Origin of the sequence: Streptomyces cirratus, assembly GCF_014650775.1 — a bacterium.
GTDB lineage: Bacteria > Actinomycetota > Actinomycetes > Streptomycetales > Streptomycetaceae > Streptomyces > Streptomyces cirratus.
The window spans coordinates 1-56,771 of sequence record NZ_BMVP01000016.1 but is presented as its reverse complement, the minus strand read 5'-3'; the positions used below and the strand labels follow the sequence as shown (position 1 = coordinate 56,771).

Sequence of the window (56,771 nt, the reverse complement as noted above, 5' to 3'; positions counted from 1 at the left end):
GCCGCGCAGTTCGGCATCACCCTGTGCTCGCTGACGCTCGGCGCGGTCGCCGAACCCACCGTGGCCCGGCTGCTGGAGCCCCTCTTCCACGCCGTCCACGTCCCGGAGGGCCTGGTCCACCCGCTCGGCTACGCCGTCGCGCTCGCCGCCGTGGTCTTCCTCCACCTGGTCATCGGCGAGATGGTGCCGAAGAACCTGGCCATGGCCGCCCCCGAGAAGACCGCCCTGTGGTTCAGCCCCGGCCTGGTCGCCTTCGCCCGCCTGTGCGGGCCGGTCACCACCGCGCTCGGCGCCTGCGCCACCTCCGTCCTTCGGCTCTTCAAGGTCGAGCCCAAGGACGAGGTCGAAGCCGTGTACACCAGCGCCCAGCTCGGCCGGCTCCTCAAGGACTCCCGGCAGGCCGGGCTCCTGGAGCCGGTCGAACAGGAGCGTCTGGAGGACGCCCTGGAACTGGGCACCCGGCCCGTCACCGACGTCCTCCTCGCCCGGGACCGGCTCGTCACCGTCGGCCCCGACGTCACGCCACGGCAGATCGAACAACTGACCGTGCGGACGGGCTACTCGCGCTTCCCCGTACGCTCCGGCAACGGCGCCTTCATGGGCTACCTGCACGTGAAGGACGTACTGGACCTGGAGGAGCGGGAGCGGGCCGTACCCCAGAGGGTCTGGCGCCGGATGACGACCCTGTCCTCCACCCTGCCGCTGGACGACGCGCTGACCGTCATGCGCCGCGACGCCACCCACCTGGCGCAGGTCGCCGGCCCGGGCGGCCGGGTACTGGGCCTGGTCGCCATGGAGGACGTCCTGGAGATGCTGGTCGGCGAGGTCCGCGACCCCGCCCACCGCACGCCGCCGGCGGTCCGCCGGGCTCCCGCCCCGGAGGACGCCATGGCGGGCTGAGCCCCCCCCGCTCAGGCGTAGCGGTCGAACAGGGCCCGGACGTACCCCTCGAGCCGCCGGGGCACAACCCCGGCGGCCAGGTCGGTCCGGCCCAGCTCCCGCCAGGGCACGGCCACCTTCTCGGCGTCGGGGGCGAGCCCAGGGCGTCCAGCAGCCGCCGGTAGAGGTGCTCGGCGGGGTCTTCGGCCAGGGTCCCGCCGACGGCCTGATCACCCAGGCGTACGGCCCCCGGCAGCAGGGTCATCAGCAGGGACGGGTGGTCGCAGTGCTGCGCCGTCGCGTCCACCGCCACGAGGGTGGCCGCGGGCACACCGCTGCCGCCGAGCAGGCGCAGGACGGCCGCCTCACGGGTCAGCAGGCCCCGCGCGTGCCGGACGAAGAAGGGCTTGACGAAGCACCGCAGGACCAGTGAGCGCGGGCCGTCCGGCCCGCGCAGGTCCGGCCGGCGCATCTGCGACGTCCAACCGTCGCGCAGCCGTACCGCTCGTTCCAGGTACTCGCCCTCGGACAGTTGCCCCTCGACCCACGAGCGGGTGGACTCCCGGCCCCCACCGTCCGGATCCGTGCCGGTGCGCCCGGCCCCCTCCCTCACCATGCAGGCAGGTCATCCGCCTCGGGCGAACGTGTGCCGTGGACCGGATCCGGCGGCGGTGTCGCTACAACGGCGGGGGTTCCGGGCGTTCTTGGGGGCCCCGGCCGGAGAGGACCTCGCCGTACGCCTGCATCAGGTCCGCCAGCCGCAGCGTCGACAGGTCGTCCCGGGAGGGGTCACCGGCGAAGCCGGCCAGGCGCAGGTCCCGGTAGGCGCAGCTCTTCTCGTAGAGCGTGCGCAGGAACCGGCCGTTGCCCAGCTCGTCGATCCAGCCCTGCTCGACCACGTGCCCACTGATGCTGCGCAGCTCCTCCAGCGCCTCCTCGTCCCAGCGGTCGCCGTTGCCGTCCGCCAGCACCTCGCCGATCGCGGTCAGTTCGAGGGGCCGGTAACTCGGGAAGTCCACCCGGGTCGTGAACCGCGAGGAGAGCCCCGGGTTGGTGCTCAGCAGCCGATCCATCCCGGCCGGGTAGCCCGCGAGGATGACCACGAGGTGGTCGCGGTTGTCCTCCGCCCGCTTGAGCAGCACCTGTAACGCCTCGTCGCCGTACGCGTCGCCCTTGCTGTAACCGGAGTTCGACAGGCTGTACGCCTCGTCCACGAACAGCACCCCGCCGATCGCCGAATCGATCAGCTCGTTCGCCTTCACGGCCGTCTGCCCCAGGAACTCGCCCACCAGATCGGCCCGCTGGGCCTCCACCAGGTGATCGCCGCCCAGCAGGCCGAGCGCGTAGAAGACCCGGCCCAGGATCCGGGCCACCGTGGTCTTGCCCGTACCGGAGGGTCCCGAGAAGACGAAGTGCCGCTTGGGCGGCTGCACCGGGAGCCCCTGGCCCGCCCGCAGCCTGGACATGTGCAGCTGCGCCGAGAGGGCCTTCACCTGACGCTTGACGGGCTCCAGCCCCACCATCCGCTCCAGCTCCGCGAGCGCCTGCGCCAGCGCCCGCGGATCGGCGGGCCCCGCGGGAACCCCCACAGGGGCGCCCTGGGCCGGTAAGGCCGCCCGGTGGCGCATGCCCTCGGGCCGGCCCCCGCCCGGCGGCCCGAACCGGGGCTCCGACGGGTCGGGGAGCAGCGGGTCGGGCTCCGCCTGGCCGTCCGCGGCGGTGTCCTGCGCGGGGGCGCCACCCCCGCCGCCGAGGGCCACCGCCGCCAGGTCCCCGCCCGCCGGGGCCGGCCCGTGCCCGGCGAAGCCCTCGCCGGAGTGCCCGTAGGCGGCGTAACCCGCCATGTCGTCGGGGTCGCTGCTGTCGGCGATCGCCGTCAGGCGGGCGGCGGTGTCCATGAAGGCCGGATCCACCCTGTGCACCGCCCGGTACAGCGGGAGCGCGGCGGCGCTGCGGCCCGTCCCCTCGTGGGCCCGCGCCAGCCAGTACCGCAGCTCCTTGCGCTGCGGCTGCTCGCTGCGGCAGCGCATCAGCGCTGCCGCGAGCATCGGTTCCGCCTGCCCGTACATCTCCAGCCGGACCCGGGCCATCCCGCCGAACAGACGTGCCTCGATGCCCAGTTGCGGATCGTCCACCAGCGGCTCGGTGTGGCGCACCAGCTGCTCCCAGTCCTTGACCAGGTAGGCGCGGCAGGCGTGCAGGAAGCGGACCTGCGGATCGGTGTCGACCGGGGGCAGAGCGGCCAGCGCCTGGTCCAGCTCGGGCACGTGGCGGCCGTCCAGCCAGTGCGAGGCGTGGGCGAGCAGCAGGTCACGTCGGCTCTCCAGCACCGGCTGCACCCACCAGCCCAGCCAATACCAGGAGTTCAGCGTCCTGCGGTGCCGGGCGCGCTGCTCGCCGAAGCGGTCCCGGTGCGCGTACATGCGTAACAGCGCGTTGGTGGTGTCCGCCCTGAGCGCGTGCAGGCCCAGCCACGCGTCGGCCATCGCGGGATCGAGCCGCACCGCCGTGCGGAACTCCTCCTCGGCCTGCGGATAGGCGCCCATGGTGCAGGCGTCGACCCCGCGCAGCCAGGCGAGTTCGGCCGGGGCGTGGGTGCTGCCCGGCATGCCGAAGTCCATCACATCCCCCACAAGCCTGCCCCCGTGGTGCGCGGCAACCCGCGGGGAGATCCCGTGAGTTGTCCACCATGCCGATGAAATCAGGGCTGCATCCTACCTGCGGTGACGCTCCTGACCCAGGGTGCGGCGGCCGCGGGTCGGGAGTCCCTCCCGGACCCTCGCGGTGACTCAGGGTGAGGGAAGTGGAGGGCATCGTGGTCGCGCCCGACCGCCCGCGGGCCGTGCCCGGACAGAACGAAGCCCCCGATCACGGGGGAACAATCGGGGGCTTCGCGTCCGCTGCGGTCCTTGGGGACCGCGCATTCAGAACGTAAGGCCGTCGCGGGGGCGGGGTCAAGCGGCGCGGGGGACCCCCGGCGGCGGGCCGGCGGGGGCGGCTCTCAGGCCCGGGGGAGTCCGTGACGTTCGGTGACCGAAGCCGGGGTCCGCACGGTCCCAGGAGCCCCGGAAGTCCACTCGTATCCCGTACCGCTCTGGCGCACCAGGGTGTCGGCGAAGGGGCGCGAAGGGTCGTCCGAGAAGTGCGCGAGCTCGGCGCGCTCCCATTCGTCCCAGAAACCGTGAAGTTCACGCCCGTCCCGGCTTCGCCCGCGCACCCAGGACACCTCGCGCGGCGTCTCCATCCACAGCAGCCGCGCCAGCCACGGGCGCAGCATCCGCCGGCCCGCCCCGACCCCCTCGACGATCAGCACCGGGACCGGCTCCAGCACTCGCCGCGGGCCGAACCGGCGCAGTACCCAGTCGTACGGGGCCCAGTGGGCGGGCCGGCCGGCCGCGAGCGGCTCCAGGACCTGGGCGCTGAGCCGACCGAACCAGTCGAACAGCTCCTCGTGCGTGGCGACGTCGTCCAGGTGCAGCACGGGGGCGCCGCCCAGGGCCTCGGCGAGGTGCTGCGCGAAGGTGCTCTTGCCGGATCCGGCGTGCCCGTCGACGCCGATCAGCCGGACCGGGCCGAGGGAGGGCGGCAGCGCGGCGAGCTCCCGCGCGAGCGGACCCAGGGCCCGTCGGGGGGACGGCGACGACTGCTCGGGCTCCTCCACCCCCTCACCCTATGCCGCCCCCAGCCGCCGCCCGCCGGCCCCACCCCCCCCGCGGCCGGCGGCTGGGGCTCGGCGGGCCCGGGCTTCGTGGGCGTCCGACACGGGTCCGCGGCTTCCGTCACCCCGCGCGTGGGAACTGGGAGGGTGGGACAGCCGATCCCGCCGTGCCGACCCCAGGGGGGCCACCACCATGACCGCACCCACCCCGCGCAGGGCCCTGCTCGCCGCAGCGCTCGCGGCCGCCGCCGTGGCCACCGTCCCCGGTGGGAAGGCCTCGGCCGCCGCCCCGCCAGTGCCCCGGCGCAGCGCCACCGCGCCGACGATCGACAACCGGTTCTGGTACTCGTACTCCCACTGGCAGGCCGGCACCCACCGCGGCACCAAGGCCGTCGCCGGTACCCGCCCAGGCCTGGAAATCGCGACGCCGGCGGGCCGCACCGACTACACCGACCCGCACACCGGCAGGACGGCCGCCTGGGACTACGCCACCTGGACCTCCCCCGTACACCGCTCCGCCGTCCCCGCCACCGAGGCCGTCGCCTCCTGGAACGCCCGCACTCCCGCCGGTACCTGGATCCAGTGCGAGCTGCGCGGCACCTACAGCGACGGCACGGCCACCCCTTGGTACGTGATGGGCCGCTGGGCCTCCGGCGAGGGCGACATCCGCCGCACGTCGCTCGACGGCCAGACCGACGGCCGCACCACCGTCTGGACCGACACCCTGGCCGTCGACACCCCCGCGAAGACGAGTGGCCTGCGGCTGCGGGACTGGCAGTTGCGCCTGACCCTCCACCGCAAGCCGGGTGCCGCCACGGGGCCCACCGTATGGCTGGCCGGAGCCATGGCCTCGGACGTCCCGGACCGGTTCACCGTGCCCCCTTCGAAGCCGTCCGGTACGGCCCACGAGCTCAAGGTCCCGCGCTACTCGCAGGAGATCCACATCGGCCGGTACCCCCAGTACGACAACGGCGGCGAAGCCTGGTGCAGCCCCACGTCCTCCCAGATGACCATCGAGTTCTGGGGCCGGAAGCCCACCGCCGGGGACCTGGCATGGGTGGACCCCTCCTACTCCGACCCGCAGGTCTGCCACGCCGCCCGCTCCACGTACGACTCCGCCTACAAGGGCTGCGGCAACTGGCCCTTCAACGCCGCCTACGCCTCCACCTACCGGGACATGGCCGCGGTGGTGACCCGGCTGGCCTCCCTCACGGACCTGGAAACCCTGATCCGCGCCGGGATCCCGGTCATCACCTCGCAGTCCTTCCTGTCCGAGGAGCTCACCGGGGCCGGATACGGCACCTCCGGCCACATCATGACCGTCGTCGGCTTCACCGGGGCCGGGGACGTGATCGCCAACGACCCCAACTCGGCGGACGACGCCGCCGTACGCCGGGTCTACCGGCGCACCGAGTGGGAGAACGTCTGGCTGCGCACCCGGCGCCGCAACGCCGCGGGCAAGGAGGTCCAGGCGACGGGCGGGATCTGCTACCTCTACGTCCCCGCCCGTCCGGGCGTCGCACAACTCGCCGCCCTGCACTCGGTCGGTGTGATCTGACGTCCGGCGCACCTGCCGGTGCACTCGCCGATTTATTGCCACCGGATGGGTTGTAAGTGGGACATAAAGGGCAGAGGGGGGTGTAGGAGCAGCTTCAACAGGAGGCAGTCCGACATGACCACGCACTCAAGCATCGAACACCACCCCGACCTCGCCGAGATGCGCACGCGGTTCGAGCAGGTCACCAGCACACCCCGCGCTCAGGCAGTGGAGGCACTGGCCCTCATCACGGGCCTCTACATCGCGGCGTCGCCGTGGATCGCCGGATTCAGCGTGCTGAGCGCGCTGGCCGTCAACAACCTCATCGCGGGCCTGGCCTACTGCCTGTGCATGGGCGGTCTGGGAACCGCGTACGAGCGCACCCACGCCATGGCGTGGACCGCCGTCGGCATCGCCGTCTGGACGATCATCGCCCCGTGGGCCATCGCGGGCAACGTGGACACGACCCGCTCGGTGGTCAGCAACGTCATAGCGGGCGTCGTCGGAACCCTGCTGGCACTGGCGATGGCCGCCATGGCCGGCCGGGAACGCCGCGGCGCCGGACGCATGCGCCGCGCTTGACCGCGACGGCCGGCCCGGACGACATCCGTATCCGTTCCGTCCCGTCCGTCTATCCCGTTCACGCCCGCCGCTTCCCGCGGCGGGCGTGACGCGTGGGGCGTGACGGGTGGGGGCGTCACCGGGGCCGGTGACGGGGGCGGGCGTGAGGTGCGCCACCCGTGATGTTCGTCTCTACCGCGAAAGCCGCGAAGGCTGCCACATTGGACGGCATGACCGCACGCGCCTCCGCCCTCACCGCCGCAGCCCCCGACCTCGCCGCCCGCGTGCGCCGCCGCGCCCGCACCGGCGGCCCCGACGGGGACACCGCCTGGCTGGAACACGTCCTCGGCTGGACGCTCGTGGTCGTGGTAGCCATGTTCGTCACCCAGGTCGGCTGGCTCTGACCGTCCCGCGCCGGCCCACCGGGCTCACGACGCCTCCAGCCGCAGCCCGTCCGTGACGATCACGTCCGAGGTGACCAGCGCCTGCTCGGCGCTGACCCGCGTCATGAAGACGAACGGGGGGATGACCGGGGGGAGCGGGCATGCCCTCGGGGCTGAACGTGACGCACAGCAGCCCCTCGATGCACCCGCTGAACCTGGTCGGGTACAGGTCACGTTGCCGCGCAGCTCCAGCGACGAAGCGGCCAGCCCGTACTCGTCCCGGCCGTCCCGAGTCCGCAGCCGGTAGTCGCTGAGCGAGGCGGCCGTCATCCTCAGCACCAGCACCTTGCGGGGCCCGTCGGCCGTGCCACCTCGGTGACCCCGGCGAGGGCGATGCCCTGGGGCGCGAAGAGCGAGGTGGTCACCGTCGGGGAAGTCCTGGCCACGGTCACCGGCGCCGCCGCCCTGGCGGGCGTTGCCGTCGCCCCGGTCGTCAGCGACGCCGGCAGCGCCACCGGCAGTGCGGCGGCCAGGACCCGCGGAGCGCCGCGCCCCAGGCGGGCCGCGCCACCCCGATCGCCGCCCCCTTCCGGACGCGGGGTCCAGCCGAAGGCCGGCGCGCTGCCCGCGACGCCGAGCAGCATCCCCACCAGGAAGCCCCCGAGGTTGGTCGCCACGAAGGACAGCACCGACAGCAGCAGGGCGTGAACGGACACGTACGCCCTCGTCCGGGGCAGGAACCACAGGAACAGGGCCGCCACGACCAGCGCCGCCCCGATCCCGATCGCCGCGACCCCGCCCAGACCGAGGCTGACCAGCACCGTCAGCGGAGAGAGCGGGACCAGCAGCAGTTCGGTCCCGCCCAGCAGCACCAGCAGCCCGCCCCAGAACGGCCGGGTCCGGCGCCAGGCCCGCAGCCGCCGCCGGGGGCCGGGCAGCGGCAGCCCCTTGGCTAGAAGCACTGCTCGCCGTCCAGGCTGACGTTCAGCCGCATGCCCTTGAGCCGGAAGTTGCCGCCCGTGGCGGACCAGGCGTGCGACTTCACGTCCAGCACCTCGATGTTCCCCGCCTGGAGCCCGAACTTGCCCGGCTCGCCCCTGACCCCGTCGACCTGGTCGAGGGTGGAGGGGTCCCGGCCGATCCGGGCCGTGCCGAAGGTCGCGTCACCGTCGAGGTCCTCGCCGTCGATGACGAGGTTGCTGGCGGTCACCTGCCCGGCCTGCCCGCCGGCGGTCAGCTTGAAGACCACCGTGCCCAGCGGGGTCTCCACCCGGGCGGCCTGGCAGATGTCGGACAGTGTCGCCTCCCCGATCCCGAGCAGCGCCACCGGGTGCCCCTTGCCGTCCGCCGACCGGTCCGTCTGGACGTAGGAGGCGAGGCCCTTGCTGCTCAACTTGGAGGAGGAAACCTGGAAGCCGGTCCCCGATACGGCGAAGGACGCGGCCAGCGCGCCCTGGGCCATGACCGTCGCCATCACCCCGATGGCGAGGACCGCGGGCAGCGCCACGGCCGCCGTCTTGCGCCAGTCGACCCGGCCCTCGGGCCTGTCGTTCGAGCTCATGGAAGTGCCTCCCGTACGTCGTCCGTGCGCAGGGGAAGTGCAAGAGACAGGTCTGCCATACTGCGGGCGTCCTGTGGGAGTTCGAGGCTGGGGCCGAATTTGAACAATAGTCAACAGCGCGGTCAGGGACAGGGCCAGGGGCGCGGCCGACAGCCCGGAGCGACCGGCCGTTCGCAGGTCCGCAGGGCCGAACTCATAGCCATCGGGCGCAAGTTGTTCGCCGACACCTCGTACGACGCGCTGTCCATGGACGACATCGCCAAACAGGCGGGCGTCGCCAAGGGGTTGATCTACTACTACTTCAAGAGCAAGCGCGGCTACTACCTCGCCATCGTCGAGGACTCGGTGGCCGAACTCGTCGCCCGCGCCGGCGCGGACACCGAACTGACCGGCGCCGAGCGCGCCCGCCGGACCATCGACGGCTACCTCCACTACGCCGAACACCACCAGGCCGCGTACCGCACCATCGTCACGGGCGGCGTCGGGTCGGACGCCGAAGTGCTGGCCATTCGCGATGCGGTGCGCGAGGAACTGGTGGCCACCATCGCCGAGGGGGCGTACGGGCGCCGGGCCGTCCCGCCGGTCGCCCGCCTGGCCCTCGTCGGCTGGCTCTCCGGGGTCGAGGGGACCACCCTGGAATGGATCGGCGCTCTCGCGGCGCAGGACGTCGTGGGCCTGCCCGGCCGCGCCGGACTGGCGGCGCTGCTGGTGCGACAACTACGTGCCACTTTGACGGTGATCGAGGAATTTGTGCCGGAGTGCCCGGCTCCACCCGTACTTGAGGAGACCTCCGGCGCGGCCGGGGATCTTGGTGATCAACGACCGGTGACGGGAAGCCCCTGATCGGGCATACTCAAGCCGCCGCAGCCGCTGAACAGGCCCTTCCGTGATCCGGGAGGGCAGTATCGGCTGTGAGAGCACCGAGACCCGGCGGCGCGTCCCACACCTCACGCGCCGTCGCCGTGCCCGATGAGGGAGGAGAGCGCCGCCATGAACGACCGCGCCCCGCAGCCGGTGGAACGTCAGCTGCCCACCGAAGAGTCCCGCGATCTGCTCGCGCTCGTACGAGAGATCGCGCAGCGGGAGATCCGCCCCCGGGCCGCCGAGGAGGAGGACGCCGGCCGTTTCCCCCGCGAGGTCTTCGCCCTGCTGTCGGAATCGGGGCTGCTCGGCCTCCCCTACGACGGTGAGTTCGGCGGCGGCGAGCAGCCGTACGAGGTCTACCTCCAGGTGCTGGAAGAGCTCGCGGCGGCCCGGCTGACCGTCGGCCTCGGCGTCAGCGTGCACTCCCTGGCCTGCCACGGCCTGGCCGGGTACGGCACCAAGGAGCAGCAGTCGGCCCACCTGCCCGCGATGCTGGGCGGCGGCCTGCTCGGCGCGTACTGCCTCTCGGAGCCGGCCGCCGGCTCGGACGCGGCCTCCCTGAGAACCAAGGCGGTGCGCGACGGCGACGGCTGGGTGATCACCGGCACCAAGGCGTGGATCACCCACGGCGGGGTCGCGGACTTCTACACCGTGCTCGCCCGGACCGGCGTCGAGGGCCCCAAGGGGATCACCGCCTTCCTGGTTCCCGGTGACGCCGAGGGCCTGACGGCGGCGGTCCCGGAGAAGAAGATGGGCCTCAAGGGCTCGCCCACGGCCCAGCTGCATTTCGACGGGGTCCGGGTGCCCGACTCGCGGCGGATCGGCGAGGAGGGCCAGGGCTTCACCATCGCGCTCGCCGCGCTGGACGCGGGCCGGCTTGGCATCGCCGCCTGCGCGATCGGTGTCGCGCAGGCGGCCCTGGACGAGGCGCTCGCGTACGCGCTGGACCGCAAGCAGTTCGGGCACCCCATCGCGGACTTCCAGGGGCTGCGGTTCATGCTGGCCGACATGGCGACGAAGATCGAGGCGGGCCGGGCCCTGTACCTGGCGGCGGCGCGGCTGCGGGACGCCGGCAAGCCGTTCTCCCGCCAGGCGGCGATGGCCAAGCTGTTCTGCACCGACGCGGCGATGGCGGTGACGACGGACGCGGTCCAGGTGCTCGGCGGCTACGGGTACACCGCGGACTTCCCGGTGGAGCGGCTGATGCGCGAGGCGAAGGTCCTCCAGATCGTCGAGGGCACCAACCAGATCCAGCGCATGGTCATCGCCCGCCACCTGGCGGGCCCCGAATCCCGCTGACCCGCCCCGGAGCCGGGCCCCACCCCCGGCTCCACCCGCCCCCGGACCCCGGCTCCGCCCGGGGGGCCCGAACACGACGCGGCCCCCCGCCCCGGCCCGGCCGCCACTGGATCCGGACCCGCCTCCACCCACCCGGCTACCGCTGGGGGAGCGCCCTCAGCTCCGCCCGGGCGGACCGAGCGGCGACAAAGGCCCCGGTCCGGCCCGCCGCCACCGGCATCGACGCCCTGTGCCCACCCGCCGGGGGCCGAGGGGCGACGGCGGCCCCCCGGCCCGGCCGCCACCGGGTCCACCCTGTGCGAACGCGACTCCGCGACCCCCGCCCGGCTACCGCTGGGGGGAGCGGCCCCCGGCTCCGCCGGCGCGGACGGAGGGGCGACAGCCGGCCGCCACCGGGCACCTCCACCCACCCGGCTACCGCCTGGGGGAGCGCCTCCCCCAGGTCCGCCCGCCCGGACCGAGCGGCGACAAAGGCCCCCGCCGCCATCGGCGTCGACGCCCTGTGCGCACCCGCCCGGGGAGCGGCTTCTCCGGCCGGCCCGGGGGCCCGCGGTGCTGCTGCCGCCCGGGGGACGAGGGGTAGCAGCGGTGCCGGCGCCCGCCCGGCCGCCACCGGATCCGGATCCGCCTCCGCCCACCCGGCTACCGCTGGGGGGAGCGCCCCCAGCTCCGCCCGGGCGGACCGAGCGCCGACAAAGGACTCCGGGGCCCGTGGTGCTGCTGCCGCCCGGGGGGCGAGGGGTAGCAGCGGTGCCGGCGCCCGCCCGGCCGCCACCGGATCCGGATCCGCCTCCGCCCACCCGGCTACCGCTGGGGGCGCCCCCCAACTCCGCCCGGGCGGACCGAGCGCCGACAAAGGACTCCGGGGCCCGGCCCGCCGCTACCGGCGTCGACGCCCTGTGCGCACCGGCCCGGGGGCCCGTAGTGCTGCTGCCGCCCGGGGGCGAGGGGTAGCAGCGGTGCCGGCGCCCGCCCGGCCGCCACCGGACCCGGATCCGCCCACCCGGCTACCGCTGGGGGGAGCGCCCCCAGCTCCGCCCGGGCGGGACCGAGGGGCGGGAGCGGTGCCGGCGGCCGCCCGGCCGCTGCCGGCGACGGGCCCCCGGCGGTAGCCGCGGTTCACCGGTCGGGGGGCGCCCGAGTCAGCACGCTGCGCGGGTGCGCGTACCGACGGCCCCCTTGTGGCGGGCCTCGGCTGCAGGGGCGCTGGTTGCCGAGTGCCTCCGCCGACCGCCGCCGAGGTAGGCCCAGCGGTATCCGGTGCGCACTGGCTCACGCGCCGCCTGCGGCGGAACAGGGGCCAAGGCCTGCCCGGACGCCCCTCCTCGGGTGCGGCAGCGTGACCCGGTCCGCCTCCGCCCGGGGTACGCCCAAGCCGTGCAGGCCGGGCCGTTTTCCGCCTCGGGCTCGACCGCGGTGATCCGCGTCTGCCACCGCTACCGGCACCGCCACCGTCGTCCCCGGCCCACCGAAGCGCACCGGCGCGGCGCCCCCGGCCCGGCAGGTGGCTCGGGTTCTCGGGTTGTCACGGTGTGCCACAAAGGGTGGTCCCCGTCACGGCTTCTGACGTACCGTCATATCCGCCCGCGGAGCCCGCCCGTACGCAGGAGGTTCGCCATGCCCGCCGACCGGCCCGTCGCCCTGGACGAGTACCCCATCCACCAGGCACCGCTGTCGATGAAGCACCTCGTCAGCGGCGACCGCAACGCCTATGACCGCTGCATCTTCCACGTCTTCGACCACGCCGGCCGCGCCGTCCTCATCCTCGGGCTCGGCGTCTACCCCAACGCCGGCGTCATCGACGCCTACGCCACCTTGCGCCTCGGCGACGAACTCCTCGCCGTCCGCGCCTCCGACGCCCTCACCGACGACCGCATGAACCTCTCCGTCGGCCCCCTCCGCATCACCGTCGACGAACCCCTCAGGCGGATCACCCTCCACTGCGACGCCGACCCCGCCGACCCTCGGGGCCTTTCCTACGACATCACCTGGACCGCCGAGTTCCCCGCCGTCTGGGAACCGCACCACATCCAGCGGCGCGGTGACCGCCTCGTGCTGGAGGGCCGCCGCTTCGTCCAGGCCGGCAACGTCACCGGCACCATCCGCGCCGACGGCGAGGAGCTCACCCCCACCCCCGGTGCCTGGACCGGCACCCGGGACCGCAGCTGGGGCGTGCGGCCCGTCCCCGGCGAGGACGGCGGCCGCGGCGCCGACGAGTACCGCCCCGAGGGCTTCCACTGGCTCTGGATACCCGTTCGCTTCGAGGACCGCTTCCTCATGGTCATCACCCAGGAGGACGCGGACGGCCACCGGACCCTCAGCGAAGCCGTCCAGGTCTTCCCCGACGGCAGTGGCCTCGCAGACGGGCAACTGGGCTGGCCGCACACCGACATCCGCTACCGCCCCGGCAGCCGCCACCCCGAGAGCGCCGTCGTCCACCTCACCGACCCCGCGCGCAAACCCCTCGAACTGGGCGTGGAGATCCTCAACTCCTCCCCCCTCGCCGTCGGCGCCGGCTACCCGCCCGCCTCCGACTGGCAGCACGGCACCTGGCAGGGCCGCGGCTGGACCGACCGCCGCGTCTACGACCTCTCGGACCCGGCCGCCCACCCCATGGCCGCCTTCGGCGTCACCGACCACTCCGCCCGCTTCACTCTCGACGGCCGCACCGGCCACGGCATCTTCGAGCACGGCAGCTTCGGCCGCCACGACCCCAGCGGCTTCACCGACTACGCCTCCGTCGCGCCGTAACAGCCGGCCCGAACCGAAGGCCACCCGAGCCGAAAGCCACCCGAAACAGCAGGAGGGACTCCATGGCAACGGCACCGCGCCCCCGCACCTCCACCCGCGAGCCCGAGGAACTCGGCCGCCGCCTGACCGCCTGGCTCGACAGCCGCATCCCCGGCGCCAAGGTCACCAACACCTCCGTACCCGGCTCCAACGGCATGTCCAGCGAGACCCTCCTCTTCGACATCGAGCACCCGGACGCCGCCGACCGTGCCTGCGCCCTGCGCCTCGCCGCCGACCCGGCCGCCTACACCGTCTTCCCCACCTACGACATGGCCCGCCAGTACCGCGTGATGCGGCTGGTCGCCGAACACACCGACCTGCCGGTACCCCGCGTGCGCTGGCTGGAGGAGGACCCGCAACCGCTCGGCGCGCCCTTCTTCGTCATGGACCGCGCCGAAGGCCGGGTCCCGCCCGACGTCATGCCCTACACCTACGAGGGCAACTGGCTGCACTCCGCCACCGACGCCGAACGCGCTGCCCTCCAGGAGGCGAGCGTCTCCCTCCTGGCCCGCCTCCACGACCAGTTCCCGTCCCACGAGGCGCAGTTCCTCCTCCCGGCCGGAACGGGAACCCCGCTGCGCCGGCACGTCGAGGCCCAACGCGCCTACTACGCCTGGGTGGTGGACGGCCTGGCCCCCTCACCCCTGCTGGAACGGGCCTTCGACCGACTGGAGGAGCTCTGGCCCGCCGACGAGGGCGAGCCCGTCCTGAACTGGGGTGACGCGCGCATCGGCAACGTGATCTACCAGCCCGACGGCTTCGAACCGGTGGCGGTGCTCGACTGGGAGATGGCGGCGTACGCCCCGCGCGAGGTGGACCTCGGCTGGACCGTCTACCTCCACCGCTTCTTCCAGGACCTGACCGTCGGCTTCGGCCAGCCGGGCCTGCCCGACTTCCTGCGCCGCGACGACCTCGAACGCCGCTACGCGGAACTCACCGGGCACGTCCCGCGCCACATGGAGTTCCACACCCTGTACGCCGCCCTGCGGCACGGCATCGTCATGCTCCGCATCGCCTACCGGCAGGCGCACTTCGGCGAGGTCGAGGTCCCGGCCGACCCCGACGGCCTCATCCTGCACCACGCCGCTCTCGCCGCCATGGTGCAGGGAACGTACTGGTAGGGCCCCGGCCCGGCCGGTCAGGCGGCCTGCGCGTGCTGACGCATCTGCGGCGGCAGCACCGTCGCCGTCATCCGTACCGGACGCGAGCCCGGACCGCCGACGTGCGAGAAGGGCTGCGTCCGCCAGTCCAGCCCCTGCGGCAGCGTGAGCATGACCACCGGGTCCAGCTCCTGCGCCTCCGGCTGGAACGCGCCCACGGTCGCCAACGCCTCCGAGGCCGGACGGCCCGTGCCCGCGCACACCGTGAGCCCGAACGGGTTCCACGGGGTCAGGCAGAGCGCGTGCTGCGGCAGGTACTCCTCGTCCGCGACGAGGGCGATCGACTGCCCGCAGTCGGGGCAGACCGCGTGGTGGATCTCGAAACCGTCGGCCTCTTCGAGGTACTCCCCGTCGTCCGCGTCCTGCGCGTACTCGGCATACGCGGCTTCGCTCATGCGACCGGCACGGTTGGTGTTCAGCATGGATGTACTCCCCCTTGGGTGGGCCGGGCGGGCAGATTTCTTCGGCCACGGCCACAGCAAGCACTTCCCGTCGCGCGGCACGAGTAACCACGAGAGCCGGGCGTACGCATCCATACCCCTGTGGCCTTGGTCACATGCCCGGCGCAGGTGCCGTTTCCCCGTGGACACCGCTGTGCCTGGAGCGGTCCTGGGCAATAGGTTGAGCGGCTATGAGCGCAATGGAGGAGCTGGACCGCCAGATCGTGGATCTGCTCGTGCGGGACGGGCGGATGAGTTACACGGATCTGGGCAAGGCCACCGGACTGTCCACGTCGGCAGTCCATCAGCGAGTACGCCGCCTGGAGCAGCGCGGAGTCATCCGCGGCTACGCCGCCGTCGTCGACCCCGAGGCCGTCGGGCTGCCGCTGACGGCATTCATCTCGGTCAAACCGTTCGACCCCAGTGCCCCCGACGACATCGCCGAGCGGCTGGCGGGGGTCCCGGAGATCGAGGCGTGCCACAGCGTCGCGGGCGACGAGAACTACATCCTCAAGGTGCGCGTGGCCACGCCCCTGGAACTCGAGGACCTGCTGGGCCGCCTGCGCGCCCTGGCACACGTCGCCACGCGTACGACCGTGGTCCTCTCCACCCCCTACGAAGCCCGCCCGCCCCGCGTGTGACCTCCCGCCGCGCCCCTCGCACCGCTCGGCGCCGGGGGCGCCCCCGAGGGGGCGCGTCCGGCCCGGGGCGGGCGACCAGCGAAACTGGGGGCATGACTGACCGCACCGCCTCCGCCACCGCCGCCGGAACCCACCGCACCGTCCTGCTCCGCGGCGGCGAGGTGCACAGCCCCGCCGACCCCTTCGCCACTGCGATGGTCATCGAGCGGGGGCACGTCGCCTGGGTCGGCTCCGAAGGCGCCGCCGACGCCTTCGCACAGGGCGTGGACGAGGTCGTCCACCTCGACGGGGCGCTCGTCACCCCCGCCTTCACCGACGCGCACGTCCACACCACCTCCACCGGCCTCGCCCTGACCGGCCTGGACCTCTCCGCGGCCCGCTCGCTCCCCGAGGCCCTCGCCCTCGTCCGGGCCTACGCCGCCCGCCGCCCCGCCGACCGGGTGCTCCTCGGCCACGGCTGGGACGCCGCGCGCTGGCCCGAGCGCCGCGCCCCGCGCCGCGCTGAGCTGGACGAGGCCGCCGGCGGCCGCCCGCTCTACCTGAGCCGCGTCGACGTGCACTCCGCCGTCGTCACCACCGCCCTGCTGGACCTCGTCCCCGGCGTCCACGCCCGCGGCGACGAGCCGCTGACCCGCGACGCCCACCACGCCGTCCGCCGGGCCGCGCTCGACGCCGTCACCCCGGCCCAGCGCGCCGAGGCGCAGCGCGCCGCCCTGGACCGCGCCGCCTCCCTGGGCATCGGCTCCGTCCACGAGTGCGGCGGCCCCGAGATCTCCTCCCCCGAGGACTTCACCTCCCTGCTCGACCTCGCCGCCCACCACCGGGGCCCGCGGGTCTTCGGCTACTGGGCCGACCGCGACATCGACCGCGCCGTGGAACTCGGCGCGGCCGGCGCCGCCGGCGACCTGTTCGTGGACGGAGCCCTCGGCTCGCACACCGCCTGCCTGCACGCCCCGTACGCCGACGCCGCCCACACCGGCACCGGCTACCTCGACGCCGCGGACGTCGCCGCGCACGTCTCCGCCTGCACCGGGGCGGGCCTCCAGGCCGGGTTCCACGCCATCGGCGACGCCGCGCTCGCCGCCGTCGTAGAAGGTGTCCGGGCGGCCGCCGAAAAGGTCGGCCTCGCCCGGATCCGCGCCGCCCGCCACCGCGTCGAGCACGCCGAGATGATGACCCCGGCCACCATCGCCGCCTTCGCGGAGCTCGGCCTCACCGCGTCCGTGCAGCCGGCCTTCGACGCTGCGTGGGGCGGCGAGGAGGGCATGTACGCCGACCGGCTCGGCGCCGACCGGGCCAGGACCCTCAACCCCTTCGCGGCCCTCCTCAAGGCCGGCGTGCCGCTCGCCTTCGGCTCGGACGCGCCCGTCACCCCCCTCGACCCCTGGGGCACCGTCCGCGCGGCCGCCTTCCACCGGACCCCCGAGCACCGCATCTCCGTACGGGCCGCCTTCGCCGCGCACACCCGCGGCGGGTGGCGGGCGCTGGGCCGGGACGACGCCGGCACCCTCGTCCCCGGCGCTCCCGCCGACTACGCCGTCTGGCGCACGGAGGAACTCGTGGTGCAGGCACCGGACGACCGGGTCGCCCGCTGGTCCACGGATCCGCGTTCCGGCACCCCCGGTCTGCCTGACCTGACGCCCGGTGCGGATCTCCCCGTGTGCCTGGCCACGGTCGTGGGCGGCCGGGAGGTATTCGTACGGCCACAGGGGTGATCCGGCGGGCCTCGGTTCGGTACCGGCGGCCCGACCCGGATAGGTTCGGCCGGGTCCACCACAGGACGTCCCTTCCGGACGGATCCGTCCGCCCAGCGCACCCGCGCCTCGGGGGCGAGGGAAGGTTTCGCCGGTGCGGGCGCCCCCAGCGGCAGTTGGGGGAGGGTGGCCTCAGGTCGGGGCCCGGCGGTCCAGTAGACAACGGCCACGGTCACCCGCAGCCAGCGGGAGCCTGGCCGGCCCGAAGGACCGTTGGCCCCGATCCCTGTTCTAAAATCGTTCCGCTGTGACGGGACGACGAGGCCAGGCTGGACGAGAAGCATGCAAGGGGACCTAGTGAGCGACGGCGGACAGCGGACCTACGGGCCCCTCGGCACCACCTTGGTGATCATCCCCACGTACAACGAGGCGGAGAACATCGGGCTGATCGTCGGCCGCGTCCGCGCCGCGGTGCCCGAGGCGCACGTCCTCGTCGCCGACGACAACAGCCCCGACGGCACCGGCAAGCTCGCCGACGAACTGGCCGCCTCCGACACGCACGTCCACGTCCTGCACCGCAAGGGCAAGGAAGGGCTCGGCGCCGCCTACCTCGCGGGCTTCGCCTGGGGCCTGGAGCACGGCTACGGGGTCATCGTCGAGATGGACGCCGACGGCTCCCACCGGCCCGAGGAGCTGCCCCGCCTGCTGACCGCGCTCACCGGCGCCGACCTGGTCCTCGGCTCCCGCTGGGTACCCGGCGGCCGCGTCGTCAACTGGCCCAAGAGCCGCGAGATCCTCTCCCGGGGCGGTTCCACCTACTCCCGGCTGATGCTCGGGGTCCCCATCCGGGACGTGACCGGCGGCTACCGCGCCTTCCGCCGCGAGACCCTGGAGGGGCTGGGCTTGGAGGAGGTCGCCTCCGCGGGCTACTGCTTCCAGGTCGACCTGGCCCGCCGGGCCGTCCGCAAGGGCTTCAAGGTGGTGGAGGTCCCCATCACGTTCGTCGAGCGCGAGTTCGGCGACAGCAAGATGAGCAAGGACATCGTGGTCGAGGCCCTGTGGCGGGTCACCCAGTGGGGCATCAAGGCGCGTACGGCCAGGCTCACCGGCAGGCCCGAGGCGTAGCGCTCCCCGCCCCCGACCGCTCCGGGTCCCCCTTAGGGGATGTCCGGTACCTCCGACTGAGGCCGCTTTTACGCCACCCCAGGCACACTGGGGTCATGACGACCGGCACCTCGACTGCTCCCCGGCGGCGCTCGGCCGCCCGTACCTTCCTCCCCCTGGCGGTCGCCGCCTGGTTCATCCTGGAGATCTGGCTGCTCAGCCTGGTCGCGGGCGCGGCCGGCGGCTTCACCGTGGCCCTGCTCATCCTGGGCGGGATGCTGCTGGGCGGCGTGGTCATCAAGCGGGCCGGCCGCCGGGCCTTCCGGAACCTGACGGCGAGCTTCCAGCAGGCCCAGCAGGGCAGGGCGCCCGCTGAGCGGCAGCCCGGCCAGGGCAACGCCCTGATCATGCTGGCCGGCCTGCTCCTGATCCTGCCGGGCCTGCTCTCCGACGCCGTCGGCCTGCTCCTGCTGCTGCCGCCCGTGCGGGCGCTGGCCGGGCGCCGGTTCGCCCGCACCCTGGAGCGCTCGATGACCTCGGCGGCCGGCGGCGGCTTCGGCGCCGCCTACCAGCAGGCCCGTATCCACCAGCCCGACGGCAAGGTGGTGCAGGGCGAGGTCGTCCGCGAGGACCGGCCCCAGCCGGGACCGGGCGCCTCCGGCCCCGACTCGGGCTACCGGCCGCCGCTCGCCTCCTGAGGCGAGACAAACAGGGACACAGGCAGCCGGGACACAGGCAGCCGGGACACCGGCAGCCGGGACACGGAAAGCATGCCGAGGGCCCCCGCCACGGGAAGTGGCGGGGGCCCTCGGCTTCGTTCTCAGTCCGGGTGTCAGGCGGACTTGCGGCTGTCCCGCGGATGCACGGCAATGTTCATGGCGCCGGAACGCAGGACCGCCAGCCTCTCGGCCAGCACTTCCTCGAGTTCCTCGCGGGTGCGTCGCTCCATGAGCATGTCCCAGTGCGTTCGCGCGGGCTTGCCCTTCTTCTCTTCGGGCCCGTCCCCGTCGACCAGGAGTGCCATGGCGCCGCACGCCTTGCACTCCCACTCCGGCGGAATTTCTGCCTCAACCGAGAACGGCATCTCAAATCGATGTCCGTTCTGGCATGCGTACTCCACCGCCTGGCGCGGGGCCAGATCGATGCCGCGGTCCGTCTCGTAGCTGGTAACCACGAGCCGCGTACCGCGGAGAGCTCGCTCACTCATGAATCGTGCCTCCCGGGCTTGTCGCCCACAGGACAGGTGTCGCTGTCGTCGTCATCCGGTCAACGTCCGGTCGGCGGTATAGATTCCCGCTCCGGGTCACGCGTCGCCCGTCGTGCCGCCCCTTGTTGTACCCACCAGTGCCCGGTTTGTCACATCTGGCAGCAGATGTCACCCAGCGCCTATCCCTCTTGTGCGCGCAGTAACGGTCCGCCTGGCAGGCCAAAGGCGTACACTACCGGCCCTTTGCTTCAACGTCGAAATTCGTTCCGAATCCGTTCCCGGAACCGGCGTCCTCAGAGCCGTTCGGGAACAGGATTGCCTGCCGCTTCCACGGCACGCCGCACCGGCACCCGGGCCAGCAGCACGAAACCCAGTGCGAAGAACACCACCAACGAGACGATCGCCGTCCGGTAGCTGCCCGTGACCTGGTACGTCAGGCCGAAGACCAGCGGCCCCACCCAGCTCAGCCCGCGGTCGCTCATCTCGTACGCGGAGAAGTACTCGGCCTCCTTGCCCGCCGGTACCAGGTGCGAGAACAGCGAACGCGACAGCGCCTGGCTGCCGCCCAGCACCAGCCCGATCATCGAGGCCAGTACGAAGAACCACTCCGGGGTCCGCGCCGGCAGGAAGTAGCCGGCCGCCAGCGTCAGCGCCCACGCGGCCAGCGAACCGAGGATCGTGCGCTTGGCGCCGTAGGTGCGTGCCAGCCGGCCCATCCCGAGCGCGCCCGCCACCGCCAGGACCTGTACGAGGAGCACCGCCACGATCAGCGTCGACTGCTCCAGCCCCAGCTCCTCGGACCCGTAGACCGAGGCCTGCGAGATCACGGTCTGCACGCCGTCGTTGTAGATCAGGTACGCCAGCAGGAACGACAGCGTCAGCGGGAAGCGGCGCATGTCCCGCAGCGTCGCGGCCAGCTGGCGCCAGCCGCTGACCGGCGCGGCCGCCCCCGGCTCCCGCACCACCGACCGGTCGCGCAGCCGGCGGAGCGGGATGATCGCGAAGGCCCCCCACCACAGGCCCGCCGAGGCCAGGCAGATCCGTACCGCCGTGCCCTGCGACACTCCGAAGGAGTCGTGGCCCTGGAAGAGCACCAGGTTCAGGACCAGGACGAACGCGCCCGAGGTGTACCCGAACGCCCAGCCCCGCGAGGAGACGGTGTCCCGCTCGTCGGGCGTGGCGATCTGCGGCAGGTAGGCGTTGTACAGCACCATCGACACCGCCAGCGCGGCGTTCGCGACCACCAGCAGCAGGCCGCCCAGCAGGTAGCGCTCCCCGCTCAGGAAGAACATCCCGGTGGTCGCCGCCGCGCCCGTGTAGGCCGCGGCCGCCAGCAGCGGCTTCTTGCAGCCGCCGCGGTCGGCCACCGCACCGGCCAGCGGCATGACCAGTACGGCGACGATCACCGACACCGACACCGTGTACGCGAAGAAGGACCCGGCCCGGACCGGCAGGCCCAGCGGGTGCACGTAGCCCTCGGCGTCCGCCGCGGCCTTGGCCACCGACGTCAGGTAGGGGCCGAGGAACACCGTGAGCACACTCGTCGAATAGACCGAGCACGCGAAATCGTAGAAGTACCAGCCGTGCTGTTCGCGCTTGCGGGCGGCGGCGGATCTGCCGTCCTCCGCCCCCGCTTCCGCTTCGTCCGTCGTCCGCGCCGTCATCCGGTGCCCCCTCGCTGTCCCCGTACCGCCACGGCCGCCCGAGCCCGCGCACGGGCCCGTCGGGCGGTCAGGCCCAGGCTCCGCGGCGGTCCAGCACCGTGCGCAAGATGTCGATCCGGTCGGTCATGATGCCATCCACGCCCAGGTCGAGCAGCGCCTCCATGCGTTCCGGTTCGTTCACGGTCCACACGTGCACCTGGAGCCCGCGCGCGTGCGCCGTCCGTACGAAGCGCCGGTCGACCACCCGTACGCCGGCCTGGCTCTCCGGGACCTGCGCCGCCACCGCGCCCACCCGCAGGGCCGCCGGGATGGCGTACGAGCGCAGCCGCAGCCCCAGTACGCCGAGCACCCCGTACGAGGTCGCCAGCCGCGGCCCCGCGATCCGGTGGGCCCGGGCCACCCGGCTCTCCGAGAACGAACCCACGCACACCCGGTCCCACACCCCGGCCCGGGCGATCAGGTTGACCAGCGGGTAGAGCGCGGACTCCGCCTTGATGTCGACGTTCCAGCGGGCCTCGGGGAACTCCTCCAGCAGGTCCTCGAAGAGCGACAGCGGCTCCGTCCCGCCCACCCGCGCGGCGCTGACCTGCTTCCACGACAGCTCGGCGATCCGGCCCCGCGCGTCCGTCACCCGGTCCAAGGTGGCGTCGTGGAAGGCGACCAGCTTGCCGTCGGCGGTGGCGTGCACATCGGTCTCGAAGTACCGGTAGCCCGCCCCGGCGGCCCGCCGGAAGGCGAAAGCGGTGTTCTCCAGGCCGTCCGCCGCACCACCCCGGTGCGCGAAGGGGATCGGAGCCGGGTGGTCGAGATACGGATGGCGAAGGCGTACGTGCGTCACGGCGGCAGTATGCCCGCTGTTACCGGTGGGGCGTGAGCGTCCGGATGGACGCCCGGTGAACGCGCCGGTCCCCCTGGCCCGAATGGACCGCTCCATGACACCCTGACCTCGCAGGAGCAATCCAATACCGGCCCCCGAACCGGCCGGTCGCGGCCAATTCGACGAAGGTGGACCGGACAGCATGGCTCAGTGGACCTCGGCGGTCGGTGCCGCACAGCTCGCCCGTCTGATCACCTCGCAGCAGGACCGGCCCCCCGTGCCCGGCGCCCGCAGGCCCCCCGCCTACCGCCTCCTCGCCGACGGGATCCGGCTCCTCGTCCTCGAAGGGCGGGTCCCCGTCGCCGCCCGGCTGCCCGCCGAGCGCGAGCTGGCCGTCGCCCTCACCCTCAGCCGCACCACCGTCGCCGCCGCCTACGAGGCCCTGCGCGGCGAGGGCTTCCTCGAGTCCCGGCGCGGCGCCGGCAGCTGGACCGCCGTCCCCGCCGGGAACCCGCTGCCCGCCCGGGGCCTGGAACCCCTGCCGCCCGAGTCCCTCGGCTCGATGATCGACCTCGGCTGCGCCGCCCTCCCGGCACCCGAGCCCTGGCTCACCAAAGCCGTCCAGGGCGCCCTGGAGGAACTGCCGCCCTACGCCCACACCCACGGCGACTACCCCGCAGGCCTGCCCGCGCTGCGCCGGATGCTCGCCGACCGCTACACCGAACGCGGCATCCCCACCATGCCCGAGCAGATCATGGTCACCACCGGCGCGATGGGCGCCATCGACGCCATCTGCAGCCTCTTCGCGGGCCGCGGTGAGCGCATCGCCGTCGAGTCCCCCTCCTACGCCAACATCCTCCAGCTCATGCGGGCCGCCGGGGTACGCCTCGTACCCGTCGCGATGGCCTCCGGGCTCGGGGGCTGGGACATGGACGTCTGGCGTCAGGTGCTACGGGACTCCGCGCCGCGCCTGGCCTACGTCGTCGCCGACTTCCACAACCCGACCGGTGCGCTGGCCTCCGAAGAGCAGCGCCGCGCCATGGTCGAGGCGGCCCGCTCCGCCGGCACCGTCCTGGTCGCCGACGAGACCATGGCCGAACTCCAGCTCGACCCCGGACTCGCCATGCCCCGCCCGGTCTGCTCCTTCGACCCGGCCGGCTCCACCGTCATCACCGTCGGCTCCGCCAGCAAGGCGTTCTGGGCCGGCATGCGGATCGGCTGGGTCCGCGCCGCCCCGGACGTCATCCGCAGCCTGGTCGCCGCGCGCGCGTACGCCGACCTCGGCACCCCGGTGCTGGAGCAGCTCGCGGTGAACTGGCTGATGCGCACCGGCGGCTGGCAGGAGGCCGTCGGGATACGCCGCGTCCAGGCCCGGGACAACCGTGACGCGCTGGTCGCGGCGGTGCGCCGGGAGCTGCCCGACTGGGAGTTCCAGGTACCGCGGGGCGGCCTCACGCTGTGGGCCCGCGCCGGCGGGCTGTCCGGGTCGCGGCTGGCCGAGGTGGGGGAGCGGGTCGGCGTGCGCGTCCCCTCGGGCCCCCGGTTCGGGGTGGACGGCGCGTTCGAGGGGTACGTCAGGCTGCCGTTCACCGTGGGCGGGCCGGTCGCGGACGAGGCCGCCGCCCGGCTGGCGGCGGCGGCCCGGCTGGTCGGTACGGGTGCGGGCGGCAGCGGGGCGGAGCCGCCGCGCACGTTCGTCGCGTAGGGCGGTCGGGGGGGCGGGCCGTGCGGGCTCAGGGCCCCACGGGCCAGGGGCCGCGGGCCTTCGGCGTCTCCGCCGGGACCTCCCGTGCCGATTCCCGCTCCTCCCGCACGTCTGCTTCGACGCCGCTCCCTTCCTCCTCGGCGCCGATCGACGGTGCCTGCGCCCGGGGCGGCGGCTGGACGATGCGCAGCGGCGTAGCCGGGGTGACGTGCTCCGGTGCCGCGGGCCGCGGCGTACGCGGCTGCGCACGCTCCGGAAGCAGCTCCGTCACCGCCTGGCGGTGCACCGGGTAGGCGGCGTCGTCGTAGGGATCCGGTGTGGCAGGCACCTGGAGGCGCAGGACGGGACCGGCCCCGAGCCGGGCGTACCCGCGCCCCGGCGGGACCTGCGCCGTCGGCGTCGTGTGCGGCGGCAGCCCCAGCACCTCGGCGACCTGCTGGATCCCGACGGGGCCGAGCACGACCCGGGCCCGGGTGTGCTGCCAGACGGCGTCGCCCAGCAGCTCCAGCTGGTCGAAGTGCTCGGCCACCACCACCGTGACGTGCGCGGCGCGCCCGTGCCGCAGCGGCACCTGGAGCCGCCCCAGCGGATCCGGGCCGTCCTCGGCAGCCGCCAGGTGCGCGAGCACGCTGGGCCGGTCCAGCAGGACCCACAGCGGGCGGCGGGTGTCCTCGGGCATGGCGCACCCGGACTCCCGGGCCCGGTGGGCGGCGATCAGCCGCCGCTCCGTCTCCTGCGCCGCCCATTCCAAGGTGGCCTGCGCGCCGCTCGGACCGCACTCGACCGCGAGAACGCCCGCCCGGCCGGTGAGGCAGGCGTACTCGCCGCTGCCCCCGCCCTCGACGATCAGCACTTCGCCACCGTGCCGCAGGGCCTGGAGGGCGATCGAGCGCAGCAGGGTCGTGGTGCCGCTGCCCGGCTGGCCGGCCGCCAGCAGGTGCGGCTCCGTGGAGCGGGGCCCGGTCCGCCAGATCACCGGTGGCACGTCGCGCGGCTCGTCGCCCTCCAGGACGGGCAGTGTGCGCTGCACGCTCCCGGCGTCGGTGAACCCGAGGACCGTCTCCCCGGGGGCGGTCACGAACGGCTGGGCGGCGATGCCCGTCGACAGCGCCTCCAGCACCCGCAGTTCGAGCTGGTTGCCCTCCTCGTCCCAGTCGAAGAGGTACTCCCGCCCGCGCCCCGACTTGGCGTGCAGCAGCGCCTCGATCCGGGCCCGGGCGGCCGGCTCGCCGTCGGTGAAGTAGGCCGGGTAGCGGATGCGGAGCCGGGTGACGCGGCCCGCTTCGTCGAAGGCGTGGTCGCTGAACGCCTGGTCCCAGCTCCCGCCGTGGACGAACAGCGGACTCGGGTCCTCCGGGACGGAGAAGTAGGGCACGAGGGCCTCGTAGAGCGAACGCAGGCGTTCGGTCTCGGCGTCGCTGGGGCCGGTCTTGACCGGGGTGCGCGGCCGCCCGTGCCAGGCCGCCGCCGCCATCAGGGCGAGCAGGCCGAGGAGCGGACCGTAGGGCACGAGCGCCAGGACGAGGACGACGGCGGCCCCCAGGAACAGCGCGGGACCGCGCTTGTCCTTGGGGGTGTCGGCCCACTTGCGCCGCCCGGCGGCCGCCAGGACGCGCAGGCCGCGCCCGATGACGATCAGCGGATGCAGGACATCCGTGGCGCTGTCGGCGGCCGTGCGGGCGAGGTCGCGGCCCCGGGCCAGCGACGTGGTGCCGCCGGTGAGGATGCGGGGGAGTGGGCGCCGGGCCACGGGCGTCTCCTGGAGTTGTGGTGTGGCGGGACGGTGCGGTCGGGGGCGGGGCGGTCGGGGACGGGCGGGGCGGGGACGGCAGGGCTGCGGCGGACGGCCCGTCAGGCCGGCCCGGGCCGGCCGGCCTGAACGGCGTACGGCGGGCTCAGAGCTTGATCCCGCCCAGCAGGCTCGCGAGGCTCGCCGTGCTCGCCGTGATGCTCGGGGCGATGGCGGAGCCGGCGAGGAAGAAGCCGAACAGCGAGCACACGAACGCGTGGGTCAGCTTCATCCCGTCCTTCTTGAAGAAGAGGAAGCAGATGATGCCGAGCAGAACGACGCCTGAAATGGACAGGACCATGACGACTTCTCCTGGTGGGTGGGGACGTGGGACGGTCACCATCAGTTCTTCCAGGCTCACAGAAAGTATCAATGCGACAAAAGGTGCAAACGGGTGAATCCGGGCGCCTTTCACTTGACTGGCGGTGCCCGGCTGGCGCGTCGGCGGCGGAGCGGTCAAGGAGCCGCCGGAGGGGGCGGCGGACGGGTGAAACGGCCCGGGGCGAACCAGGTCAAGGGTGATCTTTGCCTCGGGTCGCCCCCGCCATGTACGGACCCGGGCGCTACTCTGGCGATTCACCCGTACGGACGCAGTCCCGTACGCCCCCTGCCCTTCCGGCCTGGGGAAACCTTTGCCGACGACAGTGAGTGAAAGGCGGCACGGCCCATGAGCGAGCGCACCCCGGACGGCTCCGGCTCCCAGGACGTTCCCGACGCGGACGTCATCGAGCTCGCCACCAAGATCTTCGACCTCGCCCGGCAGGGGGAGACCGCCGCGCTGAGCGCCTACCTCGACGCCGGGGTCCCGGCGAACCTCACGAACGACCGGGGCGACACCCTCGTCATGCTCGCCGCCTACCACGGCCACGCGGAGGCCGTCACCGCCCTGCTGGCCCGCGGCGCCGAAGCCGACCGCGCCAACGACCGCGGCCAGACCCCCCTCGCGGGCGCCGTCTTCAAGGGCGAGGAGGCCGTCATCCGGGCCCTGCTCGCCGGCGGGGCCGACCCGTACGCCGGGACCCCCTCCGCAGTGGACACGGCGCGCATGTTCGCCAAGGCCGACCTGCTGGAACTTTTCGGAGCCAAGTAGTCCGCTTCTGGCCGGTACCAGGCGCGCTCCGACCCCTCCCGGACCTCACGGGTTGGTCACGGCAGACGTAAATGTGGTCGCGGCGCACAAACCGCCTGGGTCATCATGGCGTCGGATTCGATTCGCGGACATGACGGACGGGCAGGAGCGGGCTGGACAAGGACGCCGTTCCGCCCCACCCCCGCCGAACCGGCCGTACTGATCGCGAAGCACCGACGAGAGTGAGAAGGCAATGGTCTACATCGAGCGGAACAAGACGGCGAACGTCCTCACATGCTGTTACGCGGCCCTGTGAATCCCGATTCCCGGTTGCGTCCCCAGCTTGATTTGAGGCCATTCCCATGTTCGAACCAGTCATAGCGCCGAGCGGCACCCTGCTCGGGCTCCTCCAGCGGGGCCGCGGCGACGGCACGCTGCACGCGCTCGCGGCGCCCAGGGCAGAGGCCCTCGCGGCCCTCGACCAGTGCGTCATCAGCGATCCGCGCCAGGACTGGCAGGTCGAGAACCGCTCGCTGTACTACGCCCGTCTCTACCTCGACCTCGACGGGCCCCTCGGCGAGATCGAAGCCCACCTCTTCGCCGCCGACGACCTCCTCGACGAGGACGAGCACCGCACCGGCCTCGCCCTGTCCGTGCTCGGCCACCTCGCCGCCTACGGCCGCGACGACGCGCTGATGCTGCTGCGCCGCTACGCCGCCCACGGCGCGAACTGGTCCTGGGCCCTGGACGAGCTCGCCCTGCGCGACGACGACGAAGGCCTGCGGTCCCTGGCCGCGTCCGTCCTCGCCCGCTTCCCCGCCACGCAGGAAGGCGGGGCCCGGCTGGCCGCCGCCGTCCGCGACGCCTACGAGCCCCGGCCCTGGCGGCTGTGGGAGGAGAGCGCCGCCTACGGGGAGCGGCTGCGCGCCGCCCGGCAGCAAGGCTCCTTCGACCGGTGGCAGCGCCAGCTCACCCCCAAGGGCCCCCAGCCCGGATGGGGCGTCGAAGCCGTCTTCGAATGGGCCGCCGACGGGCTGCGCCGCGGGACCCCGCTGCACGTGCCGGCCGCCCGGTGCCTCGCCGCCGTCGCCACGCCGGAGGACCGCCCGACCGTCCTCGCGGCCGCCGCCGGGGCACACGGGGAGGCCGCGCGGGCCACGGCCCTGCACCACCTCGTCCTCGCCGAACCGGAGAACCCGGCCGTGCTGGACCTCATCGAAGCCGCCGGGGACGAGGCCGCGGTGGCCGCCTACGAGCGCATGTGCGGAGCGGCGGCCGTCGAGCGGGGCCGCCTGTGGGTCCGTCGCCCCGACGCCCTCGGAGCCGCCGCCGGCGCCCTCCTCGCCGCCCGCGGCTCGGCCGAGGACGCCCTGGTGGTCTTGGGCGCCCTGCGCTCCACCGTCCGCGGCCACGGCCCCGACGCGCAGCGCCTCTTCGCCCTCGTCGACGGCGCCGGCCGCCTGGCGATCGGCTGCGCGGCGCCGGTGCTGCGCCACATCTACCGCGAGACCTCCTCCTCCCACCTGCGCGGTCGCGCGGCCCGGGCACTGGCCAGCACGGACGCGTCCTTCGCGGCCGGCTTCGCCGTCGAGTGCCTGTGGGACTGCGAGGAGACCACCCGCGAAGTGGCCGCCCGTCACGCCGAGACGGCCGATGCCCGGGTGGCCCCGCGCCTGCGCCGCCTGGCGGCCGACCCGGCGGAGGAAGAGGACGTCCAGTCGGCGGTCCGCAGCCGCATCACCCCGGAGTCGGCGGTGTAACGCGCCGCCCCCCACCGCTCGCCGTACGACCCTCCGTGGCGCCTCCGGCCCCCCGCGTCCTCCTCACCCCCGAGCGCGAGCGCGAGCCGGGACCCGTCACCCGCCCGGCCCGGGCGGGGGCGGTGGAGCCGGGGCTCGCAGCCCGTCGCCTGCCCGGCGCGAGCGCGGAGCCGGGCCCGGCAGCTTCGTCGCCGCCTCGGCCCAGCCTGCGACCGCTAGACCCGTCGCCCGCCCGAGAACTGAGCCCGCACGGTCCGGGCGCGGGCGCGTGCAGTCAGGCCGCAGCTTCGTCGCCAGGCCGGCTCGGCCTGCGGCTGGTAGTCCCGTCGCCCGGCCGGGGACTGGGCCCGCAGGGTCCGGGTGCCTCGTCGCTCGGTCGGCCCGGGGCTGAGCCCGCCTGGCTCGGGCGCGGGCGGTGGAGCCGGGGTTCGCAGCCCGTCGCCCGCCCGGCGCGGGCGCGGAGCCGGGACACGCAGCCTTGTCGCCGGCCCGGCCCGCCCGGGCCTGAGCCCGCCCGGCCCTGGGCCCGGGCGGTGGAGTCAGGGCTCGGAGTCGGGCCCCGCAGCTTCGTCGCCGGGTCGGCCCGGTCTGCGACCGGTAGTCCCGTCGCCCCCCCCGGCGGGCGGGGCTCGCAGGCGCGGCGCTCGCCCGGCTGGGCGTGGGAGCCGGGACGCGCAGCTTCGTCGGCGCCTCGGTCCGGCCCGAGACCGGTGGCCCCGTCGCCCGCCCGCGCAGCTTCGGCGGGTCGGCCCGGCGGGCCTGGGCTTGAGCCCGCTGCCCGGCCGGAGGCTATGCGCTCACGAAGCGCACCTCCAGGCCGGGGACCGCCTGGGCCGCTGCGTTCAGGGGGCGGCCGGAGGGGACCACGCCGAGCACCGGGTAGCCGCCCGTCACCGGGTGGTCGGCCAGGAACAGCACCGGCAGGCCGTCCGGGGGGACCTGCACCGCGCCCAGGACCATGCCCTCGCTCGGGAGTTCCCCGCCCCGCCGGCGGGCCAGCCGGGGGCCGCCCTCCGTCCTGAGGCCGATGCGGTTCGACCGGGCCGACACCCGGTACGGCGAACGCAGCAGCCGCGCGATCGAAGCCGCCTCGAACCAGTCGGCCCGCGGGCCCAGCCGCAGCGGCAGCACCAGCACCGACGGGGGCCCCGGCACCCCCAGGGCGCCCGCCCCGCGGACCGGGCCGATCCAGGCCCCGCCCACCGGCAGCACCGTTCCGGCCGACAGGACGGCGGGCCCCAGCCCCGACAGCAGGTCCGTCGAGCGACTGCCCAGCACCGGCGGGACGGCGAACCCGCCCCGCACCGCGACGTAGCTCCGCAGCCCCGACTCCGCCCGGCCCACATCCAGCTCCGCCCCCGCCCGCAGCCGGACCGGCGCTCCCCACGCCGCCGGGCGCCCTGAGACCCGTACCGCGCAGGGCGCGCCCGTGACCGCGACCGTGACGGGCGCCCGCGCGCGCAGCGCCACCCCGTCCAGCGTGGTCTCCAGGACGGCCGCGTCCGCCGCGTTGCCCACGAGGCGGTTGGCCAGCGCACGCGCTCCCGCGTCCAGCGCCCCCGACCGGGGCACGCCCAGGTGCGCCAGCCCCGGCCGCCCCCGGTCCTGGACGGTCGTCAGCGCCCCGGCCCGCAGCACCAGCAGCCCGCTCACGCGCCCACCTCCTCGAACCGCACCCGCACCCCCGGCGCGAACAGCGCCGCAGGCTCCCGCGCCGGGTCCCACACCACCGCGTCCGTCGTCCCGATCAGCTGCCAGCCACCGGGGGAGGAGCGCGGGTAGACCCCCGCGTACTCACCGGCCAGTGCCAGCGAGCCCGCCGGGACGGACGTACGGGGCGTCGCCCGCCTGGGCAGGTGGAAGCGGGCCGGAAGCCCCGTCAGATAGCCGAAGCCGGGTGCGAAGCCGCAGAACGCGACCCGGAACGCGATACCGCCGACGATCGCCGGCACCTCCTGCGCGCCCACGCCCCACAGCGCGGCCACCTCCGCCAGGTCCGGCCCGTCGTAGCGCACCGCGACCCGCACCAGCGGCCCCTCGGACGCCGCCGGCGCGGGCACCTCCCAGCGGGCGATCCGGGCCCCCAGCGCTGCCGGGTCCGCCACCCCGTCCAGCAGCACCGTCCGCGCGGCCGGCACGATGTCCCGTACGCCGCCCAGCTCCCCGCGCCGCCGCAACAGCTCCGCGTGAAGCGCTGCGACCTCCTCGGCGGAGTCCGTCTCCAGAAGCAGCGCCTCCGTACCCACGACGAGCGGCCTCACGCGAACGCCTCCACCCGTACCCCGGCCGCGCCCAGCGCCTCCCGCACCCGCAGCGCGAGGTCCGCGGCGCCCGGGGTGTCCCCGTGCAGGCACAGCGAGCGCGCGCCCACCGGGACCGCCGTCCCGTCCGCCGCCGTCACGACACCCTCGGCCGCCATCCCGACCGCCCGGGCCACCACCGCGTCCGCATCGTTCAGCACCGCCCCCGGCTCGCCCCGCGGCACCAGCGTCCCGACCGCCGTGTACGCCCGGTCGGCGAACGCCTCCGGCACCGCGGGCAGCCCCGCCTCACCGGCGGCCGCCAGCAGCAGCGAACCCGGCAGCCCCAGCACGGGCAGCCCGCCGGGGCCGGCCGCGAGCAGCACCCCGGCGACGACGGCGCCCGCCTGTCCCGCGTCGTACACGGTGCGGTTGTACAGCGCGCCGTGCGGTTTCACGTAGGAGACGGCGGAGCCGGCCGCCCGCGCGAAGACCTCCAGCGCGCCGATCTGGTAGGCCACCTCGTCGGCCAGCTCGCGCGGCGGCACGTCCATCGCCCGCCGCCCGAAACCCGCGAGGTCCCGGTACGAGACCTGCGCCCCGATCCGTACGCCCCGCCCGGCCGCCAGCTCGCAGACCCGGCGCATGATGGACGGATCCCCGGCGTGGAAGCCGCAGGCCACGTTGGCGCTGGTGACCACCGACAGCAACGCCTCGTCGTCCGTCAGCGTCCACCGCCCGAAGCCTTCGCCGAGGTCGGCGTTGAGGTCGATGACGGGAGTGATCACGGGAGCCATGCGGTGAGCGTAGAACAGGCCCCTCCTGGAACTCGCGCGGTGGCGGGCGGGCCCCCCGCCGGACCGGGGAGGATCCGGCCGAACCGTGCCGTTTGGGATGTTGTCCGTGTCAGCGCCTAGTCTTTCCGTCGTGACTCTCCCTGCCCCGGCGAAGCCCCTCGTGTCCCCGGCGCCGGGCCCGGCCGCCGACGAGGGCCTGGCCCGGCGGCTGCGCGCCCTCGCCTGCACCGCCCCGCTGCACGACCTCGACGTCCGCAAGGCCAATCTGGCCGGCGAGTACGGGGTCTACGCGATGGCGGAGGTCGCGCTGGCCGCGATCGACCTGGTCACCCTCAACATGGACTTCGACACCGGCGCCGACCACGAGCAGATAGTGGCCCGGCTGCTGCCGCGCGTCGCCGCCCAGGCCCCCGGCCGGCCCGCCGCCGAGCACGAGCGGGTGGCGCGCTGGGTCCTGGAGAACCTGATCAACGTCGGCAGCGTGGACCGGGGCTTCCGCGCGATCTACGGCACCTTCGGCCCCGACGGGGTCTACGTCCGGAGGGACTACGACTTCAAGCTGATCGAGGAAGTCCCCGGCTACGGCGGGGCGGTGTACCTGCGCACCACCGACGAAGCCGTGAACGTGCTGGTGGGCGCCCTGGACACGGACGTCACCAGCGCGCAGATCGCCGCCGAGGTCAAGCTGGAAGTGCTGATCAGCCGGGGCCGGCTCGCCGATGCGCAACTGGCCGCCGAACAGGCCCGGTACCGCACCGTCCAGTACGCGGAGACCCTGCGCCGGACGCTGGACGCGACGCGGCGCAACGTACGGGCCGTGGACTGGCTCGAAGCCGTGCCGGACATGATCGCCGAGGCGCTGGAGCACGTCGCCGACCGCTACCGGCACGAGAACGCCATCCTCACCAACATCCGCAAGGCCCGCGACGAAGCCGAGGACCTCGACAACAAGCGGCGCGCCGCCGAGCTGGTCGACATCGTCAAGGACTGCATCCGCCGCCACACCCAGCTCCAGTCGCGGCTGCTGGACGCGGGCCCGCTCTTCCGTGCCGAACAGGACCGGCAGGCCTTCGCGGCTCCGGCGCCGCGCTCGGGCATCGACCTGTACGGGCAGCTGATCGCCCCGGTGCTGCCGCTGCCGCTGGAGCAGGCCACCCGGGTCACCGACGCGTTCTTCGCCCGGGGCACGGGGCTGCGCACGCCCGTCTCGGTGCGGGTCGCCGATCTGGTGGAGATCCTGCTGACGCCGCCGGTGGAGCGCGAGCACCTGGGCGTGGAGATGCCCGAGCCCGACCTGATCGCCACCCCGGACGACAGCCGGTTCAGCGAGGAGCAGCTCGCGGCGGCCATGGTGCTGCTGGACCTTCCGCACGACGCGCCGCGCCGGCTGTCCGGCCTGCTGGCCGAGGCCCGGCGCAGCGACCCCGAACTGCCGTACCTGGTGGCGCTGCTGGCCGTCCACGCGGCGAGCCCGGCGGTGGGTACGGCGTACCGGCAGGGTGAGGAGCGGCTGCTGTTCGCGGTGGACGACGGCACCGAGCTGGACGACCCGGAGTTCGGCGGCGCCGACCTGATCGTCGGCACCGCCCTCCTCGACGCCGCCGCGATGACGGCCGCCCGCACGGAGCCCTCATGACCCGGCCCCTGTCCCTGCCGGCCCCCGCCGTAACCCCCGCCCCGACCGCCGCCGCGCCTTGCGGGCCGGTCGCTTCCCCGCCCTCCGGCTCGCCGGCCTCGCCCACTCACGGCCCGCCGTCCGCGGTGGCGGCCCGGACCGTTGCCCCGGTGGCCTCCGGGTCGGCGGCCACGGTGGGGGCCCGGTCGGTCGCCTCGGCGGCTTCCAGGGCCGTCGCCCCGGTGGCCTGCGGGTCGGCGGCCGGCTCCGTCGCACCGGCCTGCACCGCCCCGCTGGGGAAGGTGCTCCCGGGGGCACGGGCCGGCGCGAGGCCCAGGGCCGTCTACGTGTCGAAGCCCGGTCTGGTGGCCGCATTCCCCGGCGCGTCCACTCCGCTGCCTCCCGGGCCGGCGGCTGGGGCTGCGTCCGGCTCCGTCGTCACGACGAAGCCCGGGCCGGTGGCCGCGATGACGGGCCGGTCCGTCGGCATGGCGAACCCCGGTCGGGGACCCGGGGCTTCCGGCCGGCCGGGGCGGGGGATCACCCCGCCGCCCGTCGCCGAAACCACCGCACCACACGAAAGGCACCACCCGTGAGCGACCACCACGCCGAAGCCCCCGCGCGGGGCGAGCCCGACGCCGCGCAGGGCCCGGCTCCGGCGCCCGGCGGCGCGGCCGTGACGCCCGCCGACGCCGCCGACGCGGCCCGGCTCGTCGCCTTCGGGCTCCAGCCCAAGCTGCTCCCCGCCCGCGACGCCGAGTACGCCGAACTGCTGCGCCGCTACCGCGAGGAGCCCGCCTTCGGCCGCCTCGCCGACGCCGTCGCCACCGGCCTCGGCCTCGTCGTGCTGGAGGTCTCGCCCCGCGCCGGCATGGCCGTGGCCGCCGACGAGGACTCCGTCTTCGCCGTCCGGATGGGCGACTACGCCCGCCGCACCGCCGCCGACGGAGGCGACCGCTTCTTGCACGGCCTCGCCCACCTCGCCGTCGCCGCCCTCGCCTTCCCCCGCCCCGAGGACCTCGCCGACGACGGCTACATCGGCCGGATCACCGTCAACGGCGTCGACTCCTTCGTCCGGCAGACCTGCCGCCGCTTGGAGGAGCGCGCCGAGGAGCTCGGCGAGAACACCGACCCCGCCTCCGACGCCCCCGGCCTGGAGGCCGCCTGGCGCGTCTACGCCCGCCGCAGCGCGACCGGCGCCACCAAGGACGCCCGCCGCCTGGCCGGTTCCACCACCGGCATCGTCGGCAAGGCCGCGGCCTTCCTCACGGAATCCGGCTTCCTCCAGCGCACCGGCGACGACTCCGGCGGCACCTACCGCACCACCCCCCGCTACCAGCTCCAGGTCCGCGACATGGCGGGCAGCGCCGCCATGGCCGAACTGCTGGAGCTCGGCGTGGTCCCCGTCAGCGACGGCTCCGCGACCCTCCTGCCGCCGCCCGAGGGCGACGACCTGGAGCTCGCCGCCGACGCCGGCTTGCCCTTCCACGCCTGAGCCCCGCGCCCTGATCCCCGTACGCACCACGAGAGACCGCGAGAACCCGCCGCCATGTACGAGCTGTCCCGGATCCGCCTCTACTCCATCGGGCCCGCCGGTGCACGTTACGCCGACACCGTGCTCGACCTGCGCGGAGTCGGCGAGCCGGTGCCCCACCCGGCGCCCGCCCAGGCGGAGTTCTTCGAGGACGAGCCGACCGGACCGCCCCGCCGGCCCGCGCCCGCGGGCGTGCTGTTCCTGGAGAACGGCGGCGGCAAGTCCGTCCTGCTGAAACTGATCTTCTCGGTGATGCTGCCCGGCCACCGCAACACCCTCGGCGGCGCCAGCTCCGGCGTGCTGCGCAAGTTCCTGCTCGCCGACGACTGCGGCCACGTCGCCCTGGAGTGGCAGCACACCCAGACCGGCGAATGCGTCGTCGTCGGCAAGGTCAGCGAGTGGCGCGGCCGCCAGGTCTCCAACGACCCGCGCAAGTTCGCCGAGGCCTGGTACTCCTTCCGCCCCGGGCCGGGTCTGAGCCTCGACAACCTGCCCGTCGCCGAGGCCACCTCCGTGCGCCCGCCCGTCGAAGGCGCCTCCGGCGCCCAGGGACGCCGCCGCACCATGAAGGGCTTCCGCGACTCCATCACCGAAGCCGGCAAGGCGTACCCGCACCTGGAGGTGTACTGGGAGGAGATCCACGACCGCTGGAACGAACACCTCACCGACCTCGGCCTCGACCCCGAACTCTTCCGCTACCAGCGCGAGATGAACGCCGACGAGGGCGAGGCCGCCGGCCTCTTCGCGGTCAAGAAGGACTCCGACTTCACCGACCTCCTGCTGCGCGCCGTCACCGACACCCGGGACACCGACGGCCTCGCCGACCTGGTCCACGGCTTCGGCAACAAGCTCGGCCGCCGCTCCGAGCTGATGGCCGAACGCGACTTCACCGCCGGGTCGGTGGAACTGCTCACCAAGATCGTCGAGGCCGCCGGGGCCCGCTCCCGGCTGCGCGACGTCCACGCGGGCGCCGAACGCCGCACGCGCACCCTCGCCCGGCGCCTGTCCGCCCGCGCCACCGAGGAACGCGGCCGCGCCGCCGAACTCGCCGAGCGGGTCACCGCCGCCGCCCACGCCGTCACCGCCGCCGAAGCCGCGCGCGAGCGCAGCGCCGCCATCTCCGCCGAACTCGCCTACCGGCACGCCTCGCTGGCCCTGACCGTCGCCGACAAGGCCGCCGCCGCCCAACGCCGTGAACTCCTCGAAGCGCGCACCCTGCACTCCGCCTGGCAGGCCGCCGAGACCGTGCTGCGCCACCGGGCCGCCGCCGACCGCTCCGCCCGGGTCGCCGCCGCCATCCTGGAGGCCGAGCGCGACGCCGCCCCCGCCCTGGCCGCCCGGGCCACGGCCGCCGCCGGGCTCGTCCGCGCCCTGCACACCGCCGCCGAGCAGGGTGAGGCGCGGGCCAACGAGGAGGAGGAGCGTTCCGCCGTCCTCCAGGCCGCGGGCGAAGCCGCCCACCGCGATGCCACCGCCGCCGCCACGGCCGCCCAGCGCGCGCGCAGCGAGGCCGAACACCTCCGCGCCCGCCTGTCGGAGGTCCAGCAGGAGACCGCCGAAGCCGTACGGGCCGGCTGGCTCGACGACTCGACGCCCGACGCGGACCCGGCGCGCGCCGCCCTCGCCGCGAGCGACGCCGAGAAGAGCGCAGTCGCCGACTGGGACGAGTCCCGCGAGGCCGCACGCGCCGCCGCCGACGCCGCCCGCGAGGCCGCGGCCACCGAAGCCCGCGCCGAACTCACCGCCGCCCGCGCGGCGGACGCCGCGGACGCCGCCGAAGCCGCGCACGCCGCGGAGGAGCGCGCGGCCGCCTCCCTGGCCGCGGCCCCGCGCATCGCGGAGCTGCTCGGCCTCCCGTCGGCCCCCGACACCTTCCTCCCCCGCCCGCGCACGGGCGCGCAGCCCGGCCCCGCCGACCCGCCCGGGACCGGCCCGGCCCGGGTCCCGGGCGCGGCCGTGCCTGCCTCCGGTGCCGATGCCACCGGGCAGCCGGGCGCCCCGCGCTCGGGCGCCCCGGGTTCCGCCGAGGACACCGGCCGGTCGGGCAGCGTCTCCGTCTCCGACGCAGCCGGGTACGGCGCGACCGGGCACGGCGCAGCCCTCGGCCACCCCGCGGCCGCCCCCGCACTCACCGTCGCCGACCTCGACCGGGGCTCCGACGAGCTGCTGCGGATGCTGGCCGACACCGTCGGCTCCGCCGAACGCCAGCTGTTCGAGCTGCGTACCGCCGCGGCCGAGGACGCCCGCATCCTCGGCGCCCTCGGCGACGGCGGGCTGCTCCCGCCCGGCCCCGACGTGCTCGCCACCGTCGAGTACCTCGGCGAACACGGCATCCCCGCCCTCCCCGGCTGGCGCTACCTCGCCCAGTCCGTGGACCCCGCCGACCACGCCGCCGTCCTCGCCGCCCGCCCCGAACTGGTCGACGGCGTCGTCATCACCGACCCCGACACCCACGCCCGCGCCCGGGACGTCCTCTCCGGCGCCGCCCTGCTGCCCCGCTCCACCGTGGCCGTCGGCACGGCCGCCGCGCTGCTGGCCCCGGTTCCGTCCGCCGACGCGGATCCGGCCGGATCCGGCATCTTCATCGTTTCCCCGAACCCGGCCATGCACGACGAACACGCCGCCGACGAGGAACGCCAGGCCCTGCGCGCCCGCGCCACCGCCCGCGACACCGAGATCCGCGACCTGGCCGCCCGGCTCTCCGGCGACCGGGAGCTCGCCGCCCGGCTCGCGTCCTGGCGGACCGGCTGCCCGCCCGGCCGTCTCGCCGAGCTCGCGGAACACGCCGCGGCCGCACGGGCGTTCGCCGAGGAATGCGACGCGGAACTCGCGGAGGCCCGTACCGTACGCGCCGAGGCCGACGAGGCGGCCGCCGACGCCGCCCGGGTCCGCGACGAGCGCCAGGACGCCGCCCAGCGCGCCCGTCGGGTCGCGGACGCCCTCTCCGGCCTCGCCTACCGCCTGCGCGAGCGCTCCGGCTGGCAGGCCCGGCTCCGGGAACTCGCCGACGAGGCGGCCGAGTCGGAGGCCCGCGCCGAAGCGTGCCTGGACCGGGCCCGCGCCGCCGACGAGGACCGCCGTGCCGCCCAGCGGGCCGCGGACGACGCCCGCCGCACCGCCCGCGCGCTGCGCGCCGAACGCGCCGACATCGCCGGCGCCCCCGACCCCCTCCCCGAGGACGACGGAACGCCCAAGGCCCCGCTGCCCGACCTGCGCGAGGCCTACCGGGCCGCATCCCGGCTCTACGAGAAGGTCGGCGTGGGCGCCGACCTGCGCGCCGAACAGGCCCGGGCCGAAAGCGACGAGAGCGCCGCCCTCGCGGAACTCGACCGGCTCACCAATAAGGTGCGCACCCGGGCCGCCCAGCTCCTCGAAGGCACCGACGGCGCCGACGGCCCTTCCCGGCAAGCCGCCGCAGCACGCGCGGAGGCCCTCGTGCAGATGCTGGAATCCCGGGCGTCCGCCGCGAGCGAGCAGCTCGGCCGGCTGCGTGGCGAGGCCGAACGCCTCGCCCCCTCCGACGGCGAGGCGCACACCGACCTGCCCGAGGAGCTGGTCCCCGGCGACGTCGAGCACGCCCAGGGCCTGCTGCGCACCGCGACCGCCCAGCTCGCCGCCCACACCGCCGCCGTCGAGAGCGCCCGCGCCGCCCACGCAGACCTGCTGCGCTCCCACCGCACCGCCGAGGACGGGGCGGGCGGCTTCGACGAGACCGCCGCCCTCCTGCGGGACCTGCTGCGCGACCACACGCAGCAGGAGGACGAGCAGGAGCAGGCGCCCCACCGGGGCACCCTGGACGAGGCCCGCCAGTCCGCCGCCGAGGCCCGCCGCTCCCTGCGCGCCTGCGCCGCCGACCTCTCCGCCGCCGAGTCCGCCGTCCGCGAGGCGAGCGACGTCCTGGTCCGCCACGCCAACGCCAACCGCTACGAGCAGGTACGCACCCCCGCGCGCCAGCAGATCCGCGAACTGCCCGCCTCCGCCCTGCCGGAACACGCGGCGGCCTGGGCGGCCGCCTTCGCCCCCCGGCTGCGGGTGCTCACCGACGAACTCGCCCAGCTGGAGCGCAACCGCGACAGCATCGTCGACCGGCTGCGCGGCCTGGTCGAATCCGCACTGGCCACCCTGCGCTCCGCCCAGCGGCTCTCCCAGCTCCCCGAGGGCCTGGGGGAGTGGTCGGGCCAGGAGTTCCTGCGGATCCGCTTCGAGGAACCCGACCAGGCGACCCTGACCGAGCGGCTCGGCGAGGTCATCGACGAGGCCACCCGCGCCGCCGTCAAGAAGAACAGCACCGCCTCCTTCGGCGAAGGCCGGCGTGACGGCATGTCCCTGCTGCTGCGCGGAGTCCAGGCGGCCCTGGAGCCCAAGGGGATCTCCGTGGAGATCCTCAAGCCCGACGCGGTACTGCGCGCCGAGCGGGTGCCGGTCGGACAGATGGGCGACGTCTTCTCCGGCGGCCAGCTGCTCACCGCCGCGATCGCCCTCTACTGCACCATGGCGGCGCTGCGCAGCAACGACCGCGGCCGCGACAAGCACCGCCACGCGGGCACGCTGTTCCTGGACAACCCCATCGGCCGCGCGAACGCCACGTACCTGCTGGAACTCCAGCGGGCCGTCTCCGACGCGCTCGGCGTCCAGCTGCTGTACACCACCGGCCTGTTCGACACCACGGCCCTCGCGGAATTCCCGCTGGTCATCCGGCTGCGCAACGACGCGGACCTGCGCGCCGGCCTCAAGTACATCAGCGTCGAGGAACACCTGCGCCCCGGTCTGCCACAGCAGTCCCCGGACGGCGAGACCATCCACGGCGAGATCACGGCGACCCGCATGTACCGCCGCTCGACCGCAAACGCCTGAGCCTGACACCTGACGCCTGACACCTGACACCTGACGCCGGACGTGTAGCCGGTTACGCGGGGGCGGCCGGGCAGGCCGCCCCCGCGCCGTCAGCCCCGGCCGTGGGCGGCCAGCCTGCCGCCCTCGGCCGGGCGTATGCGGGGCACCCGGCCGGGCGCCCCCGAGCGTGCCTCCCGGCCGGCCCGGTGCTCCGCCCGGCCGCCGCCGCGCGCCGTGCTGCTCGGCTGCGACAGCACCCCATGACGCTGGTTCCACATCTGCCGGGTGATCAGCACGTCCAGCACGGCCCAGGTGGCCACCACCGTCCCGGCTATCGCGCCGAGCACCATCGGCAGCGCGAGCCAGGAACCGGTGAGCGTCAGGAAGAAGCTCACCGTCGCCTGCATCAGGGTCAGGGCCACTATCAGTACCGCCCGCACCGCCGAAGCCCGCACCGGATCGGGCATCCGGTACCTGCGCGCAGGTTCCTCCACCCACAACGACCGCCTCGTGGCCGTCGTGCCCGCCCCGACGTGGTCCTCGTAGACCGGGTCGTCCACCACCGATTCGTCCGCCACCGGTCCGTCCGTCACCGCGTCGTCCGTCGTGCTCATGGTCCACTCACTCCCCACCGCACGGTCCGCATTGCTCACCCACACCTCATACCCCCTTGTGCGGTTTCGACCGTCTTCCCCGTCAGACGTTCGGGGAGGCCGGGAGATTCCCGGATCGTGGCACGGGTTCACGCACCCGAGGCGCCCCTGAGAAAGAATTCCAGCCATCCATCCGACTGCGGGAACCGACACCCCACGAGGTGCCATGTGCCACATAACGGGCCGGACTTGCCAGGACCTAAGGGACAACTCATGATCTTCACAAGGGGGGCAGGCCGAAAACGTCCGGACACGCCTTCGAAGCTCCTCCCCGGCAGTAGTAGGCTCACGCCGTTTAAAAGACGGAACACCGAGCCCCGGCAACGGGGTTGACCTGGGGGAGGCTGGGGAGGCCATGCGCTTTCGCGGGAAGTCCATCCGCCGGAAGATCGTGGCGTTGCTCCTTGTGCCGCTCGTCTCCCTCACCGCCCTCTGGGGCTTCGCGACCGTCATCACCGGCCGCCAGGCAGTGCAGCTGCTCGGCGTCGCGCCCGTCATCGCCAAGGTCGGCTACCCCATCGAGGACGTCGTCCGCGTCTTGCAGAAGGAACGCCGCCAGACCCTCGTCGTCATCGGCGATCCCCGCGCGTCGGCCGCCACCGCCGAACTCGCCAGGAGCCGTAACGCCACCGACAGCGCCGTCCAGGACATCACTGCGGACGCCTCCAACCCCAAGGTCGTCGACCAGCTCAGCCCCGCCAACGCACAGCGGCTGCGCTCGATCCTCGACGCCTTCCACGGCATCGCGGCGCTGCGCCACTCCGTCGACCAGAACAGCCTCGCCCCCGCCCAGGCCCTGGACCTCTACAGCCGGCTGGTCGACCCCTGCTACGAGTTCCTCATGAACCTCCACGCCCTGGAGGACGTGGAGATGGACAAGCAGGGCCGGGCCCTCGTCGGTGTCACCCGCGCCCGCGAGACGCTCTCCCGCGAGGACGCCGTCATCGCCTCCGCCCTCGCCGCCCGCAACATCGGCGCCGCCGACGTCCGGCACGTCTCGGACTACACCGCCAACCGCGCGCTGCTCTACGACTTCAACCTCGCCATCCTCCCCGCCGCGGACCGCGACGTCTTCGAGGAGTACTGGGCCGGCCCCGAATCCAAGGCCCTGCGCGACGCAGAGGAACGATTCATCTCCGGCGGTGCCGCCAAGCCCCCGCGCACCCTCACGGCCGCCCAGTGGGACGAAGCCGCCGGCAAGGTGCTCGGCGACCTCGCCGAGATGAACACCGAGGCCGGCGACCGCTACCAGCAGCGCGTCAAGCCCGTCGCCATGAACGTGCTGGTCCAGGCCGCCGTCGCGGGCATCCTCGGCTTCATCGCCCTGATCGTGTCCCTGGTCATGTCCGTGCGCATCGGCCGCGACCTCATCCGCGACCTGTCCCGGCTCCGCAAGGACGCCCACGAGGCCTCCGGTGTCCGGCTGCCCAGCGTGATGCGGCGCCTCGCCGCCGGCGAGAACATCGACGTGGAGACCGAGGCGCCCCGGCTGGAGTTCGAGAAGGACGAGGTCGGCCAGGTCGCCCTCGCCCTCAACAGCCTCCAGCGCGCCGCCGTCGAAGCCGCAGTCAAGCAAGCCGAACTGCGCCGGGGCGTCTCCGAGGTCTTCGTCAACCTGGCGCGCCGCAACCAGGTCCTGCTCCACCGCCAGCTGACCCTGCTCGACACCATGGAGCGGCGCACCGAGGACACCGAGGAACTGGCCGACCTGTTCCGCCTCGACCACATGACCACCCGCATGCGCCGGCACGCCGAAGGCCTCGTGATCCTCTCCGGCGCCGCGCCCTCCCGCCAGTGGCGCAAGCCGGTCCAGCTGATGGACGTCGTACGGGCCGCCGTCGCCGAGGTCGAGGACTACGAGCGCATCGAGGTGCGCAGGCTCCCGCGCATCGGCATCGAAGGCCCCGCGGTCGCCGACGTCACCCACCTCGTCGCCGAACTGCTGGAGAACGCCACCGTGTTCTCCCCGCCGCACACCGCCGTCCAGGTCCACGGCGAGCGCGTCGCCAACGGCTTCACCCTGGAGATCCACGACCGGGGCCTGGGCATGACCCCCGAAGCACTGCTCGACGCGAACCTCCGGCTCGCCGAGACCCCCGACTTCGAGCTCTCCGACACCGATCGGCTGGGCCTGTTCGTCGTCAGCCGCCTCGCCCGCCGCCACAGCGTCAAGGTGGTCCTCCAGCCGAGCCCGTACGGGGGCACCACCGCGGTGGTCTTCCTCCCGGCGGAGCTGCTCACGGAGGCACCCGACACCAACGGCACCGGCATCCGCCTCGAAGGCCTCAAGAGCGCCAAGGCCGGCAAGACCGGCAAGGCCGCGCGGCCCGTACCGGTGGCCAAGAACGGCACCCCCGCCGGCCGTCCGCTGCCCGCCGGGGTGCTGGGCGGCCCCGTCGAACTGGAGGGCCCGCTCGGCGTCCTCGGCCTGGACGGCGTCGACGGCGTCGACGGCCTGGACGACGACCCCGCGGCGCTGGACGAGGCCGCCGTCGGCATCACCGGCCTCACCGGAGTCGGCGGCCGCCCCCCGATGGCCACCCTCGACGACGAGACGCCGCCCGGCGGCGTCCCCGGCGCCGTCCTCGGCCTGCGCCCCACGGCCCGTCCCGGCACCGGCCGGCACCCGGAACGCTCCGGTACCTGGAAGGGTGACCGGCTCGGTGAACGCCACCGCGAGCGGGGCACCGGCCCCGCCGCCGAGTCCGCCGCCCCGTCCGGCCCCGTCCGCATGGAGCGTCCGCGCCCCGACACCGAAGGCCCCCGCACCCCGGGAGCGATCCCCCTGCCCCGCCGGCGCCCGACCCCTACGCTGGTCGCCGACCACGGCCGCCGCGTAGAGCCCCGCCCCGTGTCCAGGGCCGGCCGGGCCGGGCAGGGCGAGGAAGCGGCCCGCGCCGAGGCGCCCGGCACGGGCGCTCCCGCCCCGGGCCCCGGCGGCCTCCCCCGCAGGGTCCGCCAGGCCAACCTCGCACCCCAGCTCAAGAACACCCCGGCCCCCGCACCGGCCGACATCCCCGCGAAGGCGGTCACCGACCGCGACGCGGAGGACGTACGCATGCGCATGTCCGCCCTCCAGCGCGGCTGGACGGCGGGCCGCAACCAGCACGCACCGCAGCAGTCCGAGGCCGAGGCCGGCACTCCCGCCGCCCCCGCTCCCGGATCCGAGAACGAAGGGGACGGTCGATGACCGCACCGCAGACCGGCAACGACACCAGGGGCCGCGGCTCCGGCCCGCTCAACTGGCTCCTGGACGAGCTCGTCGACAAGGTCGCCAGCATCCGCAAGGCGGTCGTCCTCTCCGGTGACGGACTGCCCACCGGCAGCTCCAAGGACCTGACCCGGGAGGACAGCGAGCACCTGGCGGCCGTGGCCTCCGGCTTCCACAGCCTGGCCAAGGGAGTGGGCCGGCACTTCGACTCCGGCAGCGTCCGCCAGACCGTGGTCGAACTGGACGAGGCGTTCCTGTTCGTGATGGCCGCCGGCGACGGCAGCTGCCTGGCCGTGCTGGCCGACGCCGAATCCGATGTGGGTCAGGTCGCGTACGAGATGACCCTCATGGTCAAGCGCGTCGGCGACCACCTGGCGACCGCCCCGCGCTCCGGGCTGCCAGCCGGAGGGTGAGACGGACGGCATGAGCGATTCAGGCCGGTACCACCCCGAGCAGCCCCCGGGCGGGGCGGAGGACCCCGCGCACCCCCACTGGTTCGACGACGAGGCGGGCCCCGTCGTGCGCCCGTACGCCATGACCCGTGGCCGCACCAGCCACGCGGGCCAGCACCGCCTCGACCTGATCGCGCTCGTCGTCGCCGAACCGGCGGCCGACGATCCGGTCTGGGACCTGACCCTGTCCCCGGAACACGCCCACATCCTGGGAAGGTGCCGGGAACGCCCCCAGTCCGTCGCGGAACTCGCGGCCGACCTCGACCTCGCGGTCGGAGTCGTCCGTGTCCTGATCGGCGACCTCGTCGACGACGAACTGGTCCATGTGACACGGCCGGTGCCACCGGCCGAACTGCCCGACGAATCCATACTGCGTGAGGTGATCGATGGCCTTCGGGCGCTCTAGCCGCACCGGCGCCATGCATGCCGTGTCGCCGGTCGAGCCGCTGACCCTCAAGATCCTGGTCGCGGGCGGTTTCGGGGTGGGCAAGACCACCCTGGTCAGTGCGGTGAGTGAGATCAGACCGCTACGGACGGAGGAACGTCTCTCCGAGCCGGGCATCGGCATCGACGACACCGGGGGAGTGGAGGGCAAGAACACCACGACCGTGGCGATGGACTTCGGCCGCATCACCCTGCGGGAAGACCTCGTGCTCTACCTCTTCGGCACGCCCGGACAGGACCGCTTCTGGTTCCTGTGGGACGAGCTGGCCCAGGGGGCGCTCGGCGCGGTGGTCCTCGCCGACACCCGCCGCCTCGCGGACTGCTTCGCCGCCATCGACTACTTCGAGCGGCGCGGCATCCCCTTCGTGGTGGCGGTCAACTGCTTCGACGGCGCCGACCGGCACCCCGTGGTGACCGTGCGCGAGGCGCTCGACCTCGATCCCGAGGTACCGGTGCTGCTGACCGACGCGCGCGACCGCGAGTCGGTCAAGGACGTGCTGGTCGGGGTGGTGGAACACGCCATGTCCCTGGCCAGGGCCCGCCGCCACAGCCTGTCGGCCGGAGCCTGACGCCGCGGCCCGTGCGCGGAGGCGGCCCGCACCCCCGCCGACTGGGGTACGGGCCGCAGCTCTCATGGGGGGTTCGGGAATCCCTCTCGTGCTCGGGACCGTGGAGTGAGTGTGAACCCGCCACCGTGGGCCGTCAAGCATTCGGACAGCACCCGCCGGTCACGAGCGCAACCAACGGGATCCAGGGCGCCCACCGCACCGCGCCCACCGCACCGCGCCTACCGCACCGCGCCTACCGCACCGCGACGACCGCCGAACCGTGACCGAACAGCCCCTGGTTGGCGGTGATCCCGGCCCTCGCCCCCGGCACCTGCCGCTCCCCGGCCCTGCCCCGCAACTGCCACGTCAGCTCGCACACCTGGGCGATCGCCTGCGCCGGCACCGCCTCCCCGAACGACGCCAGTCCGCCGCTGGTGTTCACCGGGATCCGCCCGCCGAGCGCAGTCGCCCCCTCCCGTACGAGCTTGGCCCCCTCGCCCTCGCCGCACAGCCCGATGTCCTCGTACCACTGGAGCTCCAGCGCCGTGGACAGGTCGTACACCTCCGCGAGCGACAGGTCCTCCGGCCCCAGCCCCGCCTCCTCGTAGGCGGCCCGCGCGATCGAGGCCCGGAACGGTCCGCCGGCCGGAGCGGAAGCGGTCACCGCGTCGGTGGCGATGTCCGGCAGGTCCAGCAGCGTACGGGGATACGTGGGCGTCACCGTCGACACCGCCCGGATCCGCACCGGGTCCGCGACCCCGTGCGAACGCGCGAACTCCATGCTGGTCAGCACGAGGGCCGCGCCGCCGTCCGAGGTCGCGCAGATGTCCAGCAGCCGCAGCGGATCGGCGACGACCGCCGAGGACGCCACCTCCTGGGCGGTGACCGTCTTGCGGTAACGGGCGTACGGGTTGAGCGCCCCCGCCGCCGCGTTCTTGACCTTCACCTCCGCGAAATCCTCCAGGGCGTCCCCGTACAGCGCCATCCGGCGGCGCGCGTACAGCGCGAAGTACGCCGGGTTCGTGGCCCCCAGCACCCGGAACCGCAGCCAGTCCGGATCGTCCGGCCGCTCCCCGCCCGCCGGGGCGAAGAACCCCTTCGGCGCGGCATCGGCCCCCACCACCAGAACCACCTCGGCCAGCCCCGCCAGGATCTGCGCCCGGGCGGCGCCGATGGCCTGGGCGCCGGACGCGCAGGCCGCGTACACACTGGTCACCCTCGCGCCCTGCCAGCCGAGCGCCTGCGCGAAGGTGGCACCGGCCACGTAGCCGGGATACCCCGAGCGCACGGTGTCGGCGCCGACGACGGACCGTACGTCCGTCCACTCCAGGCCCGCGTCGGCCAGCGCCGTCTTCGCGGCGGCCCGCCCGTACTCGACGAAGCTGCGGCCCCACTTGCCCCACGGGTGCATGCCCGCCCCGAGTACGGCTATGTCGGCGCTCACGCGGTCACCCCCGCAGGCTCCACGGGCCGGAACCGCCAGGTGGTCCACACCGTCCCGGCGTCCTCGTTCAGCACCCCGCCGATCACTTCGACCTCCATCCCGACCGCCAGATCGGCGACCGTCACCCCGGGCGCACCCTGGCCCAGTACGACCATCCCCTCGGCCTCCAGCTCCACCGCGATCAGGGTGTACGGCTCCCAGGGCGCGTCCGGGTCGGACACGTACGGCGCGGGCGGCCGGTAGCGGCCGTCGGTGTAGGACCAGACCCGCCCGCGCGGCGACAGCGGCGTCTGGGCGAGCTCGCCGCCGCCCGGGCAGTGCGGGTTGCGGCAGTACGCGTCCTCGCGCGGGAAGAACACGGCGGCGCAGGCGGAACACCGGGTGCCGAGCAGCCGGAAGTCCCCGTCCTCCTCGGTACCGGTGAACCACCCGCTCACGACGGGCGTGCGGTTGCGTTCCAAAGCCCCTCCCTCACTCACGATCTGACGACTCGTCAGAATCCGAGTGTGGCACGGGCGCCGCGCCCCGGTCACCGGTTCACCCGGTCGGCTCACCGCTCAGTGACCTACCGACGCGATGGAAACCGGAAAGTCGAAGTACGTGTCCGGGAAGGCCTCAGGCCTGTACGTGAAGTGCCACCACTCCTCCGGCAGGTTGACGAAGCCCTGCGCGGCGAGTGCCCGCCCCAGCAGCTCCCGGTTCGCGTGCGCCCGTACGCCCACCCGCGGATCATCCGTGTGGGACAGCGGATCGAAGAAGTCGAACCGCGTCCCCATGTCGAGCGCCCGGCCGCCGGGCAGCGCCACCAGCGTCACATCCACCGTGCTGCCCCGGCTGTGCCCCGACATCGGCGCGATGTAGCCCTCGGGGATCAGCCGCGCCTTGTCCACGCGCGGGTAGTACTCCGCCTTGGCCGACTGGTCCCCCGCGTCCCCGGCCCACCGCACGAACGCGTCCACCGCCCGCTGCGGCCGGTAGCAGTCGTACACCAGCAGCCCGTAGCCGCGCCGCGACAACTGCCGCTGCGCCCTGCGCAACGCCTCGGCGGCGGGCCGCGCGAGCAGGCAGACCGGCTCCTCGTACCCGGCGACCGGACGGCCGGTGAAGTTCCGCGCCGACGCGTACCGCACGTCCTGCACGATGGTCGCATCGACGTCCGACAGCGCCACGAAACCGGGCCCCGACGATCCGCCGAGCAGCGCCCCCAACAAGGCCACGACGGCCTGCATCCTCATTCCCCTTGGCATACCATCGCCGGATGCCGGGATACCTGAGGGACTCGCACTGCTCCACCTGCGGAGCTGCGTTCGACACGGCCGACTGGCCCCGTACCTGCACCACGTGCGCAACCACCGCCTACCGCAACCCGCTCCCGGTGGCCGTGGCCCTCCTGCCGGTGGAGGACGAGCACGGCACCGGCCTGGTGGTCGTCACCCGCACCATCGAACCGGCCCTCGGCGAGATCGCCCTGCCCGGCGGGTTCGTCGACTTCGCCGAGGCCTGGCAGGACGCGGTCGTACGGGAACTGAGGGAGGAGACCGGCATCGAAGAGCCCGCCTCCGGAGTCACCCTGGCCGACGCCCTCAGCTCCCGGGCCGGGCACCTGCTCCTGTTCGGCCTCCTCCCGACCCGCCCGGCGGACTCCCTCCCGCCCTCCGTGCCGACCGACGAGACGGACGGCTGGCACATCCTGCGCGCCCCGGCGGAACTGGGCTTCCCCCTCCACACCCGGGCAGCCGGAGCCTGGTTCGCCGGCCAGTACGCCTGAGCGGGCCGCCCCCACCGCTCCCCTCGGAGCTGCTCAAAGCCCCCGCACCACCACCCCGGTCACCGGCTCGCCCGCCTCGTCCTCCACCACCACCGTCTCCCCGGCCCACCGGACGGCGTACCGCTCCACCTCGGCCGCCTCGAACCCCGGCCCCGGATCACGCACCACCACCCCGCCACCGGTCCGCCCCCGCGCCGGGGCCCACACCTCCAGCGTTACCGCGCCGTCCTCCCCGCGCACCGGCAGCACCGACCCCGCCCGGGCCAGCACCGGCGTCCGCCCGAGCGGGGCGTCCAGCAACACCTGGCCCGGCCCCTCGTGCGCCGCCCCCGTGGCCGTGTCGTACCACCGCCCCCTCGGGAGCCGCACCGCCCGCCGGTCCACCCCGCACTCCAGCACCGGCGCCACCAGCAGCGCGTCCCCCAGGAGGAACGCGTCCTCACAGTCGCGCAGCCGCCGGTCCTCCGGCGCCCCCCACCACAGCGGCCGCACGTACGGTGCACCCGTCCGCCGCGCCAGGTGGGCCAGCGTCACGAAGTAAGGCCGCAGCCGCTCCCGCTCCGCCAACACCGCCCGCGCCGCCTCCTCGACCTGCGGCCCGAACTCCCAGGGCTCCCGCCGGCCCGCCCATATCGCCGCGTGCGTGCGGAACAGCGGCAAGAACGCGCCCAGCTCGAACCACCGCAGGAACAGCTCCGGCGACGGCGACCCCCCGAAACCCCCCACGTCCGGGCCCGAGTACGGCACCCCGCACAGGCCCAGCCCCAGCACCAGCGCGAGGGAGGCCCGCATCCCCTCCCAACTGCTCTCCACATCGCCGGACCACGAGCCCCCGTACCGCTGCATCCCCGCCCACCCCGACCGGGAGAACAGGAACGGACGCTCCGCCGGCCGCAGCCGCAGCAGCCCCTCCCAGCCGGCCCGCGCCATCCCCAGCGCGTACACGTTGTGCGCGGCCCGGTGGTCCCCGCCCGCCCCCTCCAGCACGTGCCGCGCCGAACGGGGCAGCGTCGCGTCCCCGAACGCCGCGAACGCGACGGGCTCGTTCATGTCGTGCCAGAAACCCGCGAAGCCCTGCGCGAGGCGCTCCTCGTACAGACCGCCCCACCACTCCCGTACCGCCGGATCCGTGAAGTCCGGATACGCGCACTCGCCCGGCCACACCTCGCCCCGCACCTCCCGGCCCCGCGCGTCGCGTACGAACGCCCCCCGCTCGCCGACCGCCAGCCCGGCGGAGTGCAGGGGGTCGCCCGCCTTCACCGCCGGATCGACGATCGACACCAGCCGCACTCCGTCCGCCGCCAACTCCGCCGCCAGCCCGGGCAGGTCGGGGAACCGCTCCCGGTCCACCGTGAACACCCGGTGTCCGTCGTAGTGGTCGATGTCCAGGTGCACCGCCGCCAAGGGGAGTCCCCGCGACGCGTACCCCGCCACCACCCGCCGTACCTCCGCCTCGCTGCCGAACCCCCAGCGCGCGTGCTGGTAGCCCAGCGCCCACTGCGGGGGCACGGCCGCCGGCCCCGTCAGCCCGGACCAGCCCTGCGCCACCCGGGCCGGCGTCCCCACCAGCACCCAGCAGCGCAAGGGGCCGCCCTCCGCGCGCAGTTCCGTCGTCCCGGGCCGGTCCGCGCCCGAGCCCGCCCCCTCCTCGCCCTCGCGCAGCACCACCCGCCCGTCCCAGGTGTTGTCGTGGAACATCAGGTGCGTCCCCGCGTCCGCGACCACCCAATGCACCGGCATCGTCAGGTACAGCGGGTCGTCACCCGGCCCGAAACCGCCCTTCGGGTCGGTGTTCCACAGCCGGTACGAGCCGTCCCGCAGCCGCGCCCCCGCCGCCCGGCCGCCCAGCCCGAAGAACCGCGCGTCCGCCGGGACCTCCCCGCGCACCTGCCACCTCGCCCCGCCCCGGCCCGGCTCCACCGGCTCCCACCAGCGCGGCGGCGATTCCCGGCGCAGCACCGTCCCGCCCGGCGTACGCACCTCCACCGCCCCGTGCCGGGACACCGCCACCGTCACCCGCTCCGACACCACCCGCCAGCCGCCCCCGGTGTCCGGTTCCAGCACGGCGCGCGGATCCGGGTCCGGGCCGTTGCCCACCACCGCGTACGAGGGCGTCGGCTCCGCCCCGTCCCAGCCCCAGAACACCGCGCCGCCCACCGTCACCCGCACCACCAGCTCCGAACGCGCGAAGCGCAGGAGACCCCCGCCCGGCCTGGGCTCCGTGCCGGTCAGCAGCCCCGGTACCCGCGCCCGCTCCGCGCCCCGGAGCGGGAGCCCCTCGGCGTCCGCGCGCCGGCGCCGCCACGCCGCGCGCCAGGCGCGCCTTCCACGCGCCGTACCGATCTCCCACACCCCGCGCACCAGATCACGACCGTCCATGGCGCTCACCCTGCCACCGCGCCCCGGCCGAGCGGGCTGCGTTCAGCTGCCGTTCACCCGCCGACGGAGCCCGGCGGACGATCACCGCGCCGCCCCGAACCACTCTGGTGCGGATGTCGATCACATGGCATCGTCCCTGTGAGCCGCCGCGCGCGCACCGAACGCGCGGTGGCACCGTACGCACACGAAGCGCGAGCCACACAGTCGACCGGGAGCCGACCCATGACCTCAGCCACCCCGCCGGAACCCCTCTGGACCCCGGGCCCCGAACGGATCGCGGCGGCCCGGATCACCGCATTCCAGGCCTGGGCCGCCGAGCACCACGGCGCCCCCGCCGAAGGCGGCTACCCCGCCCTCCACAGCTGGTCCGTCGACGAACTCGACACCTTCTGGCAAGCCGTCGCCGAGTGGTTCGACGTCCGCTTCAGCACCCCCTACGAGTCGGTCCTCGCCGACCGCTCCATGCCGGGCGCCCGCTGGTTCACCGGCGCCACCCTCAACTACGCCGAGCACGCCCTGCGCGCCGCCGAGGACCCGGCCCGCGCCGGGGAGCCGGCCCTGATCTGCGTCGACGAGACCCACCAGCCCGTCCCCGTCACCTGGGCGGAGCTGCGCCGCCAGGTCGGGGCGCTCGCCGCCGAACTGCGCGCCCTCGGCGTACGCCCCGGCGACCGGGTCAGCGGGTACCTCCCCAACATCGCCGAAGCCGCCGTCGCGCTCCTCGCCACCGCCGCGGTCGGCGGGGTGTGGACCTCCTGCGCCCCCGACTTCGGCGCCCGCAGCGTCCTCGACCGCTTCCAGCAGGTCGAGCCCGTCGTACTGTTCACCGTCGACGGCTACCGCTACGGCGGCAAGGAACACGACCGCCGCGAAACCGTCGCCGAACTGCGCGCCGAACTGCCCTCGCTGCGCGCCGTCGTCCACATCCCGCTGCTCGGCACCCCGGCCCCCGAGGGGACCCTCGCCTGGCCCGAGCTGGTCGCGGGCGACGCGGAGCCGGTGTTCGAACAGGTCCCCTTCGAACACCCGCTGTGGGTCCTCTACTCCTCCGGCACCACCGGCCTGCCCAAGGCCATCGTCCAGTCCCAGGGCGGCATCCTCCTCGAACACCTCAAGCAGCTCGGCCTCCACAGCGACCTCGGCCCGCAGGACCGGTTCTTCTGGTTCACCTCCACCGGGTGGATGATGTGGAACCTGCTCGTCTCCGGCCTGCTCACCGGATCGACCGTCGTCCTCTACGACGGCAGCCCCGGATACCCCGACACGGGCGCCCAGTGGCGCATCGCGGAGCTGACGAAGGCCACCTTGTACGGGACGTCGGCCGCGTACGTGATGGCCTGCCGCAAGGCCGGGGTCCACCCCTCGCGCGACTACGACCTGTCCGCCGTGAAGTGCGTCGCGACGACCGGCTCGCCGCTGCCGCCCGACGGCTTCCGCTGGCTGCACGACGAGGTCGCCGAAGACCTCTGGATCGCCTCCGTCAGCGGCGGCACCGACGTCTGCAGCTGCTTCGCGGGCGCCGTGGCCACCCTGCCCGTCCACATCGGCGAACTCCAGGCGCCTTCGCTGGGCACCGACCTCCAGTCCTGGGACCCGTCCGGCAAGCCGCTCGTCGGGGAGGTCGGCGAACTCATCGTCACCAACCCCATGCCGTCCATGCCGATCCACTTCTGGAACGACCCCGACGGCAGCCGCTACCGCGAGAGCTACTTCGAGATGTTCCCCGGCGTGTGGCGGCACGGCGACTGGATCACGATCACCGACCGCGGCTCGGTCGTCATCCACGGCCGCTCCGACTCCACCCTCAACCGGCAGGGCGTCCGGATGGGCTCCGCCGACATCTACGAAGCCGTCGAGCGCCTGCCCGAGATCAAGGAATCCCTGGTCATCGGCCTGGAGGAACCGAACGGCGGCTACTGGATGCCGCTGTTCGTCCACCTCGCCCCCGGCACCACCCTCGACGACGCCCTGCGCGCGCGGATCAAGGCGACGATCCGCGAGGAGCTCTCCCCGCGCCACGTGCCCGACGAGATCATCGAGGTCCCGGCGGTCCCGCACACCCTCACCGGCAAGCGCATCGAGGTCCCCGTCAAGCGCCTCCTCCAGGGCACCCCCATGGACAAGGCGGTCAACATCGGCTCGGTGGACCGCCCCGAACTCCTGGCCTTCTACGAGGAGCTGGCCCGCAGCCGGAGGTGACTGTCAGTGGTCATGGCTACTGTGAGTGAGCAAGTTGTTGCGACACTCAGGGGGAGCCATGCCACGCACGAACACCACCGCCCACACCACGGCCGACACCACCGGCCCTTCTCACGGAGCCGCACCAGCGCCCGCGGGGGCGACCGGCCGCCGCGCCGACCGGCGCGCACTACGCCGCCGACTGCGCCGCGAAGTCCCCAGCACCCTCGGCCTCCTGGCCGACGCCGGGGACTTCGCGGCAATGCGCCGCTACCGCAGCTTCCCCTTCGCCGACCACGCCGAATACCCGGACTACCTCCGGCACGTCGAGGCGCTCCTCCGCTCCCTCGCGGCGCAGGGCATCCACTCCACCGTCGCCCTCTTCGACCCGGAGGAGTACGCCGACTACTGCACGGAACACGGCCTCGACCCGGACACCGCGCAGGCCCGCACCCGCTTCACCGCGGAACTGGCCGGCGCGAGCGGCTGCCTCCCCTACACGGGCCAGCCCATCGCAGAACTCGTCCCGCTCCTGCTCGACGAAGCCGTCCGGCAGGCCACCTGGGAGTACGCCACGACCCTGCTCGCAGGCGTCGGCACCTGCGCGGACTGTGGCGAGGACATCGGCCAGGCGTCCTTCGAACGGGCCGCCGGCGCACTCAAACGCCTCGTCGACGGGGCCGGCCCCGGCCATCACCACCTGGTCTGCAGCGTGCCCACCGACACCGAACAACTCGTCGCCGTCCTGCACGCCCAGGTACCCGACACCGACACCCGGCCGCGGATCGAGAGCCGCGAAGGCATGGACTTCGTCACGGTGCTGGCCGCCGGGATCGCACTCGGCGGCGCCGGGGGACTGGTGCTCCGCAGCACCTCGGAGGAATCCCCGGACCGGGTCCACGGGTGGCGCCTGGACCGCGGCCGCCTGGTCGCCCTCTCGGCAGCGGCGGTCTTCAACGCCTACTGCACCGACGCGGACACCGGCGACCCCGTCGCCCCCGAACCAGGAGTGGAGTACTGCCCGGGCTACGAGGTGGACGACCCGGACCCCCACCACTGACCGGCGCCGGGCACCACTGACCGGGGTCAGGAAGAGCCAGAGGGGCCCTCGCCACTGGCGAAGGCCCCTCTGGCCGGGAACTCCTACCGCTTACCGCTCGCGCCGCGCCTGCCCGCTCACTCGCCGGACAGGACCGCCTGCGCGGCCACCCGGGCCTCATCGGCGGTGTCGGCCGCACGTGCCGCGGCCGCGGCACGCTCACACTGCGCCAGCGTGTGCTTGGCCAGCGTCGCCCGCACATAAGGAATGGAAGCGGCCCCCATCGAAAGGGAGGTGACACCCAGACCCGTCAGCACACACGCCAGCAGCGGATCGGAAGCGGCCTCACCGCAGACACCGCAGCTCTTGCCCTCCGCCTTGGCGGCCTCGGCCGACATGGCGATCAGGTCCAGCAGCGCCGGCTGCCACGGATCCTGGAGCCGCGACACCGCCCCGACCTGCCGGTCCGCGGCGAAGGCGTACTGCGCGAGGTCGTTCGTGCCCAGCGACAGGAACTCGACCTCCTGCAGGATCGAGCGCGCTCGCAGCGCGGCGGAGGGGATCTCCACCATCGCCCCGAACTTCGCCTGCAACCCGGCCTCACGGCAGGCGTTGGCGAAAGCCTTGGCATCGATCCGGTCCGCCACCATCGGGGCCATGACCTCGAGGTAGACCGGCAGCCCCTCAGCAGCCTTGGCCAGCGCGGACAGCTGCGTACGCAACACCTCCGGGTGGTCCAGCAGCGTACGCAGACCCCGCACGCCCAGAGCCGGATTCGGCTCGTCGCCCGGCGTCAGGAAGTCCAGCGGCTTGTCCGCGCCCGCATCCAGCACGCGCACGACGACCCGGCCCTCGGGGAAGGCCTCCAGCACCTTGCGGTACGACTCGACCTGCTTCTCCTCGGACGGCGCCTTCTTGCTGTCGTCCAGGAACAGGAACTCGGTACGGAACAGGCCCACGCCCTCGGCCCCCGCCGCGACAGCCGCCGGCACGTCCGCCGGACCGCCGACGTTGGCCAGCAGCGGCACCTTGTGCCCGTCGGACGTGGCGCCCGGCCCCGACGAAGCGGCCAGCGCCGCCTTCCGCTCGGCCGCCGCTGCCTCCAGCTCGCCCCGCTTCTGCGCCGACGGGTTCACGAACAGGTCACCCGTGCTGCCGTCGACCGCGATGAGGGTCCCCTCGGCGATCTCACAGGCCCCCGGCAGCGCGACGATCGCCGGCACGCCCAGAGCACGCGCGAGGATCGCGCTGTGGCTGGTCGGCCCGCCTTCCTCGGTCACGAAACCCAGCACGAGCGCAGGGTCGAGCAGCGCGGTGTCGGCGGGCGCCAGGTCCCGCGCGATCAGCACGTACGGCTCGTCGCTGTCCGGCACACCCGGCATCGGCACACCCAGCAGGCGCGCCACGATGCGGTTGCGCACGTCGTCCAGGTCGGCCACCCGCCCGGCCATGTACTCCCCGGCCCCCGCGAGCAGGTCGCGGTAGGAGGCGAACGCGTCGTAGATCCCGCGCTCCGCGGTGCTCCCGACGGCGATCCGCCGGTCCACGTCCGCCATCAGCTCGGGGTCCGTGGCGATCATCGCCTGAGCCTCCAGCACGTGCTGGGCCTCGCCACCGGCCAGCTGTCCGCGCGCCATGAGGTCGGCCGACACGGCTTCCACGGCCTTGCGGGCGCGCCCCTGTTCGCGCTCCGCCTCGTCCGCGGTGATCTGCTTGGCCGGCGGTTCGAGGACCGCCGTGCCCATGTGCCGCACCTCGCCGATCGCCACACCGTGGCTCACGCCGACGCCTCGCAGCGTTGTCTCCATTTCACCCGTCTCCGATTGAGCGGCGGGCCCGGCCAGCCGCGGTGGATGTCCGACGCGCCCCGGCAGGGGCGGTACGTCACTGCCAGCTGAAGAGGACGTCGTCGGCCTTCACGTCCCCGGACTCGACGACACCCGCGAGGGAATCCGCGGAGGCCTCGAGTGCGACGACGGGGCAGACGGGCGACTTGCCGGCGGCCTCGACCGCCGCAGGGTCCCAGCGGATGACGGCCTGGCCGCGAGTGACGGTGTCGCCCTTGTTGACGAGCAGCTCGAAGCCCTCGCCGTTGAGCTGGACGGTGTCGATCCCGAGGTGAGTGAGCACGCCGTGTCCCTCGCCGTCGACGACTACGTACGCGTGCGGGTGGAGGGAGACGACCACACCGTCCACGGGCGCCACCGCCTCCGAGGCCTCGCGCACGGGATCAATAGCGGTGCCCGGTCCCACCATCGCGCCGGAGAACACCGGATCGGGCACAGCCGCGAGTCCGATGGCACGCCCGGCAAGTGGGGACGTCACGCTGGTCATGGAGGGCCTCCCAGGGGGGTGGGGCTTCTTCGAGTCGCCGTCACAATCTGTAAGGACGGCCTACTTTGAGAAGGGTAAGTCATGAGATGTCCCGGTTCTGCACGAAATGCTCCCCCCTGAAGGCGGGTGCTGGACGTGCTGCCGTGACACCAACGTAGTGGACTAGACCATAGCCTGAATCGATTTGCCTGGGCACTCCCGGCCCTGTACTGTCGTGAGTCCCGCCAGGACGTGTCGCGTGAACATCTCGCGAACCGCCGATGGACGGGAACCCCCCTCTGAAGTACTGATCTTGAGCTCGACTCCTTTTCGCATGCCTTCCGGGCAGAACGGCAAGTGGTCGGAGGGCCCAGAAAGCACTGATAGAGTCGGGATCGCCGGAAAGGGAAACGCGAAAGCGTGGAACCGGAGGGCGGAAAACGAGCGGGACTGACTCTGATAGAGTCGGAAACGCAAGAACAAAACGAAGAACAAAGGAAGCGCCCGGAGGAAAACCCCAGTAATTGCTACTGAGGGTGAGTACGAAGGAAGCGTCCGTTCCTTGAGAACTCAACAGCGTGCCAAAAATCAACGCCAGAAGTTGATACCCCGTCCACTTCGGTGGATGAGGTTCCTTTGAAAAAGTCCTGGCTCTGACTCTGTCAGGGGCAGGCAACCAAACACAGCGAGGACGTTGTGGTCAGCCGGTCTTATTCCGACCATGGCTGGCCCGCTCTAAGT

At 74.1% G+C, this 56,771-nt stretch carries 47 protein-coding genes and 1 pseudogene (1 of these 48 running past the window's edge); 25 read left to right on the top strand and 23 right to left on the bottom strand.

Annotated elements, in window-relative coordinates; all coding sequences use genetic code 11:
• Positions 1-900, top strand: the 3' portion of a protein-coding gene (locus tag IE207_RS27905) for a hemolysin family protein (RefSeq protein ID WP_190187084.1). Its footprint begins 177 nt before the window's first position; only the last 900 of its 1,077 coding nucleotides appear in the window; its start codon lies off the left edge, out of view; the stop codon is at positions 898-900.
• A gap of 11 nt (positions 901-911) precedes the next feature.
• Here the strand turns inward: IE207_RS27905 and IE207_RS27900 are convergent.
• The 3 genes and pseudogenes from IE207_RS27900 to IE207_RS27890 form a co-directional block, all read right to left on the bottom strand.
• Positions 912-1,495: pseudogene (locus IE207_RS27900) on the bottom strand (phosphotransferase).
• Positions 1,496-1,556: 61 nt separating this feature from the next.
• Positions 1,557-3,500, bottom strand: a complete 1,944-nt coding sequence (locus tag IE207_RS27895) for an AAA family ATPase (RefSeq protein WP_190187083.1) — start codon at positions 3,498-3,500, stop codon at positions 1,557-1,559.
• Positions 3,501-3,880: 380 nt separating this feature from the next.
• The gene (locus IE207_RS27890; protein ID WP_190187152.1) at positions 3,881-4,498 is read right to left on the bottom strand and encodes a uridine kinase family protein; all 618 of its coding nucleotides are present in this window, start codon (positions 4,496-4,498) and stop codon (positions 3,881-3,883) included.
• Positions 4,499-4,730: 232 nt separating this feature from the next.
• Here IE207_RS27890 and IE207_RS27885 point away from each other — a divergent pair, with 232 nt between their 5' ends.
• The 3 genes from IE207_RS27885 (at position 4,731) to IE207_RS27875 (ending at position 7,039) form a co-directional block, all read left to right on the top strand.
• On the top strand, positions 4,731-6,095 hold the full coding sequence (locus IE207_RS27885) for a C39 family peptidase (RefSeq protein ID WP_190187082.1): 1,365 nt from the start codon (positions 4,731-4,733) through the stop codon (positions 6,093-6,095).
• A gap of 114 nt (positions 6,096-6,209) precedes the next feature.
• The gene (locus tag IE207_RS27880; protein ID WP_190187081.1) at positions 6,210-6,656 is read left to right on the top strand and encodes an SPW repeat protein; all 447 of its coding nucleotides are present in this window, start codon (positions 6,210-6,212) and stop codon (positions 6,654-6,656) included.
• A gap of 209 nt (positions 6,657-6,865) precedes the next feature.
• Positions 6,866-7,039: an SCO1431 family membrane protein gene (locus IE207_RS27875; RefSeq protein ID WP_229874072.1), complete on the top strand. Its 174-nt coding sequence runs from the start codon at positions 6,866-6,868 to the stop codon at positions 7,037-7,039.
• A gap of 24 nt (positions 7,040-7,063) precedes the next feature.
• Here IE207_RS27875 and IE207_RS33470 read toward each other — a convergent pair whose 3' ends face one another.
• Genes IE207_RS33470 through IE207_RS27865 form a run of 3 tightly spaced genes read right to left on the bottom strand, consistent with a single transcriptional unit; the run spans position 7,064 to position 8,579 of the window.
• A complete protein-coding gene (locus IE207_RS33470) occupies positions 7,064-7,357 on the bottom strand; it encodes a hypothetical protein (protein ID WP_229874070.1) in 294 nt (97 codons plus the stop codon).
• Entirely contained in the window at positions 7,351-7,980 is a 630-nt protein-coding gene (locus tag IE207_RS27870) for a DUF6114 domain-containing protein (protein ID WP_229874068.1), read from the bottom strand. The genes IE207_RS33470 and IE207_RS27870 overlap by 7 nt, the downstream gene beginning before the upstream one ends.
• Positions 7,971-8,579: a DUF6230 family protein gene (locus tag IE207_RS27865; RefSeq protein ID WP_190187079.1), complete on the bottom strand. Its 609-nt coding sequence runs from the start codon at positions 8,577-8,579 to the stop codon at positions 7,971-7,973. The genes IE207_RS27870 and IE207_RS27865 overlap by 10 nt, the downstream gene beginning before the upstream one ends.
• A 99-nt stretch (positions 8,580-8,678) precedes the next feature.
• Here IE207_RS27865 and IE207_RS27860 point away from each other — a divergent pair, with 99 nt between their 5' ends.
• The 4 genes from IE207_RS27860 to IE207_RS27845 all read left to right on the top strand — a co-directional run bounded on the left by IE207_RS27860 (position 8,679) and on the right by IE207_RS27845 (position 14,653).
• Positions 8,679-9,422, top strand: coding sequence for a TetR/AcrR family transcriptional regulator (locus tag IE207_RS27860; protein WP_190187078.1), 744 nt, complete (start codon positions 8,679-8,681; stop codon positions 9,420-9,422).
• A gap of 147 nt (positions 9,423-9,569) precedes the next feature.
• Entirely contained in the window at positions 9,570-10,742 is a 1,173-nt protein-coding gene (locus tag IE207_RS27855) for an acyl-CoA dehydrogenase family protein (RefSeq protein WP_190187077.1), read from the top strand.
• Positions 10,743-12,359: 1,617 nt separating this feature from the next.
• Positions 12,360-13,493, top strand: a complete 1,134-nt coding sequence (locus IE207_RS27850) for an Rv3169 family protein (protein ID WP_190187076.1) — start codon at positions 12,360-12,362, stop codon at positions 13,491-13,493.
• A 62-nt stretch (positions 13,494-13,555) separates the two neighbouring features.
• A complete protein-coding gene (locus IE207_RS27845) occupies positions 13,556-14,653 on the top strand; it encodes a phosphotransferase family protein (protein ID WP_190187075.1) in 1,098 nt (365 codons plus the stop codon).
• A 17-nt stretch (positions 14,654-14,670) separates the two neighbouring features.
• On the opposite strand, the gene IE207_RS27840 is transcribed toward IE207_RS27845, so the two are convergent.
• Positions 14,671-15,114, bottom strand: a complete 444-nt coding sequence (locus tag IE207_RS27840; protein WP_190187074.1) for a hypothetical protein — start codon at positions 15,112-15,114, stop codon at positions 14,671-14,673.
• A 218-nt stretch (positions 15,115-15,332) separates the two neighbouring features.
• Here IE207_RS27840 and IE207_RS27835 point away from each other — a divergent pair, with 218 nt between their 5' ends.
• The 4 genes from IE207_RS27835 to fxsA all read left to right on the top strand — a co-directional run bounded on the left by IE207_RS27835 (position 15,333) and on the right by fxsA (position 19,269).
• Positions 15,333-15,773 carry an Lrp/AsnC family transcriptional regulator gene (locus tag IE207_RS27835; protein ID WP_168713945.1) on the top strand — a complete coding sequence of 147 codons (441 nt, stop codon included), beginning with the start codon at positions 15,333-15,335 and terminating at the stop codon, positions 15,771-15,773.
• A gap of 92 nt (positions 15,774-15,865) precedes the next feature.
• On the top strand, positions 15,866-17,488 hold the full coding sequence (locus IE207_RS27830; RefSeq protein ID WP_190187073.1) for an amidohydrolase: 1,623 nt from the start codon (positions 15,866-15,868) through the stop codon (positions 17,486-17,488).
• A gap of 336 nt (positions 17,489-17,824) precedes the next feature.
• Positions 17,825-18,592, top strand: coding sequence for a polyprenol monophosphomannose synthase (locus IE207_RS27825; RefSeq protein WP_190187072.1), 768 nt, complete (start codon positions 17,825-17,827; stop codon positions 18,590-18,592).
• Positions 18,593-18,687: 95 nt separating this feature from the next.
• Complete coding sequence (fxsA, locus tag IE207_RS27820; RefSeq protein ID WP_190187071.1) at positions 18,688-19,269, top strand: FxsA family membrane protein; 582 nt, start codon at positions 18,688-18,690, stop codon at positions 19,267-19,269.
• A 134-nt stretch (positions 19,270-19,403) separates the two neighbouring features.
• Here the strand turns inward: fxsA and IE207_RS27815 are convergent, their stop codons facing one another.
• The 3 genes from IE207_RS27815 to IE207_RS27805 form a co-directional block, all read right to left on the bottom strand.
• A complete protein-coding gene (locus IE207_RS27815) occupies positions 19,404-19,778 on the bottom strand; it encodes an RNA polymerase-binding protein RbpA (protein ID WP_007262928.1) in 375 nt (124 codons plus the stop codon).
• A gap of 293 nt (positions 19,779-20,071) precedes the next feature.
• Positions 20,072-21,442 (bottom strand): MFS transporter, encoded by a 1,371-nt coding sequence (locus IE207_RS27810; RefSeq protein ID WP_190187070.1) that lies wholly within the window; start codon positions 21,440-21,442, stop codon positions 20,072-20,074.
• Between the two features lie 67 nt (positions 21,443-21,509).
• Complete coding sequence (locus IE207_RS27805; protein WP_190187069.1) at positions 21,510-22,280, bottom strand: glycerophosphodiester phosphodiesterase family protein; 771 nt, start codon at positions 22,278-22,280, stop codon at positions 21,510-21,512.
• 181 nt (positions 22,281-22,461) lie between these two features.
• On the opposite strand from IE207_RS27805, the gene IE207_RS27800 reads away from it, so the two are divergent.
• Positions 22,462-23,964, top strand: coding sequence for an SCO1417 family PLP biosynthesis transcription factor (locus IE207_RS27800; protein WP_190187068.1), 1,503 nt, complete (start codon positions 22,462-22,464; stop codon positions 23,962-23,964).
• Between the two features lie 28 nt (positions 23,965-23,992).
• Here the strand turns inward: IE207_RS27800 and IE207_RS27795 are convergent, their stop codons facing one another.
• Both IE207_RS27795 and IE207_RS27790 read right to left on the bottom strand, forming a co-directional pair.
• Entirely contained in the window at positions 23,993-25,714 is a 1,722-nt protein-coding gene (locus IE207_RS27795) for a P-loop NTPase family protein (protein WP_229874066.1), read from the bottom strand.
• 145 nt (positions 25,715-25,859) lie between these two features.
• The gene (locus tag IE207_RS27790; RefSeq protein ID WP_030031218.1) at positions 25,860-26,054 is read right to left on the bottom strand and encodes a hypothetical protein; all 195 of its coding nucleotides are present in this window, start codon (positions 26,052-26,054) and stop codon (positions 25,860-25,862) included.
• A 366-nt stretch (positions 26,055-26,420) separates the two neighbouring features.
• Here IE207_RS27790 and IE207_RS27785 point away from each other — a divergent pair, with 366 nt between their 5' ends.
• Together IE207_RS27785 and IE207_RS27780 are read left to right on the top strand one after the other, a co-directional pair.
• Positions 26,421-26,843, top strand: coding sequence for an ankyrin repeat domain-containing protein (locus IE207_RS27785; protein ID WP_190187067.1), 423 nt, complete (start codon positions 26,421-26,423; stop codon positions 26,841-26,843).
• A gap of 341 nt (positions 26,844-27,184) precedes the next feature.
• A complete protein-coding gene (locus tag IE207_RS27780; protein WP_190187066.1) occupies positions 27,185-28,582 on the top strand; it encodes a HEAT repeat domain-containing protein in 1,398 nt (465 codons plus the stop codon).
• A 789-nt stretch (positions 28,583-29,371) separates the two neighbouring features.
• Here the strand turns inward: IE207_RS27780 and IE207_RS27775 are convergent.
• Genes IE207_RS27775 through IE207_RS27765 form a run of 3 tightly spaced genes read right to left on the bottom strand, consistent with a single transcriptional unit; the run spans position 29,372 to position 31,619 of the window.
• Positions 29,372-30,226: a 5-oxoprolinase subunit C family protein gene (locus tag IE207_RS27775; RefSeq protein WP_190187151.1), complete on the bottom strand. Its 855-nt coding sequence runs from the start codon at positions 30,224-30,226 to the stop codon at positions 29,372-29,374.
• Positions 30,227-30,231: 5 nt separating this feature from the next.
• Positions 30,232-30,843 (bottom strand): 5-oxoprolinase subunit B family protein, encoded by a 612-nt coding sequence (locus IE207_RS27770; RefSeq protein ID WP_190187065.1) that lies wholly within the window; start codon positions 30,841-30,843, stop codon positions 30,232-30,234.
• The gene (locus tag IE207_RS27765) at positions 30,840-31,619 is read right to left on the bottom strand and encodes a LamB/YcsF family protein (RefSeq protein ID WP_190187064.1); all 780 of its coding nucleotides are present in this window, start codon (positions 31,617-31,619) and stop codon (positions 30,840-30,842) included. The genes IE207_RS27770 and IE207_RS27765 overlap by 4 nt, the downstream gene beginning before the upstream one ends.
• 97 nt (positions 31,620-31,716) lie before the next feature.
• On the opposite strand from IE207_RS27765, the gene IE207_RS27760 reads away from it, so the two are divergent.
• Positions 31,717-33,255, top strand: coding sequence for a hypothetical protein (locus tag IE207_RS27760; RefSeq protein ID WP_229874087.1), 1,539 nt, complete (start codon positions 31,717-31,719; stop codon positions 33,253-33,255).
• Positions 33,256-33,361: 106 nt separating this feature from the next.
• On the opposite strand, the gene IE207_RS27755 is transcribed toward IE207_RS27760, so the two are convergent.
• Entirely contained in the window at positions 33,362-33,520 is a 159-nt protein-coding gene (locus IE207_RS27755; protein WP_190187062.1) for a hypothetical protein, read from the bottom strand.
• A gap of 306 nt (positions 33,521-33,826) precedes the next feature.
• Between IE207_RS27755 and IE207_RS27750 the strand changes: the two genes are divergently transcribed.
• Entirely contained in the window at positions 33,827-34,729 is a 903-nt protein-coding gene (locus IE207_RS27750; protein WP_190187061.1) for a hypothetical protein, read from the top strand.
• A gap of 54 nt (positions 34,730-34,783) precedes the next feature.
• Positions 34,784-39,622: a hypothetical protein gene (locus IE207_RS27745; protein WP_190187060.1), complete on the top strand. Its 4,839-nt coding sequence runs from the start codon at positions 34,784-34,786 to the stop codon at positions 39,620-39,622.
• 89 nt (positions 39,623-39,711) lie between these two features.
• On the opposite strand, the gene IE207_RS33465 is transcribed toward IE207_RS27745, so the two are convergent.
• Positions 39,712-40,215: a hypothetical protein gene (locus IE207_RS33465; protein WP_229874063.1), complete on the bottom strand. Its 504-nt coding sequence runs from the start codon at positions 40,213-40,215 to the stop codon at positions 39,712-39,714.
• A gap of 394 nt (positions 40,216-40,609) precedes the next feature.
• Between IE207_RS33465 and IE207_RS27735 the strand changes: the two genes are divergently transcribed.
• The 4 genes from IE207_RS27735 to IE207_RS27720 are packed head-to-tail and all read left to right on the top strand — an operon-like array spanning position 40,610 to position 44,930.
• On the top strand, positions 40,610-43,444 hold the full coding sequence (locus IE207_RS27735; protein WP_190187059.1) for a sensor histidine kinase: 2,835 nt from the start codon (positions 40,610-40,612) through the stop codon (positions 43,442-43,444).
• Positions 43,441-43,878 (top strand): roadblock/LC7 domain-containing protein, encoded by a 438-nt coding sequence (locus IE207_RS27730; RefSeq protein WP_190187058.1) that lies wholly within the window; start codon positions 43,441-43,443, stop codon positions 43,876-43,878. The genes IE207_RS27735 and IE207_RS27730 overlap by 4 nt, the downstream gene beginning before the upstream one ends.
• A gap of 10 nt (positions 43,879-43,888) precedes the next feature.
• On the top strand, positions 43,889-44,323 hold the full coding sequence (locus IE207_RS27725; RefSeq protein WP_190187057.1) for a DUF742 domain-containing protein: 435 nt from the start codon (positions 43,889-43,891) through the stop codon (positions 44,321-44,323).
• The gene (locus IE207_RS27720) at positions 44,304-44,930 is read left to right on the top strand and encodes a GTP-binding protein (RefSeq protein ID WP_190187056.1); all 627 of its coding nucleotides are present in this window, start codon (positions 44,304-44,306) and stop codon (positions 44,928-44,930) included. Before IE207_RS27725 ends, IE207_RS27720 begins: the two co-directional genes overlap by 20 nt.
• Before the next feature lie 232 nt (positions 44,931-45,162).
• Here IE207_RS27720 and IE207_RS27715 read toward each other — a convergent pair whose 3' ends face one another.
• From IE207_RS27715 to IE207_RS27705, 3 genes are all read right to left on the bottom strand, one after another.
• A complete protein-coding gene (locus IE207_RS27715; RefSeq protein ID WP_190187055.1) occupies positions 45,163-46,353 on the bottom strand; it encodes a lipid-transfer protein in 1,191 nt (396 codons plus the stop codon).
• The gene (locus IE207_RS27710) at positions 46,350-46,814 is read right to left on the bottom strand and encodes a Zn-ribbon domain-containing OB-fold protein (protein ID WP_190187054.1); all 465 of its coding nucleotides are present in this window, start codon (positions 46,812-46,814) and stop codon (positions 46,350-46,352) included. The genes IE207_RS27715 and IE207_RS27710 overlap by 4 nt, the downstream gene beginning before the upstream one ends.
• A gap of 96 nt (positions 46,815-46,910) precedes the next feature.
• The gene (locus IE207_RS27705) at positions 46,911-47,582 is read right to left on the bottom strand and encodes a M15 family metallopeptidase (protein ID WP_229874085.1); all 672 of its coding nucleotides are present in this window, start codon (positions 47,580-47,582) and stop codon (positions 46,911-46,913) included.
• 29 nt (positions 47,583-47,611) lie between these two features.
• Between IE207_RS27705 and IE207_RS27700 the strand changes: the two genes are divergently transcribed.
• Positions 47,612-48,121, top strand: coding sequence for an NUDIX domain-containing protein (locus IE207_RS27700; protein ID WP_190187052.1), 510 nt, complete (start codon positions 47,612-47,614; stop codon positions 48,119-48,121).
• A 33-nt stretch (positions 48,122-48,154) separates the two neighbouring features.
• Here IE207_RS27700 and IE207_RS27695 read toward each other — a convergent pair whose 3' ends face one another.
• Positions 48,155-50,500, bottom strand: a complete 2,346-nt coding sequence (locus IE207_RS27695) for a glycoside hydrolase family 31 protein (protein ID WP_190187051.1) — start codon at positions 50,498-50,500, stop codon at positions 48,155-48,157.
• 222 nt (positions 50,501-50,722) lie between these two features.
• Between IE207_RS27695 and IE207_RS27690 the strand changes: the two genes are divergently transcribed.
• Positions 50,723-52,699, top strand: a complete 1,977-nt coding sequence (locus tag IE207_RS27690) for an acetoacetate--CoA ligase (protein WP_190187050.1) — start codon at positions 50,723-50,725, stop codon at positions 52,697-52,699.
• A 58-nt stretch (positions 52,700-52,757) separates the two neighbouring features.
• Entirely contained in the window at positions 52,758-53,738 is a 981-nt protein-coding gene (locus tag IE207_RS27685; RefSeq protein WP_229874061.1) for a DUF8829 domain-containing protein, read from the top strand.
• A gap of 116 nt (positions 53,739-53,854) precedes the next feature.
• On the opposite strand, the gene ptsP is transcribed toward IE207_RS27685, so the two are convergent.
• Complete coding sequence (ptsP, locus tag IE207_RS27680) at positions 53,855-55,525, bottom strand: phosphoenolpyruvate--protein phosphotransferase (RefSeq protein WP_190187049.1); 1,671 nt, start codon at positions 55,523-55,525, stop codon at positions 53,855-53,857.
• 76 nt (positions 55,526-55,601) lie between these two features.
• Positions 55,602-56,051, bottom strand: a complete 450-nt coding sequence (locus tag IE207_RS27675) for a PTS sugar transporter subunit IIA (protein WP_190187048.1) — start codon at positions 56,049-56,051, stop codon at positions 55,602-55,604.
• Positions 56,052-56,771 lie beyond the last annotated feature (720 nt).

Excerpts from the sequence above, each read along its gene's own strand:
- IE207_RS27895 (WP_190187083.1), bottom strand. The coding sequence starts at position 3,500 with ATGGACTTCGGCATGCCGGGCAGCACCCACGCCCCGGCCGAACTCGCC.
- IE207_RS27885 (WP_190187082.1), top strand. The coding sequence starts at position 4,731 with ATGACCGCACCCACCCCGCGCAGGGCCCTGCTCGCCGCAGCGCTCGCG.
- IE207_RS27880 (WP_190187081.1), top strand. The coding sequence starts at position 6,210 with ATGACCACGCACTCAAGCATCGAACACCACCCCGACCTCGCCGAGATG.
- IE207_RS27875 (WP_229874072.1), top strand. The coding sequence starts at position 6,866 with ATGACCGCACGCGCCTCCGCCCTCACCGCCGCAGCCCCCGACCTCGCC.
- IE207_RS27865 (WP_190187079.1), bottom strand. The coding sequence starts at position 8,579 with ATGAGCTCGAACGACAGGCCCGAGGGCCGGGTCGACTGGCGCAAGACG.
- IE207_RS27855 (WP_190187077.1), top strand. The coding sequence starts at position 9,570 with ATGAACGACCGCGCCCCGCAGCCGGTGGAACGTCAGCTGCCCACCGAA.
- IE207_RS27850 (WP_190187076.1), top strand. The coding sequence starts at position 12,360 with ATGCCCGCCGACCGGCCCGTCGCCCTGGACGAGTACCCCATCCACCAG.
- IE207_RS27845 (WP_190187075.1), top strand. The coding sequence starts at position 13,556 with ATGGCAACGGCACCGCGCCCCCGCACCTCCACCCGCGAGCCCGAGGAA.
- IE207_RS27840 (WP_190187074.1), bottom strand. The coding sequence starts at position 15,114 with ATGCTGAACACCAACCGTGCCGGTCGCATGAGCGAAGCCGCGTATGCC.
- IE207_RS27835 (WP_168713945.1), top strand. The coding sequence starts at position 15,333 with ATGGAGGAGCTGGACCGCCAGATCGTGGATCTGCTCGTGCGGGACGGG.
- IE207_RS27830 (WP_190187073.1), top strand. The coding sequence starts at position 15,866 with ATGACTGACCGCACCGCCTCCGCCACCGCCGCCGGAACCCACCGCACC.
- fxsA (WP_190187071.1), top strand. The coding sequence starts at position 18,688 with ATGACGACCGGCACCTCGACTGCTCCCCGGCGGCGCTCGGCCGCCCGT.
- IE207_RS27815 (WP_007262928.1), bottom strand. The coding sequence starts at position 19,778 with ATGAGTGAGCGAGCTCTCCGCGGTACGCGGCTCGTGGTTACCAGCTAC.
- IE207_RS27810 (WP_190187070.1), bottom strand. The coding sequence starts at position 21,442 with ATGACGGCGCGGACGACGGACGAAGCGGAAGCGGGGGCGGAGGACGGC.
- IE207_RS27800 (WP_190187068.1), top strand. The coding sequence starts at position 22,462 with ATGGCTCAGTGGACCTCGGCGGTCGGTGCCGCACAGCTCGCCCGTCTG.
- IE207_RS27790 (WP_030031218.1), bottom strand. The coding sequence starts at position 26,054 with ATGGTCCTGTCCATTTCAGGCGTCGTTCTGCTCGGCATCATCTGCTTC.
- IE207_RS27785 (WP_190187067.1), top strand. The coding sequence starts at position 26,421 with ATGAGCGAGCGCACCCCGGACGGCTCCGGCTCCCAGGACGTTCCCGAC.
- IE207_RS27780 (WP_190187066.1), top strand. The coding sequence starts at position 27,185 with ATGTTCGAACCAGTCATAGCGCCGAGCGGCACCCTGCTCGGGCTCCTC.
- IE207_RS27765 (WP_190187064.1), bottom strand. The coding sequence starts at position 31,619 with ATGGCTCCCGTGATCACTCCCGTCATCGACCTCAACGCCGACCTCGGC.
- IE207_RS27760 (WP_229874087.1), top strand. The coding sequence starts at position 31,717 with ATGTTGTCCGTGTCAGCGCCTAGTCTTTCCGTCGTGACTCTCCCTGCC.
- IE207_RS27745 (WP_190187060.1), top strand. The coding sequence starts at position 34,784 with ATGTACGAGCTGTCCCGGATCCGCCTCTACTCCATCGGGCCCGCCGGT.
- IE207_RS33465 (WP_229874063.1), bottom strand. The coding sequence starts at position 40,215 with ATGAGCACGACGGACGACGCGGTGACGGACGGACCGGTGGCGGACGAA.
- IE207_RS27735 (WP_190187059.1), top strand. The coding sequence starts at position 40,610 with ATGCGCTTTCGCGGGAAGTCCATCCGCCGGAAGATCGTGGCGTTGCTC.
- IE207_RS27730 (WP_190187058.1), top strand. The coding sequence starts at position 43,441 with ATGACCGCACCGCAGACCGGCAACGACACCAGGGGCCGCGGCTCCGGC.
- IE207_RS27725 (WP_190187057.1), top strand. The coding sequence starts at position 43,889 with ATGAGCGATTCAGGCCGGTACCACCCCGAGCAGCCCCCGGGCGGGGCG.
- IE207_RS27720 (WP_190187056.1), top strand. The coding sequence starts at position 44,304 with ATGGCCTTCGGGCGCTCTAGCCGCACCGGCGCCATGCATGCCGTGTCG.
- IE207_RS27705 (WP_229874085.1), bottom strand. The coding sequence starts at position 47,582 with ATGCAGGCCGTCGTGGCCTTGTTGGGGGCGCTGCTCGGCGGATCGTCG.
- IE207_RS27700 (WP_190187052.1), top strand. The coding sequence starts at position 47,612 with ATGCCGGGATACCTGAGGGACTCGCACTGCTCCACCTGCGGAGCTGCG.
- IE207_RS27695 (WP_190187051.1), bottom strand. The coding sequence starts at position 50,500 with ATGGACGGTCGTGATCTGGTGCGCGGGGTGTGGGAGATCGGTACGGCG.
- IE207_RS27690 (WP_190187050.1), top strand. The coding sequence starts at position 50,723 with ATGACCTCAGCCACCCCGCCGGAACCCCTCTGGACCCCGGGCCCCGAA.
- IE207_RS27685 (WP_229874061.1), top strand. The coding sequence starts at position 52,758 with ATGCCACGCACGAACACCACCGCCCACACCACGGCCGACACCACCGGC.
- ptsP (WP_190187049.1), bottom strand. The coding sequence starts at position 55,525 with ATGGAGACAACGCTGCGAGGCGTCGGCGTGAGCCACGGTGTGGCGATC.
- IE207_RS27675 (WP_190187048.1), bottom strand. The coding sequence starts at position 56,051 with ATGACCAGCGTGACGTCCCCACTTGCCGGGCGTGCCATCGGACTCGCG.